Here is a 56724-nt window from a genome sequence, read left to right as displayed (position 1 = left end):
GGCGGCTTCGTCGCCGACGAGGCGACCCTGGACCGGCTCGAGGGGGAGGGCCGGGTCGTCGCCCGGTACCTCGGCGACAACCCCAACGGCAGCTACCGCTCCATCGCGGGCGTCAGCAACGAGACCGGCACCGTCGTCGGGCTGATGCCCCACCCGGAGCACGCCACCGAGCCCGGCTTCGGCCCCGACCCTCGCAGCGGCACCGACGGCACCGACGGCCTGCGCTTCTTCACCTCCGTGCTGGCGGGGGTGCTGTCCGCGTGAGCCCGCAGCCCGCCTCCACCCAGCCCTCCACCGCCGAGCCGACCGGCGTCGAGCCGGCCGGTGCCCGCGCCACCACCTCCGGCGCGGCCGCCCACCTCGACACGGTCGCGCACGCGTCGTCCACACCCGACGTCGAGCAGCCCTGGACCGAGCTCGGCCTCAAGGCCGACGAGTACCAGCGGATCCGCGACATCCTCGGCCGCCGCCCCACCTCCGCCGAGCTCGCCATGTACTCGGTGATGTGGAGCGAGCACTGCTCCTACAAGTCCTCCAAGGTGCACCTGCGGCGCTTCGCCGACGTCCCCGCCGAGACCGGCGTCGGCAAGCTCCTCGCCGGCATCGGCGAGAACGCCGGCGTCGTCGACATCGGCCAGGGCTGGGCGGTGACCTTCAAGGTCGAGTCCCACAACCACCCCAGCTACATCGAGCCGTACCAGGGGGCCGCGACCGGCGTCGGCGGCATCGTCCGCGACATCCTCGCCATGGGCGCCCGCCCCGTCGCCGTGATGGACCAGCTCCGGTTCGGCGCGATCGACCACCCCGACACCGCCCGCGTCGTCCACGGCGTCGTCGCCGGCGTCGGCGGGTACGGCAACTGCCTGGGTCTGCCGAACATCGGCGGCGAGCTCGTGTTCGACCCCGTGTACCAGGGGAACCCGCTCGTCAACGCCCTGTGCGTCGGCGCGCTGCGGCACGAGGACCTCCACCTGGCCAACGCCCGCGGCGAGGGCAACCTCGTCGTGCTGTTCGGCGCCCGCACCGGCGGCGACGGCATCGGCGGTGTGTCCGTGCTCGCCTCGGAGACCTTCGAGGACTCCGGCCCCAGCCGCCGTCCCGCGGTGCAGGTCGGGGACCCGTTCGCCGAGAAGGTCCTCATCGAGTGCTGCCTTGAGCTCTTCGGCGCCGGCGTGGTCGAGGGCATCCAGGACCTCGGCGGCGCCGGCCTGTCCTGCGCGACCTCCGAGCTCGCCTCCGCCGGCGACGGCGGGATGCGCGTGCGCCTGGACGAGGTGCCGCTGCGGGACGCGACGCTGCGCCCCGAGGAGATCCTCATGTCGGAGTCCCAGGAGCGGATGATGGCCGTCGTCCGCCCCGACCGGATCGAGGAGTTCCTCGCGATCACCGGCAGGTGGGACGTCGAGGCCGCCGTCATCGGCGAGGTCACCGGCACCGGCCGCTTGGAGGTCACCTGGCACGGCGAGGTCGTCGTCGACGTCCCGCCGCGCACCGTCGCCCACGAGGGCCCGGTGTACGAGCGGCCGTACGCCCGGCCCGCCGACCAGGACGCGCTGCAGGCCGACACCGCCGAGCAGCTGCCCCGGCCGACGACCGGCGAGGAGATCAGCGCCACCCTGCTGCGGCTCGTCGGCTCGCCGAACCTCGCCAGCAAGCAGTGGGTCACCGACCAGTACGACCGGTACGTCCTCGGCAACACCGCCCTGGCGATGCCGGACGACGCGGGGGTCGTCCGCGTCGACGAGGAGACCGGGCTCGGCGTCGCCGTCGCCACCGACTGCAACGGCCGGTTCGCGCGCCTCGACCCGTACGCCGGGGCCCAGCTCGCGCTGTCCGAGGCGTACCGCAACGTCGCCACCGCCGGCGCCGTCCCGCTCGCGGTCACCGACTGCCTGAACTTCGGCTCGCCCGAGGACCCCGCCGTCATGTGGCAGTTCGCCGAGGCCGTCCGGGGCCTCGCCGACGGCTGCCGCGACCTCGGCACGCCCGTCACCGGCGGCAACGTGTCGCTGTACAACCAGACGGGTGACACGGCGATCCACCCCACCCCCGTCGTCGGGGTCCTCGGGGTCCTGGACGACGTCATGCGCCGCACCCCGTCCGGCTGGCGGGAGCCCGGGCAGGCGATCTACCTGCTCGGCACCACCCGCGAGGAGCTGTCCGGCTCGGAGTGGGCCTGGGTCGAGCACGGCCACCTCGGTGGGCTGCCGCCCCGCGTCGACCTCGACGCCGAGCGCCAGCTCGGCCAGATCCTCGTCAACGCCTCCCGCGACGGTCTCGTCGACGCCGCGCACGACCTGTCGGACGGCGGGCTCGCGCAGGCGCTCGTCGAGTCCTGCCTGCGCTACGGCGTGGGTGCGCGGATCTGGCTCGACGAGGTCTGCGAGCGGGACGGGCTGGACCCGTTCACGCTGCTGTTCTCCGAGTCCGTGGCGCGGGCCGTCGTCGCCGTCCCCCGCAGCGAGGAGGTCCGCTTCACCGACATGTGCACCGCCCGCGGGTACCCGCACGCCCGGATCGGCGTGGTCGACCCGGCGGGGACCGGCGGCGACCCGGAGACGCCCGTGCTCGACGTCCAGGGCCTGTTCAGCCTGACCCTGGACGCCCTGCGCGAGGCCTGGGAGCCTCTGCTGGCACGCACCTTCGCCGACTGACCGCTACCGTCCCACCACGGACGGCGCGCGTGCGGCCCCGCCGCACCCGCCAGGCCGACGCCGACCGGCCCACCGGATGCGCCGCCCGTGTGACGAGGAGCCCCCGGGGCTCCGGCCCGAGCCCGTCGGCGCCGATGAGACACCGATGAGGTCGCAGCCGCAGTGAACCCGTGAGGAGGGGGTCGTGCCCACGTCGATCGCCCTCCTGCTCGACGAGCTGGAGGACATGGTCCGCCGGGACCCGGACCGTGCCCTGGCCCAGGCGCAGCGCCAGCAGACGGCGGCCGAGGAGGCCGGCGACCTGGTGCTCGTGCGGCGCGCCGTGCTCGTGCAGGCCGACGTGCTCGCCCGGCGCGGTCGCACCGCCGAGTGCGTCCGGGTCTTCCGCGACGTCAACGAGTGGGCGACCAAGCACGACCACGCCTACCTGAGGGCCCGCAGCCACCGGCTGCTGTCGGCGCTGTTCCGCCGGATCGGTGACTCGGTGCTCGCGCTGGAGCACGCCGTCCCCGCCCTCGAGCTGCTCGAGCCCGACGTGCGCCCCGCGCTGCGCGCCGACCACCTGCTCGGCCTGGCCGACGCCCTGGGGTCCTGCCAGTCCTACGACGACGCCCGCGCCAGGTACCAGGAGGCCAGCCGGCTCGCCGAGGTGGCCGGTGACCTGCACCTGCGGGTCATCGCCCTCAACAACATGACGTACACCGAGGTCCTCGCCGGTCGCGCCGACCACGCGGTGGCGTCCGCGGAGCGGGTCCTCGCCGCGTCGGAGACCCACGGGGTGGAGCTGCTGCCCGCGATAAGGGACACCGTGGCCCGGGCGCTGATGATGGTGGGCCGGTACGAGGCCGCGGAGCGCACCCTCATCCCCGGGCTGGCCGAGGAGGACGGCGAGCCGCTCGGCGACTTCGACCAGGTCGCCAACGCGCTGCTGACGATGGCGGAGATCTACCGGCACCAGGACCGGCCCGTGCTGGCCCAGCTCACCCTCGACCGGTGCCTGGACCTGTGCGACCGGCACCAGCTCAACGGCGTCGGCGTCCGCGCCCAGCGCGAGCAGGCCGAGCTCCTCGCCCACCAGGGCAGCTGGCAGGAGGCGTACGAGGTCTTCAAGGGGTACCACGAGGCGAACAGCCAGCTGAACTCCTCCGAGCGGGAGGCCCGCGCCCGCACCCGGCAGGCGATCTACGAGGTGACCGAGGCCCGCCGCGACAGCGCCCGGTTCCGCGAGCTCGCCGTGCGCGACCCCCTGACCGGCCTGCACAACCGCCGGTTCATCGACGAGAAGCTGCCCGCGCTGCTGCTCAACTGCGTGGACGTCGGCATGCGGCTGACCGTCGCGCTGCTCGACATCGACCACTTCAAGTCCGTCAACGACACGTACTCGCACGACAACGGCGACGAGGTGCTGCGCCGGGTCGCCCGGATCCTGCAGGACGGGTGCGCCGACGTCCGCGCCTCGGTCGTCGCGCGGATGGGCGGCGAGGAGTTCCTGCTCGTGCTGCCGGGCCTGCCCGAGGTCGACGCCGTGCTGCGCCTGGACAGGTTGCGCGCCGCCGTCGCCCACCACGACTGGTCCGACGTCACGCCGGGCTTCCGGATCACCCTGAGCGTCGGTGCCGTCACCGCCCCGGACGACGGCGTCGACATGAGCACCCTGCTCCGCCGCGCCGACGCGAACCTCTACGAGGCGAAGGACGCCGGCCGCAACGCCGTCCGCCACGGCTGGCGGCAGGCCGACCGCGTCTGACCCACCTCCCCTTTGCTCCTTCAAGCGGGCTTTGCTCGCCAGAACGGGCCGGAAGCCGCCGATTCGCCCCGCTGCAGCGAGCAAAGGCCGCTCAGGTGAGCACGGGGTCAGCGGGGGAGGAGCAGGCCGGCGAGCTGGTGACCGGTGGCGACGAGGCGTCCGGCGGCGTCCCACACGTCGCACGTCTCGTCGACGGTCGCGCTGCGCCCGGCGGACGCCGACCCGTCGTCGACCACCCGGGCCGTCTGCCGCACCCGCAGCGCCCCGGGCGCAGGGTGGGCCCGCAGCCACACGGAAAGGTGCATCGTCGGCACCCAGCCCGCCGACCCCAGGTCGAACGTGGCCGGTGGCAGGCAGTCGGCGGCGAGCACCAGGGCCAGGGCGTCCACCGGCCGGTCGTCGTCGAACGCCACCCACCCCCGCAGCTCGCCCTGGCCAGACGGAGCCCCCCGCACCCAGCCCAGGCACGCCGGGTCCAGCCACTCGGCCAGCTCACCCATCAGCGGCACCTCGAAACCGGGCCCGCGGGTCGGCAGGCGCACGCAGTCGGCCGGGTCCGGCAGCAGCACCGGGGGGACGGCGTCGTGCACGTGCCCGGACTCCGGGCCGGGCAGCGCCCCGCAGGTGACGACCCCGTCCAGGTACGTCGCGACCGGCCCCGCGCCGTCGCCGCCCGCCGACCGCACGGACACCCGCACCACGCTCGTGCCCCGGCCGGCGCGCAGCACCTCGGTCACGACGTCCACCGGTCCGGGCGGCGCGACCGCCACGAACGCCCCGGACACCGCCACGGGGTCCAGGTGCGGGCCGCCGGCACGCTCGACCTGGGCGAGGGCCGCCCGGGTGGCGGTCGCCAGCAGGTACCCGCCGTTCGTGCGCCCGGCGATCGAGAACGTCGGCGCCACGTCCGCCCGCCACACGCCGTCCGCCACCGGCTCGACGGCGGTCGCCGCGTCGAACCGGTACGCCGCGGTCGCCGTCACGTCGGCGCTCACGGCTCGAGCAGCACCTTGATCGCGCGGCGCTCGTGCATCGCCGCGTACCCCTCCGCCACGTCGGCCAGGGGCAGCGTCAGGTCGAACACCCGGCCCGGGTCGATCTCGCCGGCGAGGACGTCGCGCATCAGGTCCGGCAGGTACGCCCGCACGGGCGCGACGCCGCCGCGCACACCGACGTTGGTCCGGAACATCTGCCGGACCGGCAGCTCGACGCCGTGCGGCACCCCGACGTAGCCGACGGTCCCGCCCGGCCGGGCCGAGCCGAGGGCCTGCAGCATCGCCGGGCCGGTGCCCACGCACTCCAGGACGGCGTCCGCGCCCGTCCCGCCGGTCAGCTCCAGCACCGCCTCCACCCCCTCGTCCCCGCGGGCCTCGACCACATCCGTCGCGCCGAACGCCCGGGCGACCTCCTGCCGCGGCGCGTGCCGGCTCATCGCCACCACCCGCTCGGCGCCCATCCGCGACGCGGCCAGCACCCCGCACAGTCCGACGGCGCCGTCCCCGACGACCACGACCGTCGACCCCTCGGTGACCCCGGCGGCGACGGCCGCGTGCCACCCGGTGCCCATGACGTCGGACAACGCCAGCAGCGAGGGCACCATCGCCTCGTCCGGCGGGCCGGGGGTCGCCACGAGCGTGCCGTCGGCGAACGGCACCCGCACCGCCTCCGCCTGGCAGGCGGCCTCGTCCGTGCCGAACCCGCCGCCGTGGCGGCAGGACGTGTGCACCCCGTTCGCGCAGTGGTCGCACGTGCCGTCGCTGTACAGGAACGGCGCCACCACGAAGTCCCCGGGCTGCACGGTGATGACCTCGGAGCCGACCTCCTCGACCACGCCGACCATCTCGTGCCCGATCCCGGACGGCCGCTCCACCGGGTTCTCGCCGCGGTACGGCCACAGGTCCGAGCCGCAGATGCACGAGGCGGTCACCCGGACGACGGCGTCGGTGGGGTCCTCGACCCGCGGGTCCGGCGCGTCGTGCAGCCTGACGTCGAACGGTGCGTGGATGACGGTGGCGCGCACGGGGCTCCTCCAGGTCGGTCGACGTGCGGGACGGCGGCCCGGCGCCCGGTGCGGAGCGGCCGGGGGCCGTCGCGGCCGGGGTGCCGACGGGCACGGCCTGGTGACAGCATGCCGGTGTGCCTCCCCGCCGTCGCACCGAACCCGCCGAGGGCGCCGCCGCGCTCGCCGCCTGGGCCCACGACCCGGACGCCGTGACGCGGTCCCAGCTGGCCACCGCCGTCCGGCACACCCTCGAGACGCTCGCCGAGAACGCACCCGGCCGGTCCGTCGAGGTGCGGGTGCCGCCGTTCGCCGCGGTGCAGTGCGTGCAGGGGCCCCGGCACACCCGCGGGACGCCGCCGAACGTCGTCGAGACCGACGCGACGACGTGGCTGGAGCTCGCCACCGGCCGGCTGGCGTGGCGGACGGCGGTCGCCGACGGACGGGTGTCGGCCAGCGGCGAGCGGGCCGACCTGACCGAGCACCTCCCGCTGCCGGACGCCGCCTCCCCGCGGGCTACCGTCGGGCCGTGAGCGAGCAGCCCCGACCGAGCGACCCGCCGTCCGCCGCCGAGGCCGGTCCCACCGCGGCCGAGCGCGCCGCCGCCCGGCCGGCCCGCGTCCGCCGCGCCCCCCGGTTCGGTCGGTTCATCGGCACGGCCGTGGTCGTGGGCCTGCTGCTCGGCGTCCTGCTGCCCGGTGCGGACGCCACCGGCTGGGTGCGGCTCTTCACCGCGGGTGGCCTCGCCCTCCTCCTGGGGCTCGTCGCCGCCGTCCTGGCCGTCGTCGCCGACAAGCGGTCCCGGCGCTGACGGTCGGCTCCACACGCAGCGCCGCAGGCGCGTTAACCCGTTGCCCGTCCGGGTCCGCCCCTGGGACGGTCCGCGGGTGCAGGGATTCGACCCCAGGACGGCCTTCGGCCCCCACGTCGCCGCGAGGTACGACGACGTCGCCCGAGGCGACGAGGAGGCCGCTGCGGACTTCCTCGCCAGCCGGTCTGCGGGCAGCGCCCTGGAGCTGGCCATCGGCACGGGACGGATCGCGCTGCCCCTGGCGCGACGCGGTGTGCGGGTCGACGGGATCGAGCTGTCCCCGCACATGGTGGAGCGCCTGCGTGGCAAGCCGGGCGGCGACCGCCTCGACGTCCGCCTCGGCGACATGGCCCGGGAGACGACCGGACGCCGCTACCCGCTCGTGTACCTCGTCTACAACACGATCTTCAACCTGCTGACCCAGGACGACCAGGTCGAGTGCTTTCGCAACGCGGCGCGGCACCTGGACGACGGCGGGGTGTTCGTCGTGGAGGCCGCCCCGCCGTGGGCGTGGGTGCGGGGCACGCGGTACGTCGACGTCGAGCAGGTGTCCGCCGGGTCGGTCGTGCTCGACGTCAACACGTACGACCCGGTCACCCAGGTCCTCGACGAGAACCACGTGCGGATCGGCGTCGACGGCATCTTGATGGGACCGGTCTCCTGCCGGCTCGCCGCGCCGTCCGAGCTGGACCTGATGGCGCGGCTCGCGGGGCTGCGGCTGGTCGAGCGGTGGGGCGGCTGGTGCTGCGAGCCCTTCACGGCCAGCAGCGCGCTCCACGTGAGCGTGTACGCAGTCGGTGACGCGGCGGGTGCGTCACCGGCGTGAACCACCGGCGTAGGCGCCCGGCGGCATCAGAACCGGGCGAGCGCCTCGGTGAGCATCCGGTGCCCCTGCGCCTCGAACGCCCCGTCCCCGACGCCGTACGCCCACACGGCCGTTCCGACGGCCTCGCGCAGCAGCTCCACCGGCCATGTCGCGGCGTCCCGCGGGTCGTCGCCGTAGCCCCGCAGGAAGGCGCGCTCGAGACGGGGGTCGTCACGCCACTGCTGCGCGGCGAGCCGGCACAGGTCCGTCGCGGCCGGGCGCAGGTCGAACCGCCCGAAGTCGATCAGCCTGATGGTGCCGTCGTGGACGAGCCAGTTCCTAGGGTGCAGGTCGCCGTGCGTGGGGACGACGACGACCGGGCGCGGGCGGTACGACGCGAGCACCGCGCGGGTCTCGCGCTCGACGTCGGCGTCGATGCGGTGGTCCCGGTCCAGCCAGGCCAGCGCCTTCGCGTTCGCCGTCGATTCGTAGGCGTGGTCCACCACGCGCTCCTGCGCGTGCAGCGACCGCAGGACGGCTCCCGCCTGCTCGTGAACGTCCGCGACCATCGCGAGCGGCGTGCCGTCGGCGAGCGAACCCTCCAGGAAGTCGAGCACCAGCACCCCCTGCTCCGTGCTCGCGTACCGCAGAGCAGCGACGTGCCCGGTGCGCACCAGCGGTGCGGTGCAACCCTCGTGCGCGCGCAGCTCCCGCCGGATGTGGTGGTTGGCCTGGCCACCGGCCTTGACCACGAGGTCGCGGCCGCCCGCGCGGACCCGCAGCACGCGCGTGGGGGCGTCCGGCCACGACATGTCGGCGACCAGCACCGGGTCACCCAGCCACCGCGTGAGCAGCGCCGACTGGTCCGGGGCGAGCACGCCGTGGTCCCAGCCGGTCACGGACGCTGAGGGCCGGCGGTGCTCACCGGACGGCGGGCTGGGCGAGGTCGCGCACGAGCCGCTGGGGGTCGTGCGGGTCGGGGGAGAAGCCGACCCGCGGGAAGTAGTCCCAGGCGTCGACCATCCGGTCGGTCGGGGCGACGAGGCGGCGCAGGCCGTCGCGGGCCAGCAGCCCGTCCTTGCGGTAGACGAACTTGCCGACGGTGAAGTCCCGGAACCGCGGCAGCACGTAGTCGAGCTCGACCCTCGCCGCCCCGGGTTCACCGTCGGGCGGCGCGCACAGCAGCACCACCCCGACGGTCTCGGTGTCACGCAGCACCAGGTACGACACCGCTCCGGCGGCGTGGCCGTCCCAGACGAAGCCGGGGTTGTGCGCCTCGATGTCCGCAGCGTGCTTGCGCAGCACGTGCCGCAGGTAGTCCTCCGTCGGGCCGACCTCGACGACCTCGAACACCCGGTCGTCGTCGCGGGTGCGCAGCAGCCGGGTCAGGTGGACGACGTTGATCAGGGCGATGACGGCGTTCATCGCGACCATCGGCCAGACCTCGATCGCCGCGTTGTAGAAGACGAGGACGGCGGATGCGGCGAGGTTCAGCGCCCGCAGCCGCAGCACCCGGGTCTGGAGCAGGGACACCACGAGGACGGCGGAGCCCGCCCACCCGATGACCTCCAACCACGGCACCCGACCAGGGTAGGTGGGCGCCCACGGCGGCGTGCCGGGGCCCGCCGCTGTGGGACCATGACGTCGTGGCGCGCGGCGACGGACGACTGACCCACGACCTGCTCCCCGGCGAGAAGGGCCCGCAGGACGCCTGCGGCGTCTTCGGCGCCTGGGCTCCCGGCGAGGAGGTCGCCAAGCTGGCGTACTTCGGGTTGTACGCCCTGCAGCACCGCGGGCAGGAGTCCGCGGGCATCGCCGCGAGCAACGGCCGGCAGATCCTCGTCTACAAGGACATGGGCCTGGTCTCGCAGGTCTTCGACGAGACCGCCCTCGGCTCGCTGAACGGCCACCTGGCGATCGGCCACACCCGGTACTCCACGACCGGCGCGAGCGTGTGGGAGAACGCCCAGCCGACCCTCGGTGCGACCGCGTCGGGCACCGTCGCGCTGGCCCACAACGGCAACCTCACCAACTCGGCGGAGCTGCGGGACCTGGTCGAGGAGCGCGCCGGCCGCGCGGCCCGCGGTCGCCTGCCCCGCGGGGAGCTCGCCCGCGGCAACACCACGGACACGGCGCTGGTCACCGCCCTGCTGGCGGGTGACCCGGACCGCACCCTCGAGGCCACGGCGCTGGAGGTGCTGCCGCTGCTGCGGGGCGCGTTCAGCCTGGTGTTCATGGACGAGCACACCCTGTACGCGGCCCGCGACCCGCACGGCGTCCGCCCGCTCGTCCTCGGCCGGCTGGAGCGCGGCTGGGTCGTCGCGAGCGAGACCGCCGCCCTCGACATCGTCGGCGCCAGCCTGGTCCGCGAGATCGAGCCCGGCGAGATGGTCGCCGTCGACGAGGAGGGCCTGCGCTCGCACCGCTTCGCCGAGCCGACCCCGAAGGGGTGCGTGTTCGAGTACGTGTACCTGGCCCGGCCGGACACCACGATCAGCGGCCGCAACGTGCACGAGGCGCGGGTCGAGATGGGTCGGCGCCTGGCCGCCGAGCACCCGGTCGACGCCGACCTGGTCATCCCGACGCCGGAGTCGGGGACGCCGGCCGCGATCGGCTACGCGGAGGCGTCCGGGATCCCCTACGGCCAGGGCCTGGTGAAGAACTCCTACGTCGGGCGCACGTTCATCCAGCCGAGCCAGACGATCCGCCAGCTCGGCATCCGGCTCAAGCTCAACCCGTTGCGCGAGGTGATCCGCGGCAAGCGCCTCGTGGTCATCGACGACACGATCGTGCGCGGCAACACCCAGCGCGCCCTGGTGCGGATGCTGCGGGAGGCCGGGGCCGCGGAGGTGCACGTTCGGATCACCGCCCCGCCGGTGACGTGGCCGTGCTTCTACGGCATCGACTTCGCCAGCCGCGCCGAGCTGATCGCCACCGGGCTGGGGGTGGACGAGGTCCGGGCCGCGATCGGCGCCGACTCCCTCGGGTACATCTCGCACGACGCGATGGTCGAGTCGACCCGGCAGCCCGCGGACCGGCTCTGCACCGCGTGCTTCACCGGGCGCTACCCGATCGAGCTGCCCGAGCCGGACCTGGTGGGGACCCTGCTGGAGCAGGAGGAGCTCGACCTGGACGCCTCGCAGGCCGGCGCGACACCGCAGCGGACGGACGTCGACGGCGTCAGCACCGGGGTCGCCGGGGGAGCCGCCGACTCCCTGGCCCGGCCCTGAGGGCTTTCCGCCGAACGGGCGGCGCGTGCTGCGCCGAACGGGTCGCAGTATCACTCTGCGTGGGTGAACAACGATCCGAGAGTGACCGCGCATGAGGGCTGCCGCGTGACCCTGGGCGGGTGCCCACACCACCGCGCTCCCGTCCGCGCCCGTCAGCCGCAGCCCGTGCCGGCGTCCTGCCCGCCCCGGCGAGCAGGAGGCGGCTGGCCGTGCCGTCCCTCCTCGCGCTGCTCCTGGCGCTCGTGGCGTCGACGGTCGGCGCTACCGCCGCCGTCGCTGCGCCCAAGGGCCGGACGACGACGCCGAGCCCGGTGGTCGCCGTGAGCCCGACGGACGGCCAGGCCGGCTCGGGTACCGCACCCGGCCGGGCCACGTGGGTGTGGGACCGGCCCGACCCCGCCGCGCTCAGCGCCTTCACCGCGGACCGGGGCGTCACCCACCTCTACGTGCACACCGCGCCGGTGGTCGACGCCGCCGACCTGGCGTGGCTGACCTCCCTCGCCGGCCACGCCGCCGCCGCCGGGCAGGAGCTGTGGGCCCTCGGTGGCGACCCCGCGTGGGTCACCCGGCCGGCGGACGCCGTCGCGTGGCAGCGCGCGGCGCTCGCCACCGGTCTGTTCGCCGGTTCCCACGTCGACGTCGAGCCGTACGCACTGCCCGGGTGGTCCGTGCCCAGGCAGCGCACCTCGCTCGTCGAGGGGCACCTGACCCTGATGGCGACGCTCCAGGCGGACAGCCCGCTGCCGCTGCACGCCGACCTGCCGTTCTGGGCGCACGAGGTCTCCGCGAAGAAGGGCACCTGGGCCGACGGCGTCCTGACCCGGGTGGACGGCGTGACCGCGATGTCCTACCGCGACTCGCCAGCGGGGATCCTCGACGTCGGGGCGCCGCTGCTGGAGCGGGGTGCCGCGCTCGGCGTCCCCGTGCAGCTCGCCGCCGAGACGATCCCGCTGGCGGACTGCCCGTACTGCACCTTCGCCGAGGAGGGCGCAGCGGCCCTGGCCGCCGCCGTCGCGGACGTCGACGCGGCGCTGGTGGGCCACCCGTCCTACGCGGGGCTCGCCGTCCACCACGCCAGCGCCTGGATGGCCCTGCACCCCTGAGCCGCGCGTCGGGCGTGGGGCACGATGCCCACGTGACGGACCCCGACGCGTTCACCAAGTCCGACCCCGGCGCGCCGGACGGCTTCTTCGAGGTCGAGGCGGCGGGGCTGCGCTGGCTCGCGCAGGCCGCGGACGGCGTCCCCGTCGTGGGCGTGCGGGACGTCGGTCCCGGCCGCATCGTCCTGGACCGTCTGACGACCACCGCCCCCGCCCCCGCAGCGGCGGACGACCTCGGCCGCGGCCTGGCCGCGACCCACGCGGCGGGTGCCCGCCACCACGGGTGCCCGCCCGACGGCTGGGACGGCGACGGGTTCATCGGGACCGCACCGCTGCCGCACGACGTCACCGGGCGCTGCGGCTCGTTCGGCGAGTTCTACGCGACGTCGCGCGTCGAGCCGTACCTGCGCGCGGCCGTCGACCGAGGGCTCCTGCCCCCGACGCTGCGGGCGCGGCTCGACGAGGTGCTGGGCGCGCTGCGCGCCGGCGCGTTCGACACCGGCGAGCCGCCGTCCCGCCTGCACGGCGACCTGTGGTCCGGCAACGTCGTGTGGACGCCGCGCGGGGCGGTCCTGGTGGACCCGGCCGCCCACGGTGGGCACCGCGAGACGGACCTGGCGATGCTCGCCCTCTTCGGTCTGCCGCACCTGGACCGGGTGCTGGCGGCGTACGACGCGTGCGCCCCGCTGGCCGACGGGTGGCGTGAGCGCGTGCCGGTGCACCAGCTGCACCCGCTGTTGGTGCACGTGGTGCTCTTCGGCGGCGGGTACGTCGACCGGCTCGCGGCCGTCGCGGCCGCCTGCCCGTGCTGAGCGCCACCGGCGGATCGCTAGGCTTCGGGCGTGCCGAGCGACGAGCGTCCAGCGGTCCCCGGTCAGGGGCCGGCCGACACGACCTCCTCCGCCGCGGCGGGCGCCGCCTCCGGGACGACGTACGCGCGCGCCGGGGTGGACGTCGAGGCGGGTGACCGGGCCGTCGAGCTGATGAGGGCGGCGGTGACCGCCACGCACGGGTCCGAGGTCCTCGGGGGGTTCGGCGGCTTCGCGGGGCTCTTCGACGCGTCGGCCCTCACCGGGTACCGGCGTCCGCTGCTGGCGACGAGCACCGACGGCGTGGGGACGAAGGTGGCGGTCGCCCAGGCGATGGACCGGCACGACACGATCGGGATCGACCTCGTCGCGATGGTCGTCGACGACATCGTGGTCAGCGGCGCGAGGCCCCTGTTCATGACGGACTACATCGCGTGCGGCAAGGTCGTGCCCGAGCGGGTCGCGGACGTCGTGCGGGGGATCGCGGAAGGGTGCGCCGCCACGGGGACGGCGCTCATCGGTGGGGAGACCGCCGAGCACCCGGGCCTGCTCGGCCCGGACGAGTACGACGTCGCCGGTGCCGCGACGGGCGTGGTCGAGGCGGACGACGTCCTGGGCCCGCACCGGGTGCGCGCCGGTGACGTCGTGGTGGCGATGCCGTCGTCCGGTCTGCACTCGAACGGGTTCTCCCTGGTCCGCCGCGTCCTCGCCGACGCCGGCTGGGCCCTGGACCGGGACGTCCCCGAGCTGGGCCGCACGGTGGGCGAGGAGCTGCTGGAGCCCACCCGCCTGTACACCCGGACGTGCCTGGACCTGGCCGGGGACCCGGCGTGCGGGGTGCACGCGTTCACCCACGTCACCGGCGGTGGTCTGGCGGCGAACCTCGCGCGGGTGCTCCCGGCGGGTCTGCTCGCCACCGTCGACCGCTCGTCGTGGACGCCGCAGCCCGTCTTCGGTCTCGTGGCCGGCCTGGGTCGGGTACCCCGCGAGGACCTGGAGCGGACCCTGAACCTCGGGGTGGGGATGGTGGCCGTCGTCGCCGCGGAGGGCGTGGACGCGACCCTGTCGCGCCTCGCTGCGGCGGGCACGCCGGGCTGGGTGCTCGGGGACGTCGCTGAGCTCGCCGGCCAGGACGCGACGGACCTGGTCAGCGGGACCAAGGGCGTCGCCGGGGGCGCCGTCCGGATGACCGGCAGCCAGGCACTCGTCTGATCACCTGCGCCCTCGCCCGGTCACCCAGCGACGGACCGTCGCCGAGCGTGACCATGCCGCGCACGCGCGACCGCCGCGGCCACACGGGGTGGCCGCGGCGGTGCGGGGACGTCAGTGGGAGCCGGAGGCCCAGTTCCCGTACTCGTCCACCTCGTCGTCGCGGTCGAGGTCCTCGTCGAGGGCAGGACGGCTCCGTGCACCCGAGCCGGCAAGCTCCTGCTCGAGCGAGCGGTAGTCGGTCTGGGGGCTCCAGTACTTCAGCTCCCGAGCGACCTTCGTCTGCTTTGCCTTCTGACGGCCGCGCCCCATGGCGTCGACCCCCTCACGCTCGTGCCGGGGCAGGCCCGTGGGCGGCCCCGGAGGCTGTCATCTCCGTATGGGTGCAACGGTACAGCGTCAGGCGGTGTTCCGGCACACCGGTGCGAGGACCCACCCCCGGTTGCCGCACGGCGGGCGGGGGCCGGACGTCTCACTCCGTGGACGCCGCGACCCCCGCCGGTACCGGGGGCGTGCGTCAGCGACGGGTCCAGATGCGCTGCAGCGCCCCGACCTCCCGCATCCGGCGCTCGGCCAGCCGGTCGGCGGCCTCGGCCGGCGGGACGCCGTCCTCGTCGGCCGCGCGCAGCACGGACAGGGTGGTCCCGAAGATGCCGCGGGCGCGGTCCCGGGCCCGCTCGAAGGAGAAGCCGCGCAGCTCGTCGGCGACCTGGATGACGCCGCCGGCGTTGACCAGGTAGTCGGGGCAGTAGGTCACGCCCCGGTCCACGAGGAGCTTGGCGACGCCGTCGTCCGCCAGCTGGTTGTTCGCGGCGCCGCACACGACGCGGGCGCGCAGGACCTGGCTGACCTGGTCGGTCAGCGCGCCGCCGAGCGCGCACGGCGCGTACACGTCGAGGTCCTCGCGGACCAGCGCGTCGGCGTCCTCCACGACGTCCACCTCGGGGTGGCGGGCCCGGACGGCGTCCAGGGCGGCCTCCGAGACGTCGGTGACGACCACCTCGGCGCCCTCCTCGACGAGGTGCTCGACGAGGTGCCGCCCGACCTTGCCGACCCCCGCGACGCCGACCCGGCGGCCCTTGAGGCCCGGGGTGCCCCACACGTGCTGGGACGCGGCGCGCATCCCCTGGTGCACCCCGAAGGCGGTCAGCACGCTGGAGTCGCCGGCGCCTCCCGCGGACTCGCTGCGGCCGGTGACGTAGTCGCACTCGCGGGCCACGACGTCCATGTCGTGCACGTAGGTGCCGACGTCGCACGCGGTGTAGTAGCGGCCGCTGAGGGTCTGCACGAACCGGCCGTACGCCCGCAGCAGCGGCTCGGACTTGTCCGTGGTCGGGTCGCCGATGATGACGGCCTTGCCGCCGCCGAGGTCGAGCCCGGCGAGCGCGTTCTTGTAGGCCATGCCCTTGGACAGGGCCAGGACGTCGGCGAGGGCGTCGGCCTCCGAGGCGTAGGGGTGGAACCGGGTGCCGCCGAGGGCGGGCCCGAGCGCGGTGGAGTGGATGCCGATGATGGCGCGCAGGCCGGTGGCGGGGTCGTGGCAGAAGACGACCTGCTCGTGGCCGGTGCCGCGCTCGAAGACGAGCTGGGCGTGGTCGGTGGGTCCGGCGACGGTGGCGGACGGTGCGGTCACGGTGGTGACTCCTCGGTGGACGGCCCCGGGGTCGGGGCGCGGGTTGGCGCGGCGCCGTTGTGAGGCGCACCACTCCAGCGTAGTGGCCGGGCGTGCGCGCCGGGCCGGCTCGCTACCACCGACACCACCAATGAGTGAGCAAGGCGTGACGCACTGTGATCGGTGGCCGTCTCGGAGTAGTCCGAAGGGACTATGGCGGTCGATGTGGCGCGCAAGGGACAATTCGGCCAGTCACGATTGAGTCCGTCAGCACCCCGAGAGCTCCTTCTGGCCGCGGTCCGCACCCCGCCGCGAGAGGGACCGCGACCCCTTGCCCCGAGGAGGCCTGGATGAGCACCCGACAGCCGGAGACCCGAACCGCGAGCGAGACGCTCCTGACCCCGTCCGAGGTGGCGGCCCTGTTCAGGGTCGACCCGAAGACCGTGACCCGCTGGGCGAAGGCGGGCAAGCTCTCCTCCATCCGCACGCTCGGCGGTCACCGCCGGTACCGCGAGGCCGAGGTCCGTGCCCTCCTCGCCGGGCTGCCCCAGCAGCGCAGCGAGGACGACTGACCTCGGGCGACCGACCGGCACGACCGGTCCCGCGTCGACGGGCCGCCCCCTGCGCCGGGGGCGGCCCGTCGACGTCCAGCAGGGATCGCGCCTCGTCGGCCCGCGCGCAGCCGGTCAGCCCACGCCGAGCTGCGACCCGGCGTCCGCGACCTCGACCCGGTTGCGCCCCGCGGCCTTCGCCGCGTACAGCGCCTCGTCCGCACGCGTCAGCAGGGCGGACCAGTCCTCGCCGTGGTGCGGGTACGTCGCCACGCCCGCGCTCAGCGTCACCTGGAAGCAGTGCTCGTCGGTGCGCACGGCCGTCGTCTCGCACAGCCGGCGCAGCTGCTGCGCCCGGTTCCAGGTCTGGTCCGGGTCGGCGCCCGGGAGCACCGCCACGAACTCCTCGCCCCCCAGGCGCGCCAGGGTGTCACCTGCGCGCAGGCCGGCGCCCAGGGCGCGCGCCACCGTCTGCAGGGCGACGTCGCCCACGGGGTGGCCGTAGGTGTCGTTGACGGCCTTGAAGTGGTCGACGTCCATGAGGACGACACCGACGGCCCCGCGCGCCTCCCGGGCGTCGTCGACCGTGGCCCGCAGGACCCGCTCGAGGTGACGGCGGTTGTGCAGTCCGGTCAGGGCGTCGCGGACCGACTCCTCCGCGAGCTCGGCGCGCAGCCGGTCGATCGTCTCGACCTGCTCGCGGAGGCGGTCGTTGACCGCGACGAGCTCGCGCCGCCGGCACTCGGCCTCGGAGACGTCCCGCCCCACGACGACCGTGCCGAGGGCGCTGCCGTCCCGGCCGCGCAGCGTCGTCACGCGCAGGTCCAGGTGCAGGCCCGGTAGGACCTCCACGACGCGGCCCGTACCCCGGCCCGCGCGCGCGGCGCCGTCGGGGACCTCCGCGCCCAGCTCCAGCAGGGCGGGGTCGGCGACCGCCGCCACCGGCAGCCCGACGAGCTCGCCGGGTAGCCCGGGACGCAACCGCCGCAGCACGGCCTCCCCGGCCGGGTTGACGTCGACGACCCGGTCCTCCGGGTCCACCACGAGCACCGCGTCCGCGATGGTGTCGACGACCTGCGTCCGCGCCACCGGGACCAGCTGCATCAGCCCCAGCCGCAGCAGCGCCCACGCGTCGATGACCCCGGTGAGGGTGAAGAACAGCGGGGTGTAGTCCTTGCCGGCGAGCGGGTGGTCGGCGCTCAGCCCGATGAGCACCGAGAACACGTTGCCGACCATCGGGATCGCACCGGCCAGCAGCAGCGCCGTCAGCTGCCGCCGGAAGACCGGCGCCGCGCCGCGCCGGGCGCGCAGCAGGATCGCGACCGTCCAGCCGAAGAGGACGTAGCAGTAGGCGAGGTGCGCGAGAAACAGCGGGCCGAACTGCAGCCGCAGCGTCCGGTAGGGGTCGGTGAGCTCGGCGGTGTTGACGAAGAGCCCGTGCCAGGGGTCGGTCAGCATCGCCACGACCGTCAGCGCGGGCGCCACGGCCAGCAGCGCGGTGCGCGCCGTCGGCCGCCAGGTCCGGTCCGCGACGACCCGCGCCAGGGCGTAGAACCCGATGGACGTCAGGTGGACGAAGAGGAGGGCCGCGTTGGCGGCCAGCACGAGGACGTCGAGGGGCAGCGCCACGTGCGTCAGGGCGACGAACGCACTCCACCCGGCGACCGCGTACAGGGTCCCGGCCAGGGCCGTCGCGGCAGGCGTGACGTGGCTGCGGCGGTGAGCCACCCGCCCGGTCACCAGCGCCGCGACGACGGCGACCGCGAAGAGCGGAAACGTCGGCGCGACGCCCATCGGCTCCTCCTCGACGCGTCCGGACGGCACGTGGACGCGCCGTCACAGGATCCCATCGGCACCGGCGCAGCCGACCTGAGCAGGGGAGCGGGCCGTACGCTCGGCGGGTGCTCGACGAGTCCCCGGTCGCCGCAGGGGGCGGGGCCGGACGCGACGCCGAGGCCTTCCTCCGCCACGGGGAGGTGCAGCGGCGCCGTGGGTTCCTGCTGGACGCCGCCGTCGCCACGGCGCTCGGCGAGTCCGGCGCTGCGCAGGAGGTGCTCGCCTCGGCGCCCGGCCTCCTCCGCCGCCCGGCGGCGGTGCTCGCCGCCCTGCACGACCTGACGCTCGGCGGCCGTGCACCTGCGCTCGCCCGTGCCGTCGCCGCCGGGGACGCCGACGCGGCCGCGGACTGCGCGGCTGACACCCTGAGGCGGCTGACGGCCGAGGTGGTCGACGTCGCGACGCGGCGGCCGGTCGCCACCGACGAGGCCACCTCCCGGGCCGTGCTGCACCCCGCGCTCGCCGTGGCGGCGGGCCGGTCCGGTGCCGGCGCGGTCGGCCTGGTGCACCTGGGGTGCGTCGCCGGCTTCACGCTGGGCGTGGACGGCGTGCGGGTCACCTACGACAACGGGCAGGTGCGCGGCCACGTGACCTCGCCCGTGCGGCTGGCCGCCCGCGTCGTCGGTGCACGGGCCGTTCCGCAGCACCCGTTGCCGGAGGTGGCCGCGCGGGTCGGTGTGGACCGGCACCCGTTCGACGTGACCGACCCGGACGACGCCCGGTGGCTGCGGGCGTGCCTCCCCCTCGGCCGGTCGGAGCACGTCACCCGCCTGGAGGCGGAGGTGGCTCTGTTGCGAGCCCGCCCGCCCACCCTCCTGCGCGGGGACCTCCTGGACCGGCTCGCGGAGGCCGTCGCCCTCGTCCCATCCCGTGCGCTGCCCGTCGTGGTGACCACGTGGGCGGTCTCGCGCCTGCCGGTGCGACGCCGAGCGCGCCTGCCGGAGCGGCTGCTCGAGGCGTCAGACGGGCGTGCGCTGGCGTGGGTGTCCGTCGAGGGAGTCGGGGTGGCGCCCGGCGTGCCCACCCTGGGCGACCGCCCGGCGTCGGGGCACAGCACGGTCGGCCTGACCACCGTCGCGAACGGCGCCCTGCGGTCGGAGGTGCTCGGCCGGTGCTGGTCCCGCGGCCGGGTGCTGTCGTGGTCGGCCCCGTAGCGCGTCCGGGACCTCCGGGCCAGAGACGACGAAACCGCAGGTCAGTTGCTGCTGACCTGCGGTTCGGGTGGTTCGGGTGGTTCGGGTGGTTCGGTGGTGGCCAGGGGCGGGGTCGAACCGCCGACCTTCCGATTTTCAGTCGGACGCTCGTACCAACTGAGCTACCTGGCCCGGACGGCCAGGCGTGCTGACCGTTGAGCGACCCCGACGGGACTTGAACCCGCGACCTCCGCCGTGACAGGGCGGCGCGCTAACCAACTGCGCTACGGGGCCTCGATGGTGCTGAGACCGATGGTGCTGGACCTACCGTACCCCCAACGGGATTCGAACCCGCGCTGCCGCCTTGAAAGGGCGGTGTCCTAGGCCGCTAGACGATGGGGGCCTCCTGGACGCCCTTCGCTCGCGGACCGAGGAGCTCGAACCGTCGAGGACGCGGCAAGCATAGGGGCACACCTCGCCCATCACCAAAACGCCCCCGCGGACGCCGTCCCGTCCCTCCACCCGGGTGACGGGTCGGGGACACTGGGCCCGTGGTCGAGATGTCGCGCGAGGAGTTCGAGGAGGCCGTCTCCGACGGGCTCGACCTCATCCCGGAGGAGCTCGCCCGCGCCATGCGCAACGTCGTGGTGCTCGTCGAGGACGACCCGCCGGCCGACGACCCCGAGCTGCTCGGCCTGTACGAGGGCACGCCGCTGACCGAGCGCGGCGAGTGGTGGGCCGCCGGCTCGCTGCCGGACCGCATCACCATCTTCCGCAACCCCACTCTGGCCGTCTGCGACACGGTGGAGGACGTCGTCGAGGAGGTGGCCGTGACCGTCGTCCACGAGGTCGCCCACCACTTCGGCATCGACGACGCGAGGCTGCACGAGCTCGGCTGGGCCTGACCCCCCGCCCCCACTGATCGTCAGACCGGAACGGTGGCTATCACCACCAGTCCGGTCTGACGATCAGTGCGGTCGCCGGGGGCGGAGAGGACGTAGGCTCCCCGGTTCGTGGGACGACTCGGGGGGCGGCTGGTCGAGACCGTCCTGCCCGCGCGGATGGGCCCGTCGTTCCGGTGGCTGGCCGCGGGCACCTGGACGGCGAACCTCGCCGACGGCATCGCCCTGGCCGCCGGCCCGCTCCTCATCGCCTCCCAGACCAGCGACCCGTTCCTCGTCGCCCTCGCCGGCCTGCTGCAGCGGCTCCCCTGGCTGGTGCTCGGCCTGTGGGCGGGCGTGGTCGCCGACCGGGTCGACCGGCGGCTGCTCGTCGTCGCCGTCAACACCGTGCGCGCCGCCGTCGTCGGGCTGCTGGCGCTCGCCGTGGCGACCGGCTGGGTCGACGTGACCGTCGTCCTCGTCGCGATGCTGCTGCTCGGTGTCGCGGAGGTCTTCGCCGACGTCCCCACCGGGACGCTGCTGCCGATGGTCGTCGACAAGCGCGACCTCGGCGTCGGCAACGCCCGGCTGATGGCCGGCTTCCTCACGATGAACCAGCTCGTCGGTCCGGCGCTCGGCGCGTTCCTGTTCGCCGTCGGTGCTGCCGTCCCGTTCGGCACCCAGGCGGTCTGCGTCGCCCTCGGGGCGGTGCTGGTGTCGCGGATCCGGCTGCCCGCCGTCGACCCGCCGCAGCGGCCCCCGCACGTCTGGCGGGACGTCGTCGAGGGCCTGCGCTGGACGTGGGGCAACGCCCCGGTGCGCACCCTGACGCTGACGATCGTCACCTTCAACGTCACGTTCGGCGCGTCCTGGTCGGTGCTCGTCCTCTACGCCACCGACACCCTCGGGATGGGTGCCGTCGGGTTCGGCCTGCTCACCACCGCAAGCGCCGTCGGCGGCGTGGTCGGGACGCTGTCGTACGACTGGCTCGAGCGGCGCGTCAGCCTCGGCACGATCATGCGCAGCGTCCTGGTCGTCGAGACCCTCGTGCACCTCGCGCTCGCCCTCAACCGCGTCCCGTGGGTGGCGCTGCTCGTGATGGGCGTCTTCGGCGTCGAGGCGTTCCTGTGGGGGACGACGTCGCGCACGGTCCGGATGCGGGCGGTGCCGATGGCCCTGCAGGGTCGCGTCGGCAGCCTGTACATGGTCGGGGTCTTCGGCGGCATCGTCGTCGGGCAGCTCGTCGGCGGCCTCGTCGCCCGCCAGTGGGGCGTCGTCGCCGCGTTCTGGTTCGGCTTCGTCGGCTCCGCGGTCTTCCTCGCGCTCATCTGGCGCCAGCTCGCGCACGTCGCGCACGCCGACGAGCAGGCCCTCGCCGCGGAGTGACCCCGTGGCACCGCCGACGAGGGTCGAGGTCCTCCGACGTCAGCCGCGGTCGTCGAGCAGGCCCGCGTCGTGCGCCAGGATCGCGACCTGCACCCGGTTCGACAGCCCCAGCTTGGTCAGCAGCTTGGACACGTGCGCCTTCACGGTGGCCTCGCTCATGAACAGCGTGCGGCCGATCTCGGCGTTCGAGCGGCCCTCGCCGACCGAGACGAGCACCTCGCGCTCGCGGTCGGTGAGCACGTCGAGCCGGGCGCGGGCCTGCTCCTTCTGGGAGTGCGCGCCGCCGGCCGCGAAGTGGCCGATCAACCGCCGGGTCACCGCCGGGGAGAGCATCGCGTCACCGGCGGCGACGACCTGGACGGCGTGCACGAGCTCGCGCGGCGGGGTGTCCTTGAGCAGGAAGCCGCTGGCACCGCACCGCAGCGCCCGGAAGACGTAGTCGTCGAGGTCGAAGGTCGTCAGCACGACCACCTTCGGGGCCGGGTTGAGGGCGGTGACCGCCTCGGTGGCGGCCAGGCCGTCCAGCCGCGGCATCCGGATGTCCATCAGCACGACGTCCGGGCGGTGCGCCCGGACCGCGTCCACCGCGTCGGCCCCGTCCCCCGCCTCGCCGACCACCTCGAGGTCGGCCGCGCTGGACAGGATCATCGCCAGCCCGGCCCGCACCAGCGGGTCGTCGTCCACCAGCAGCACCCGCGTCATCGCCGTCCTCGTCCCTCGGGGTAGCCCGTCACCGGTCCCCGCTGGGCACCGAGGTCGGGCGTCACCCGCGGCCAGGCAGGTGGCGGGGCGGCCGCAGACGGGACCGGCGGGGCAGCCGGTGCTCCCGGCTCGAGCGGCCACGGTAGCGAGGCGGAGACGGTGAACCCGTCACCGTCCGGTCCCGCGGTGAAGCGCCCACCGGCCAGCCGGACCCGCTCGCCGAGCCCGAGCAGGCCCATCCCGGAGCCCGGCAGCAGCGGCTCGAGCTCTCCGCCGACGGGCCGCAGGTTGCGCACCACCACCTCGAGCCAGCCCCCCGGCCGACCGCCCAGCCGCACCGTCGTCGCGGTCCCCGGGGCGTGCTTGTGGACGTTCGTGAGGGCCTCCTGGACCACCCGGTGCGCCGTGCGCCCCGTCACCGCGGGCACCTGCGCGCCGTCGGGCAGGTCGCTGGCCAGCGTGACCGGGACGCCGGCCCGCGCCGAGGCCTCGACGAGCGCCGGGACGTCCTGCATCCGCGGCTGCGGGGCCAGCGGCTGACCTCCCGTCGACACGTCGTCCCGCAGCACGCCCAGCACGTCGCGCAGGTCCTCCAGGGCCTCGCGGGCGGTCAGGCGGATCAGGCCCGCGGCGCGCTCCACCTGCTCCGGCCCGGCGTCCGGACGGACCTCCAGGCCCCCGGCGTGCAGCGCCACCAGCGAGATCTTGTGCGCCAGGACGTCGTGCATCTCCTGGGCGATCCGGGCCCGCTCGGCCAGCCGCGCCTGGTCGGCGCGCAGGTGCTGCTCCGCCTCCGCGCGCTCGGCCCGCTCCCGCAGCGTGCCGACGAGGTCGCGGCGGGCACCGACGAAGGCGCCCAGGCCCACGGCGGCTCCGGTCATGAAGACCGACGTGATCGTCGCGGCCCCGGCGTTGATGCCCGCGACGGCGGCACCGAGCACCATCGCCGCCAGCGCGAACGCCGCCACGACGACGAGCACCCGGTCACGACGCCGGACCGCGAGCGCGAACAGGGCCAGCGCGAGCAGCCCCTCGGACCCGGCGACGACGGTCCCGACGACCCCGAGCCCGACCGGCAGCAGCGGGTAGCGGCGGCGGGCGAGCAGGCTCAGCCCGACGAGGGCGTTGACGGTGACGTGCCACGCGGCCTGGACGCCGCCGCCGTCCAGCAGCTGGGCCAGCCCGACGGCGGTCGTGTACAGGCCCGCGAGGGTCAGGTACGACAGGTCGCTGAGCAGCCCCCCGCGCTGCTCCCAGTGCCACCGCAGGGTCTGCGCCCCGGTGGCGTCGCGGGGTGGGGTGGTGCGCACCGCAGCAGCGTAGGCGGGGCTGCTCGGACGCCGCGTCCGACGAGCGACCCGTCCCGGTGGCCGCGACCCGCGACGTTGGTAGGGGGCGCACGAGACGTGCAGCCGATCCCGGCGAACGGTCGCGACCGCCAGGCTCCTCGCCATGATCACGGTCTCGAACCTCACCCGGCGCTACGGCGGCTCCCTCGCCGTCGACGACGTCTCCTTCAGCTGCGAACCCGGCACCGTCACCGGCTTCCTCGGCCCGAACGGCGCCGGCAAGTCCACGACGCTGCGGATGCTCACCGGTCTCACCCCGCCGACGTCGGGCTCGTCGACGGTGCACGGCGTCGCCTACCGGGACCTGCCCAACCCGGGCCGGGTGGTGGGGGTGATGCTCGACGCCGCGGCCATGCACCCCGGGCGGACCGGGACCGAGACGCTGGCGCTGGCCGCCGCCACGATGGGGGTCCCGCGGCGACGTGTCGGCGACATGCTGGAGCGGGTCGGCCTGGCCGGGGCCGGACGCCGGCGGGTCGCGCAGTACTCGCTGGGGATGCGTCAGCGGCTCGGGATCGCCCAGGCCCTGATGGGCGACCCGGCGGTCCTGGTCCTCGACGAACCCGCGAACGGGCTGGACCCGGAGGGCATCCGCTGGATGCGCGGCCTGCTGCGCGACTTCGCTGCCCGCGGCGGGACGGTGCTGCTGTCCAGCCACCTGCTCACCGAGGTGCAGGCCACGGTCGACCGGCTCGTCGTGATCGGCGGCGGGCGGGTGGTCGCCCAGGGTGCGCTCGTCGACCTGCTGGCCGGGTCCGGGGTCCTGGTGCGGGGGCTGGACCACGCGGGACTGACCGACGCCCTGCACCTCGCCGGCCTGGAGTTCGAGGCGACCGGGGACGGCGCCTACCGCGTCGACTCCGACGCCAGGACGGTCGGTGAGGTGGCGTTCCGCGCCGGGCAGGTGCTGACCCAGCTCAAGGACGTCGACTCGGCCGGGCTCGAGGACCTCTTCTTCCGGCTCACCGGGCCGACGGACGAGCCCGCCGACCGGGCGACGGGCCGGAGGGCCGCGTGACCGCCGCCGTCAGCCCGTCCCCCGACCACCCCGCCCCGCACCCAGGAGGACCCGTGTCCAGCGCCTCGACCACCACCCTCGCGCCACCCGCACCGGCCGTCATCGCCCCCCGGCGTCCCGACGGCCTGGACGCCCGTCCGGCAGGCCTGCTGCGCCTCGTGCGCATCGAGCTGCGCAAGTCCCTCGACACCCGGTCCGGCAAGGCGCTGCTCACCGTCGTGGTCCTCATCGGCCTGGCCGGGTTGGCGTGGCGGCTCTACCACGCCGACAGCTCACCGGTCTCGTTCTCGCACTTCTACGGCACCGCGATGCTGGGGACGCAGGTCGTGCTCCCGATCATCGGGGTGATGGCGATGACGTCGGAGTGGACGCAGCGGACGGCGCTGACGACGTTCACCGCGACGCCGCGTCGCGGTCGGGTGCTGACCGCCAAGGTGGTGTCCGCGGTCCTGCTCGGCCTCCTCGCGACCGTCCTGGTGACGGCCGCGACGGCGCTGGCGGTGCTGCTCGCGGGCGCGACGACCGGGACGGAGCCGTCCTGGGCGGACGGGTGGGAGCTGGCCGCGGGGGTCGCGCTGGTGAACTCCCTCAACCTGCTGATGGCGGCCGCCTTCGGCGCCGTGCTGCCGCTCACCGCGGCGGCCGTGACCGCCTTCCTGGTGGCCCCGACGCTCTGGGCCGCCGCCGCGCCTGCGCTGCTCGGCGAGTCGGCCCGGTGGCTGGACGTGTTCGACGCCTACAGCCGGCTGATGTACCTGAACTGGTCGGACGCGGCGGCGACGGCCACGTCCCTGACCGCGTGGATCGTCGTCCCGCTCGTCGTGGGCGTGGTCGCCAGCCTGCGTCGCGAGGTGAAGTAGGTCGGTTCCCGAGGCCGTCAGCCGCCGCCGCGGCTGACGGCCTCGATGCACCCGCGGAGGATGAAGAAGCCGAGGACCGCCAGCCCGATCCACGGTCCCGGACGGCGTCGCCGCGGCGGCGCCGCCCCCTTCGGGGGGCGGTAGGGGCGGGGAGGTGGCGCCTCGCGCGGTGGGGCCGGCAGCGGGGTCCACGTGGAGGACGGTGGCAGACCGCCGGGCAGCACGGTCGTGGGGGAGGGGGCCGGCGGCGGCGCCGGGTGCTGCTGAGGGGGAGGGCCGGGGTGCTGCTGAGGGGGAGGCGCCGGGTGCTGCTGAGGGTCCCGCGGCGGGGAGGGGACAGGCGCCGGGGAGCCCGCCACCGGGGGGTCCGCCACCGGGGGGCCCGCCACCGGTCGCCCACCGCGGGCCGGGTCGAGCAGGTGGGCGGCGGCCCGCACCCGGTCGCCGTCCGCGGCGGGGAGCGCGTCGGCCAGCCGGACGAGCTGGCGGGCCACGTCGGCGGGCTCGGCCGCGGCCGGCTCCTCCACCTGGGGGCCGATGGAGCGGACGACGGTCGTCATCTCGAACGGGGAGCGGCCGGTGGTGGCCGCGAGCAGGTCACCCCACTCCCACGTGGCTGACCCGCCGAGGGGCCCGCGGAGGGTGCGCAGCAGCCGGTCGGCCGCGGTCAGCACGGCACCGACGTCGAGGTCCTGGTCGGTCACGGGTCGATCCTGCCGCACCGCCACCGGGTCGTGCCGCGCGCTCGGCCGGTCCCGACCCGTCCGGCGTCAGCGCCGGGTGCGCCGGTCGTCGCGGGGTGCCTTGCGCAGCAGGTTCAGCACCGACTTCTCGATCGCGCCGTGGGTGGCGGGGTGGCCGGTGTCGACGCCCTCGCCGAGGCGGCGCAGCGAGCGCTCGATGGTGACGCCGTCCTCGAAGAGGTCGACGACGCGCGGGTCGACGTACGAGGCGCGGGCCACCGTCGGGGTGTTGCCGAGGTAGTGCGCGACCTCCTGCATCGCCCGGGCCACGGCGCGCTTGCGGGCGGTCGGGCTGGACGCCGCCGGCGCCGAGACGGCCAGCGCGACCGCGGCGAGGACGGTCGCGTGCCAGGTGCGGAAGTCCTTCGCGGAGACCTCGCCGCCGACGACGTCCTTGACGTACTCGTTGACGTCCGCGCTGGTGACGTCGTGCCACTGCCGGCCGAGCTTGTACGCGAGCAGCTCCTCACCGCCGCCGCGGCGACGCAGCAGGGTCCGGACGGCGGCCAGCACGTCCTCGTCGGCGATGGCGACGTACCGCTCCTTGCCGGACTTCGCGACGTACTCGAACACGACGCTGTCGCCCTCGACGCGGACGTGCTCGCGCCGGATCGTCGCCAGCCCGAAGCTGCCGTTGGCCTCGGCGTAGGACTCCCCGCCGATCCGGAAGAACCCCAGGTCCAGGAGACGGAACGCGGTGGCGAGGGCCTTCTCCCGCGGCATCCCGTCCAGGGCGAGGTGCTCGGCGACCCGCTGCCGGGCGCGCGGGAGGCGGGCGGCGATCGTCAGCACCCGCTCGTGCTTGTCGGCGTCCCGCTGGCGTCGCCACTCGGGGTGGTACAGGTACTGGCGCCGCCCCGCGTCGTCGGTGCCGACCGCCTGGATGTGCCCGTTCGGGTGGGGGCAGATCCACACGTCCTTCCACGCCGGGGGGATGACGAGCTCCTTGCACCGGAGCAGGTCGTCGGGGCACAGCGGGCTGCCCTGCGCGTCGAGGTAGCGGAACCCCCGGCCGTTGCGCCGGCGCGTCCACCCCCGGCCCGAGGGGGAGACGGTGCGGAGTCTGACCACCGCCTGATCGTGCGTGACGGCGGTCGACGGCGCACCTCGGCGGGTATCAGCGGGCCCGGGCGGCCCTCCTGAGCCCCAGCCGGTCGACGACACCGGCGGCCACCAGGGCGCCGGGGGGCCGGCACCACGAAGGAGCACCACACCATGACCACGGAGACCACCCGCGACGACGCGGCCCGCGACGACGCCGACCGGCTGTACCCGCCGCTGCCCCTGCAGCGGGACGCCACGGCCGAGGCGGGGATCAGCGTGTCCTACGCCTCGATGATCGAGAGCCAGTGCGGGACGACGGACGACTCCCAGCCGGTCGAGTCCTACGACGGCACGCTGGGGGTGACCCGGGCGTTCGTCGACGCGCGGCAGGGCACGGTCGGCCAGCTGCAGTGGGACGACGACCTCGCCGACCACTTCGACAACCCTGGCAACGTCAGCGGCGTCCGCTGGTGCACCGGGACCCTGGTCAGCCACGACCTGTTCCTGACCGCCGGGCACTGCTTCGACTCCAACCCCGGCGGCTGGGTCGTGCCCCGGCGCAACGGCACGAACACGCCCATCTCGCCTGCGGAGATCGCGCAGCACATGCACGTGAACTTCGACTTCCAGGACGACCCGAGCGGCAACCCGCGCCCGGAGGTGGAGTTCCGGATCGCCGAGCTCGTGGAGGACGACCCCGGTGGTCTGGACACGGCCGTCGTGCGGCTGGCCGGCGTCCCCGGCGCGCGGTTCGGCCACGGGCGCCTCGCGGCGTCCGACCCGCCGGTCGGGGACATGCTGGCGATCATCGGGCACCCGGCGGGGGTGCCCAAGCGGGTCGAGGCCGGCCCGCTCACCTCCTACGACGGCCACCGCATCCGCTACGACGACATCGACACCCTGGGCGGCAACTCCGGGTCGGCGATCTGGCACTCGCCGTCCGGTCGGGTCGTCGGGGTGCACACCAACGGCGGCTGCACGACCAACGGCGGGTCGAACTTCGGGATGCGGATCGAGAAGGTCCGCGAGGTGTCGGCGACGGCCCGGCGGCTCGACCACCTGCCGCTCCCGCTGGCCGAGGGTGTGTACACCGTCCGCCAGCAGAGCAACGGGAGGTTCGTCGACGCCCACGAGCACGCCGGCGAGGACTTCCGGCTCGTGACCCGGCCGGCGCAGGGGAACGACACCCAGCGGTGGCGGTTCACGCCGGTCGGGGTGGTCGTGACGATGACCCAGGAGAGCTCCGGCCGGTTCGTCGACGCCCACGAGCACGCCGGCGAGGACTTCGGGCTCGTGACGCGCACGGACCAGGGCAACGACACCCAGCGATGGGTCCTGATGGCCGTGCCCGGGGAGGTGTCCACCTACACGATCCAGCAGCTGAGCAACGGGCGGTTCGTCGACGCCCACGTCACCTCGGCCGCCGACTTCGAGGTGGTGACCCGCACGGCGCAGGGCAACGACACGCAGCGGTGGCTGCTCAGCCCCCAGCCGGGCGGCACGTTCCGGATCGCCCAGCGCAGCACCGGGCGCTTCCTGGACGCGCACGAGGTCGCCGGGAAGGACTTCGCGGTCGTCACCCGGCCGCTGCAGCAGAACAGCACCCAGCTGTGGCGCCTGACCGAGGTCGCCGCCGTCTACACCGTCCAGCAGGTGAGCTCGGGCCGGTTCGTCGACGCGCACGAGATCGCCGGCCAGGACTTCCGGCTCGTCACGCGACCGGCGCAGGGCAACGACACCCAGCGGTGGGTGCTGTCGTACCTGGGCGGCAGCGCGTACACGATCCAGCAGCTCAGCAACGCGCGGTTCGTCGACGCGCACGAGCACGCCGGTGAGGACTTCCGGCTCGTGACCCGTGAGGCGCAGGGCAACGCGACCCAGCGGTGGCTGATCGACTGACGACCGCCGCCACGGCCCCTTGCTGCGGCTGTGGTCCTCCCCGCCGTCGAGGGGCGACCACAGCGGCAGCAAGGGGTGCGCCTGCGTGGCGGCGGCCGCCCAGGCAGCCTCAGGTACCGTCTGACGGACGCCTCGGGACCGCTCTGCGAGCGAGATCACGTCCACCATCCGGACTCAACGTCCCCGTTATGGGATCCATAACGTACGGTCGTCCTCGTGATCCGGACCCGCAGCGTGCTCCTCGTGGCCAGGCGCCACGTCGACCTGCTCCGCGTCCGCAGCGACCTCATGTGCTGTCCCCGCACGCGCCGCGCCTGACCGCCCGACGACGACGTCCGCGCTCACGCGCCCGCGCAGCAGCCGCCCACCCCGACCCGGGGCCGCCGGGGCCGAGCCGTGACGCGCTCCGCCGTCCGGCCGGCCCACTGACGAGGACGACGATGACCGCGACCACGCAGATCACCCGCGACGGCGCCGAGCCCGACCGCCCCGCGCGTCCGCCGCGCCCCACCCGGTCCAGGAGCAACGGCCAGTGGGCGGTGGACGGCCGCGAGCCGCTCAACCACAACGAGGAGTTCAAGGCCGCCGACAACGGCCTGAACGTCCGGCAGCGCGTCGAGGAGGTCTACGCCCACCAGGGCTTCGACTCCATCGACCCCGACGACCTGCACGGCCGGCTGCGCTGGTGGGGCCTGTACACCCAGCGCAAGCCCGGCATCGACGGCGGCCGCACCGCCCAGCTCGAGCCGCACGAGCTCGAGGACCGGTACTTCATGATGCGGGTGCGCATCGACGGCGGCGCCCTCACCACGGAGCAGCTGCGCGTCGTCGCCGGCATCTCCTCCGAGCACGCCCGCGACACCGCCGACATCACCGACCGGCAGAACGTCCAGTACCACTGGGTGCGGATCGAGGACGTCCCGGAGATCTGGCGCCGGCTCGAGTCCGCCGGCCTGTCGACGACCACCGCCTGCGGTGACACCCCGCGCGTCATCCTCGGCAGCCCCGTCGCCGGGGTCGCCGCGGACGAGATCCTCGACTGCACCCCGCAGATCCAGGAGATCAACCGTCGCTTCATCGGCGACCCCGAGCTGGCGAACCTGCCGCGCAAGTTCAAGACCGCGCTGACCGGGCACCCCAGCCAGGACGTCGTCCACGAGATCAACGACGTCTCGTTCGTCGGCGTGGTCCACCCCGAGCACGGGCCCGGGTACGACCTGTGGGTCGGCGGCGGCCTGTCGACGAGCGCCAAGCTCGCGGTCCGGCTCGGCGCGTTCGTGCGTCCCGACGAGACCGCCGAGGTGTGGGCCGGCGTCGTCAAGGTGTTCCGCGACTACGGCTACCGGCGGCTGCGGAACAAGGCGCGGCTGAAGTACCTCGTCAGCGACTGGGGTCCGGAGCGCTTCCGCCAGGTGCTGCAGGACGAGTACCTCGGGTACGCGCTGCCCGACGGTCCGGCACCCGCCGCGCCCACGACGCCCGGTGACCACGTCGGCGTCCACGAGCAGAAGGACGGCCGGTTCTACGTCGGCGCCGCGCCCTTCGTCGGCCGCGTCTCCGGCACGGTTCTCGCCGGGGTCGCCGACCTGGCCGAGCGCGTCGGGTCCGACCGGGTGCGGCTGACCCCGCACCAGAAGCTGCTGGTCCTCGACGTCCCCGCCGACCGGGTCGACGAGGTCGTCGACGGGCTCGAGGCGCTCGGCCTCACCGCGCGGCCCAGCCCGTTCCGACGGGCCACGATGGCCTGCACGGGGATCGAGTACTGCAAGCTCGCCATCGTCGAGACGAAGGCGACGGCCACGGAGGCGGTCCGCGAGCTCGAGCGCCGCCTGGCCGGGGTCGAGCTCGACCGGCCGATCGCCCTGAACGTCAACGGCTGCCCGAACTCCTGCGCCCGAATCCAGACCGCGGACATCGGGCTCAAGGGCCAGCTCGTCCCCGGTCCGGACGGCGAGCAGGTGCCCGGGTTCCAGGTGCACCTCGGCGGCGGGCTGGCCTCGTCCGACCGCGAGGAGCCGGGCCTCGGCCGGACCGTGCGCGGCCTGAAGGTCACGGCCGGCGAGCTGCCCGACTACGTCGAGCGCGTCGTCCGCCGGTTCGTTGCCGACCGCGAGGACGGCGAGACGTTCGCCCGCTGGGCCCACCGCGCCGAGGAAGGAGCGCTGCAGTGACCCTCACCGAGAACCTCGCCGACGACGACCGCGCCCCCGCCAGACCGCGCCGGGAGCTGCGCAGCCGCGAGGAGCTGAAGGCGGTCGCCGAGCGGGCGGCCGTCGAGCTCGCCGACGCCTCCGCGGACGACGTCGCGGCGTGGGCGGCCCGGGAGTTCCCCGGCACGCTCGCCGTCGCGTGCAGCATGGCGGACGCCGTCCTGCCGCACCTGGTCTCCCAGCACGCCCCAGGCGTCGACGTCCTGTTCCTCGAGACCGGGTACCACTTCGCCGAGACCCTCGGGACGCGGGACGCCGTCGAGCACGCCCTCGACGTCACCGTCGTCGACGTGCGGCCCCGGCGTACGGTCGCCGAGCAGGACGCCGAGCACGGTCCCCGCCTGTTCGAGCGCGACCCCGCGCTGTGCTGCCAGCTGCGCAAGATGGACCCGCTGGCAGGTGCCCTCGACGGGTACGAGGCCTGGGTGACCGGCGTCCGCCGCGACGAGGCGCCGACCCGCGCGAACACGCCCCTCGTCGGATGGGACGAGCGGCACGGCCTGGTGAAGCTCAACCCGCTGGCGGCGTGGTCGTTCGACGAGCTGCTCGCGTACGCCCAGGAGCACCAGGTCGTCCTCAACCCGCTGCTGCAGGAGGGCTACCTGTCGATCGGCTGCAAGCCCTGCACGCGCCCGGTCGCCCCGGGCGAGGACCCCCGAGCCGGCCGGTGGGCCGGTCTGGCCAAGACGGAGTGCGGAATCCACCTATGACCACGACCCAGACCCACCCTGAGGCCGAGACCCACCCCGAGGCGCCGGAGACCTCGCTGGACCCCGCCGCGGGAGAGCGGCGGCTGAGCCAGCTGCGCGCCCTGGAGAGCGAGTCGATCCACATCATCCGCGAGGTGGTCGCCGAGTTCGAGCGGCCCGTGCTGCTGTTCAGCGGCGGCAAGGACTCCGTGGTGATGCTGCACCTGGCCGCGAAGGCGTTCTGGCCGGCGCCCGTGCCCTTCCCGGTCATGCACGTCGACACCGGGCACAACTTCCCCGAGGTGCTGGCGTTCCGCGACGCCACGGTGGAGCGGCTCGGGCTGCGCCTCGAGGTCGCCTCCGTGCAGGACTACCTGGACGACGGCCGCCTGCGTGAGCGCGCCGACGGCACCCGCAACCCGCTGCAGACCCAGCCGCTGCTCGACGCGATCGCCGAGCACCGCTTCGACGCCGTGTTCGGCGGCGGGCGCCGCGACGAGGAGAAGGCCCGCGCCAAGGAGCGGGTGCTGTCCCTGCGCGACGAGTTCGGCCAGTGGGACCCGCGCAACCAGCGGCCCGAGCTGTGGAACCTGTACAACGGCCGGCACCGCCCGGGCGAGCACGTGCGCGCCTTCCCGCTGAGCAACTGGACCGAGCTCGACGTGTGGCGGTACATCGCCTCCGAGGACATCGAGCTGCCCAGCCTGTACTACGCGCACGAGCGCGAGGTGTTCGAGCGCGACGGCATGCTGCTGGCCGTCGGCCCGTACTCCACGCCCCGGGACGGCGAGCAGGTCACCACCCGCACCGTGCGGTACCGCACCGTCGGCGACATGTCCTGCACCGGGGCGGTGGAGTCCGGCGCCGCGACCGTCGAGGACGTCGTCGTCGAGGTCGCCGCCAGCCGCCTCACCGAGCGCGGGGCCACCCGCGCCGACGACCGGATCTCCGAGGCCGCCATGGAGGACCGCAAGAAGGAGGGCTACTTCTGATGAGCACGCTCCTGCGCCTGGCGACCGCCGGCTCGGTGGACGACGGCAAGTCGACGCTCGTCGGCCGGCTGCTGCACGACTCCAAGTCGGTCCTCGCCGACCAGCTCGACGCCGTCGAGCGGGTCAGCCGCGACCGCGGCCTCGGCACCGCCGACCTCGCGCTGCTCACCGACGGCCTGCGGGCCGAGCGCGAGCAGGGCATCACCATCGACGTCGCGTACCGGTACTTCGCCACCGCGGCCCGTTCGTTCGTCCTCGCGGACTGCCCCGGGCACGTGCAGTACACCCGCAACACGGTGACCGGCGCGAGCACCGCGGACGCCGTCGTGCTGCTGACCGACGCCCGCAAGGGCCTGCTGGAGCAGACCCGCCGGCACCTTGCCGTGGCGGCGCTGTTGCGTGTGCCGCACGTGCTGCTCGCCGTCAACAAGATGGACCTCGTCGGCTTCGACGAGGCGGTGTTCCGCCGGATCGCCGACGAGGTGTCGACGGTCGCCCGCGAGCTCGGGCTGCCCGACGTCCGGTCCCTTCCCGTGTCGGCGCTGGACGGCGACAACGTCGTCGACCGCTCCGAGCGCACCCCCTGGTACGACGGGCCGAGCCTGCTGGAGCTGCTGGAGCAGCTGCCCACCGCGGACGAGCCGTCCGTGGAGCGGTTCCGGCTCCCCGTGCAGGTCGTGATCCGCCCGCAGGGCGCAGCCCGCGACCCTCGGTACGTCGACTACCGCGGGTACGCCGGGCAGGTCGCCTCGGGCGTGGTGAAGGTCGGCGACCCGGTCGTCGTCCTGCCGTCGGGGCGCACCACGACGGTCGCGGGCATCGACACCGCCGACGGGCCGCTGGCGGAGGCGTTCGCGCCGCAGTCGGTGACCGTCCGGCTGGCCGACGACGTGGACGTCGCCCGCGGTGACCTCATCGCCGCGGCCGCCGACGCGCCGGAGGTGACGCAGGACGTCGAGGGCACCGTCTGCTGGCTGTCCGACCGCGACCTGGTACCCGGGCAGCGGGTGCTGCTCAAGCACACGACCCGGGTCGTGCAAGCGGTCGTGAAGGACGTCGTCGGGCGGCTCGACCTCGACGAGGTGGAGCTCGAGCCCGCGGACCGGCTGTCCCTCAACGACATCGGCCGGGTCCGGCTGCGGCTCGCGGCTCCCGTGGCCGCCGAGCCGTACGTGGAGTCGCGGCGCACCGGGGCGTTCCTGCTCGTCGACGGCCAGGACGGCGGGACGCTCGCCGCGGGGATGGTCGGGGACCCGCTGGCCGCCGTCCGCCACCCCGACCAGCTCGCCGGCGCCTACGCCATCTGACCGCACCGCCCGCGACCGCCCAGCCCCTTCTCGACCCAGGAGACGCGATGACGTACCCCATGACGCTGCGGGTCGCCGGCCGTCGCGTGCTCGTCGTCGGCGGGGGACCGGTCGCGGCCCGGCGCGCCCGTTCGCTCGTGGACGCGGGGGCCGACGTCCACCTGGTCGCGCCGTGGGCGTGCGAGGACGTCGCCGACCTCGCCGCGGCGGGCGCGTTGGTCTGGCACCGGCGGGACTACGCCGTCGGTGACCTCGACGGCGCCTGGTTCGTCCACACCGCGACGGGGGACGCGGACGTCGACGCGCGGGTCGCCGCCGACGCGGAGGCCACCCGGGTGTGGTGCGTCAACGCGGGGGACGCCGAGGCGTCGTCTGCGTGGACGCCCGCGGTCGCACGGGTCGACGACGTCACCGTCGCGGTCTCCGCCGGCGGGGACCCGCGACGGGCGGCCCGGCTGCGGGACGGCGTCGCGGCGGCGCTGGAGACCGGCGACCTCCCGCTGCGCCGGCACCGCCGCCGCGCGCCGGGCTCCGTCAGCTCCGTCGGTTCCGTGGCGCTCGTCGGCGGCGGACCGGGGGACGACGCGCTGCTCACCACCCGCGGGCGGCGCCTGCTGGCCGAGGCGGACGTCGTCGTCGTCGACCGGCTCGCACCCCGGTCGGTCGTGGACCGGCTGGACGACGACGTGCTCGTCGTCGACGTCGGCAAGACCCCGGGGAACCACCCCGTGCCGCAGCACGAGATCAACGCGCTGCTCGTCGAGCACGCCCTGCTCGGGCGGCGGGTCGTCCGGCTCAAGGGCGGCGACCCGTACGTCCTCGGCCGCGGTGGGGAGGAGCTCGCCGCCTGCCGGGAGGCCGGCGTCCCGGTCGAGGTCGTCCCCGGCGTGACCAGCGCCGTCGCGGTGCCGGCCGCCGCCGGCATCCCGGTCACCCATCGCGGCGTGGCGAGGTCGTTCAGCGTGCTCACCGGGCACGACGAGCTGGCCGCCGTCCCGGGCGGTGGTGAGCACACCGTCGTCCTGCTCATGGGCGTGACCCGGCTCGCGGACAGCTGCCGCACGCTCGTCGAGGGTGGCCGGTCGCCGTCCACCCCGGTCGCGGTCGTGGAGAAGGGGTACGGCCCCGACCAGCGCGTCACCGTCGGCACGCTCGGCACGATCGCCGCCCGCGCCGCCGAGGTCGGCGTCCAGGCGCCGGCTGTCGTGGTCGTCGGGGACGTCGTCCGCCTCGGCCCCGCCTGGACCTGACCGACCGCGCACCCCCCTCCCGGGTCCGCACTCAGCGGGCTGAGTGCCCCAAACGGCGCCCGGGGTGCGCACTCAGCGGGCTGAGTGCGCCATCGGGGGGACGGTCGGTCCGAGGGGCGAGACGTTCTGGCCCGCCCCTTGGACGGCGTCCGTCTCGTCTCCTACTCTCGTCACAGGTCATGAGCGCCAGCGCCAAGCCCCGGCTCGCTGGCCGGCAACCCTCCTCCGCGGTGGGGTGCCCCGGGTGAGGACCTGGCCGTACCGAGGTGGTGCGGCAAGTGCGGACCCGTGCGGGTCCCCGGCCCGACGAGGTAGTGATGACTTTCGTGTCCGAACGGCGCACCCCCACCTGCTCGACCGGCTCGACGACCGGCGCCCCCACGCCGAGCGCCGCCAGCGAGCCCCTGCTGCCCGTCGTCGGCGGTGACCTGCAGGTCCCGCTGGCCACCGGCGGCACCACCCGCTACGCCAACCTCGACTACGCGGCGAGCGCCCCCGCGCTCGAGGTCGTCGTCGAGCACGTCGAGAAGGTGCTGCCGTACTACGCGTCCGTGCACCGCGGCGCGGGGTTCGCCTCCCAGGTCAGCACCGCGCTGTACGAGGCGTCCCGGCAGGCGGTCGCGGACTTCCTCGACACCCGCGCGGACGACGTCGTGGTCTTCACCCGGCACACCACCGACAGCCTCAACCTGCTCGCCGGGTGCGTCCCCGAGGGCGGGCGCGTGGTCGTCCTGGACCTGGAGCACCACGCGAACCTGCTGCCGTGGCAGCGGATCGCGCACGAGGTCCTGCCCGTCGCCGACACCCTCGAGGACACGCTCACGGCTGTCAGCCGGGCGCTGGCGACCGCCCCGACCGCGCTGCTCGCGATCACCGGAGCCAGCAATGTCACCGGTGAGGAGCTGCCCGTCGACGTCCTCGTGGCCCTGGCTCACGCGCACGGCACCCGGGTCGTGGTGGACGCCGCCCAGCTGGCCCCGCACCGTCGGATCTCGCTGCGCCGCAGCGGGGTCGACTACGTGGCGTTCTCCGGGCACAAGATCTACGCGCCGTACGGCGCGGGTGTCCTCGCCGGCCGGCGGGACTGGCTCGACGCCGGCCGCCCGCACCTCGCAGGGGGAGGTGCGGTGCGGTCCGTGGCGGTCGAGGAGACCACGTGGGCGCCGGCGCCGCAGCGGCACGAGGCCGGGTCGCCGAACGTGGTGGGCGCGGCTGGGCTGGCCGCCGCCTGCCGCGCGGTGGCCTCCCTGCCGGACGGTGCGCTGGAGGTCCACGAGAGCGCGCTGCGGGAGCGCCTCGTCCGTGGTCTCGCCGCGCTGGACGGCGTCACGGTCCACCGGGTCTGGGACGACAGCCCGTCGACCATCGGCGTCGTGACGTTCACGGTGGACGGGTTCGACCCGGGCCTGGTGGCCGCGGTCCTGTCCGCCGAGCACGGCGTCGGCGTGCGTGACGGGAAGTTCTGCGCGCACCCGCTGCTGGCGCGGATGGGGCTGGACGACGGCGCGGTGCGCGCCAGCGTCGGGGTCGGGTCCCGGCTGGACGACGTCGACCGGCTCGTCGCCGGGGTGCGCGCCCTCGTGACCGACGGTCCCCAGGTCGAGTACGTGCTCGCGGACGGCCGCTGGGCACCGGCGGCCGACCCTCGGGGTGTCGCCGACGTGCTGGAGTCCCTGACGGGGACGCGGCCGGCCGAGGTGCTGGCGCCCGCGTCGCCCTGTCAGGACGACTGAGCCGACGGGCCCGTCGTGGTCAGCGTCCGCGCTGCCCGGGGCCGAGCGAGCGCAGCAGGCTGCGGCCGATGACGAGACGCTGGATCTGGTTGGTGCCCTCGAAGATCTGCGTCACCTTCGCCTCGCGCATGTACCGCTCGGCCGGGAAGTCGCGCGTGTAGCCGGCGCCGCCGAGCACCTGGACGGCGTCCGTCGTCACGCGCATCGCCGCGTCCGTCGCGACGAGCTTGGCCACGGCCGCGGCGCGCGAGAAGTCGCGGCCGGCGTCCTTGAGGCGCGCGGCGTGCAGGTACGTGGCGCGAGCCGACGCGGTCGCGGCCTCCATGTCGGCGAGCAGGAACTGCAGGCCCTGGAAGTCCGCGATCCGCTGGCCGAACTGCTCACGCTCCGCGGCGTACCCGACGGCGAGGTCGAGCGCTGCCTGGGCGAGCCCGGTCGCGCAGGCGGCGATCCCGAGCCGGCCGGAGTCGAGGGCGGACAGCGCGATCCGCATCCCGAGGCCCTCACCGCCGACGAGCCGGTCCTCGCCGACCTCGACCCCGTCGAGCAGCACCTGCGTCGTGGAGGAACCCGTCAGGCCCATCTTGCGCTCGGGGGTGCCGAAGGACAGGCCGGGCGTACCGGCGTCCACGAGGAACGCCGAGACGCCACCGGAGCGGTCGTCGCTCGTGCGGGCGAACACGGTGTAGAAGTCGGCCTGCCCGCCGTGGGTGATCCACGCCTTCGCGCCGTCGATCCGGTAGCCGGAGCCGGTGCGGCGGGCCCGGGTCGTCATCGACGCGACGTCCGACCCGGCCTGGGTCTCGGACAGGCAGTAGGCCCCGAGGGTCGTCCCGTCGAGCAGGCGGGGCAGGAACGCGGCGCGCTGCTCGTCCGTGCCGAAGGTGGCGACGGGGTAGCAGGACAGTCCGTGCACGGACACGCCGACGCCCACCGACATCCAGGCGGCCGCGACCTCCTCCAGCACCTGCAGGTAGGTCTCGTACGGCTGGCCGCCGCCACCCAGCTCCTCCGGGTACGGCAGGGACATCACCCCCGCCTCGCCGAGGAGCGTGAACACGTCCCGGGGGAAGGTCTCGGTCGCCTCGTCCTGCGCGGCGCGCGGGGCGAGCTTCTCGGCGGCGATGGTGCGGACGAGCTGGATCAGCTCGCCGCCCTCCTCGGAGGGCAGCAGGCGGTCGACGGGCATGGCGTCCTCGTGGGTCGCGGGGCGGGGGCCGGTGGGTCGACTCTACGGCCGGGACGGGTTGCGGTCGCACGTGCCCGGAATGTGGTGGATCGTCGGTTTCGTCAGCACGCCGGCGACCAGGGAGGCCTCCATGTCCACCCGCACCACGAGCGTCTCGACCCCCACCCGGACCCGCGCGCCGCGGGTCACCCGGACCGTCGCCGCTGCCGCCGGCGCCCTGTGCCTGGCCGCCGTCCCGGCCGTCGCGCAGGCGCATCCGGGCGGCGACGGCACGAGCGCCGATCGGGGCCGCGGCCACGTGTCCACGGTGGTCGAGCGAGGGGCGCTGACCGACCTGCGCCCCGGGACGGACGACCCGACCGACGGCGCCCGGGCGGGCTTCGTCGCCGTGGGGGTGGGCGACCGCACCACCGCGGTGCTGACCCTGCGCGGCGTCCGGGCCGAGCCGGGGCGGACCCTCGGCGTTCACGTCCACGTCGGTCCGTGCGTCGAGGGTGACGGCGCCGCCGCCGGCCCCCACTACAACGTCGACGCGCAGACGGGTCGCGAGCCCGTGCGCGTCAGCCCGCGCACCGAGGTCTGGCTCGACTCCACGATCCGGCGCGGCGGCTCGTCCGTCGCCGTGGCGCGGGTGCCGTTCACCGTCGAGCCGGGCACCCGGTCCGTCGTCGTGCACGAGCGGCCGACCGCCGAGGACGGGTCCGCCGGAGAGCGGCTGGCCTGCCTGCCGGTGGAGTTCTGAGGCGAACCTGACGGAGCGGGGAGCCGGCGGTCGCGCGGCGGTGGCATCCTGCTCGCCGTGGGTACCTACCTGATCGGCGGTGGCTGGACGCCGTCCGCGCGTGACACCGTGTACGGCGCGTTCCTCGACGAGGCGGGCCGGGGCGCGCGGGTCGCGTGCGTGGTCGTCGACGAGGGGGACGGCGCGGCGCAGGCCGAGCGCTGGACGACGGCACTGCGGGCGACCAGGCCGTGCGAGCCCGTCCCGGTGCTGGTCCGGCTCGGTGACGTCCTGGACCCTGGCGACCTGGACGGCGCGGACGCGCTGCTGGTCTGCGGCGGGCTGACCCCGGCGTACGCCGACGCCCTCGCGCCCGTCGCCGGCGCGGTGCGCGACTGGCTGGGGGCCGGCCGCCCCTACGCGGGGTTCTCCGCCGGGGCGGCGGTGGCGGCCGGGTCGGCGCTGGTCGGCGGCTGGCGCGCCGACGGCGTCGTGGTCTGCTCCGAGGACGCCGGCGAGGACCTCGACGAGGTCACCGTCGCCCCCGGTCTCGGCCTGGTGCCGTTCGCCGTCGACGTCCACGCAGCCCAGTGGGGCACGCTGTCGCGCCTCGTCGCGGCGGTGTCCGCCGGGGCGGTGGCCGACGGTGTCGCGGTCGACGAGGACACGGTGCTCGTCGCGGACGGCGACGGGTTCGTCGTCCGGGGCCTGGGGCGGGCCCACCGGGTCCGCGGGACGGCGGAGGGCGTGCTGGTCCGCTCGTCCGGCGCGGGTGAGCGCCTCGGCTGACCCGGCGGCCTGGGCCGTCACGCCCAGGGCGTACCCGCGCCCTCGATCTCCTCGAACACCAGCCACGTCCTGGTCGACAGCACCCCCGGTACGCCCTGGATCCGGTTGAGGACGACGTCACGCAGGGTCGAGTTGTCCGGTGCCCGGACGAGGGCGAGGACGTCGTGGTCGGCGCCGAGCAGGGTCAGGTGCGCGACGTACGGGATCCGGCGCAGCTGCTCGGAGACCTCGCGCCATGAGTTCTGCTGCACCCGCATCGAGACGTACGCGGACGTCCCGAGACCGGCGCGCTCGGCGTCCACCTGCGCCCGGAAGCCGGTGACCACGCCGTCGGCGACGAGGCGCTCGAGCCGGGCGTAGGCGTTGGAGCGGGAGACGTGCACCCGCTCGGCGAGCGCGCGGACGCTGATCCGGGCGTCCTGCGTGACCGCGGCCAGGATGCGCCGGTCCACCGCGTCGAGGGGGCGGGCCGTTCGTCCAGACGCACCTGCCGACGCGAGTGTGTCGGCGGTCACCTGGTCGCTGCGACCGGGATTCGAGAGCCGTTCGTCCTGCATCAGCGCGACTCCTTGAACCGGATGTCCTGTCGACCCGAGCATAGGCGCTCACACCGTCTGGAGGTCGCCCCGTGGACACCGCCACGTCACCCGCGCACACCCCCGCGGACCTGCTCCCGCGCGACGAGCCCGTCCAGCTGCTGCGACCCAGCGGCGAGACGGTCGCCGACGACGCGTACGCGATGCCTCCCGTCGACGACCTGCTGGAGCTGCACCGGCGCATGGTCGTCGGGCGCCGGTTCGACGCCCAGGCCACCGCCCTGACCAAGCAGGGCCGGCTCGCGGTCTACCCGTCCTCACGCGGTCAGGAGGCCTGCCAGGTCGGCGCCGTCATGGCCGTCGCCGACACCGACTGGGTGTTCCCCACCTACCGGGAGTCCGTCGCGCTGGTCGCCCGCGGCATCGACCCGGTCGAGGTCCTCACCCTGCTGCGCGGCGACTGGCACTGCGGGTACGACCCCACCGCCGTGCGCACCGCGCCCCAGTGCACCCCGCTGGCCACCCAGACCGTGCACGCCGCCGGCCTCGCCCACGGCGAGCGCCGACAGGGCCGCGACACGGTCGCGCTCGCGTTCATCGGCGACGGCGCCACGAGCGAGGGGGACTTCCACGAGGCGGTGAACTTCGCCGCGGTGTTCAAGGCGCCCGTCGTGTTCCTCGTGCAGAACAACAGGTTCGCGATCAGCGTCCCGATCGCCAAGCAGAGCGCCGCGCCGTCCCTCGCGTACAAGGGCGTGGGGTACGGCGTGCCGAGCGAGCAGGTCGACGGCAACGACCCGGCCGCCGTCCTCGCCGTGCTGCGGCGCGCCGTCGAGCACGCCCGGACCGGCAGCGGACCGTTCCTCGTCGAGGCCCACACGTACCGCCTCGAGGCGCACACCAACGCCGACGACGCGACCCGCTACCGCGAGCAGTCCGAGGTCGCCGAGTGGCTGGAGCGCGACCCGCTGACCCGGCTGGAGGCGCACCTGCGCTCCGTCGGCGCGCTGGACGACGAGCGGCTGGACGCCGTCCGCGCCGAGGCCGAGCGGTTCGCCGCCGACCTGCGCAGCCGCATGAACGAGGACCCCCAGGTCGACCCGCTCGAGCTGTTCGACCACGTGTACGCCGAGCCGACGCCGCAGCTGCGCGAGCAGCGCGAGCTCGTGCTCGCCGAGCTGGCCGCCGACCAGGCGGACGCGACCGACGAGGAGACCCGCTGATGGCCGGGACGTCGATGGCCGCGGCGCTGACCGCCGCCATGCGCGACGCGATGACGCAGGACGAGCGGGTCGTCGTCTTCGGTGAGGACGTCGGCCGGCTCGGCGGCGTCTTCCGCGTCACCGACGGGCTCACCGCCCGGTTCGGTGAGGACCGCTGCTTCGACACCCCCCTCGCCGAGGCCGGCATCGTCGGCTTCGCCGTGGGGATGGCCATGTCCGGCATGCGGCCCGTCGTGGAGATGCAGTTCGACGCGTTCGCCTACCCCGCGTTCGAGCAGATCGCCTCGCACGTCGCGAAGACGCGCAACCGCACCCGCGGCGCCGTCAACCTGCCGATGGTCATCCGGGTCCCGTTCGCCGGCGGCATCGGCGGCGTCGAGCACCACTGCGACTCCAGCGAGGCGTACTACGCCCACACCCCGGGGCTGAAGGTCGTCACCCCCGCGACCGCCGCCGACGCGTACTCCCTGCTGCGCGAGGCGATCGACGACCCCGACCCGGTCGTCTTCATGGAGCCGAAGAAGCTCTACTGGTCCACCGACGACCTCGAGCTGCCGGTGCGCACGGAGCCGTTCGGGCAGGCCGTCGTCCGCCGTCCCGGGCGCGACGCCACCCTCGTCGCGTACGGGCCCTCCGTGCCGGTGGCGATGGAGGCGGCCGAGGTCGCCGCGCGCGAGGGCGTCGACCTGGAGGTCGTCGACCTGCGCACGATCGTGCCGTTCGACGACGCCACGGTCGCCGCGAGCGTGCGGCGCACCGGCCGCTGCGTCGTCGTCCAGGAGGCCCAGGGGTTCGCCGGGGTCGGCGCGGAGATCGCCTCACGGGTGCAGGAGCGCTGCTTCCACTCGCTGCACGCACCCGTGCTGCGCGTCAGCGGGCTCGACATCCCGTACCCGCCGCCGAAGCTCGAGCACACGCACCTGCCCGGGGTGGACCGCGTCCTGGACGCCGTCGCCCGGCTGCAGTGGGACGACGTCCCCGACGACCGGCACCTCGGCGCCGCGGCGTCGGTGGCGGGCCGCGAGTCCGTGCGCGGGGCGACGGCGTGAGCGCCCGCACGTTCCGTCTCCCCGACCTGGGGGAGGGCCTGACCGAGGCCGAGGTCGTCTCCTGGCTCGTCGAGGTCGGTGACGAGCTGCGCGTCGACCAGGTGGTCGCCGAGGTCGAGACCGCCAAGGCCGTCGTCGAGGTGCCCTGCCCGTTCGAGGGGCGGGTGGCCGTGCTGCACGCCGAGCCGGGGCAGACGCTGCCGGTCGGCGAGCCGCTGATCACCGTCGAACCCGTGCCGGGGGAGGGGCAGGAGCCCGCGTCCCACACCGCGTACCGCGAGGAGGAGCGGGCCGGGTCCGGCAACGTCCTCATCGGGTACGGCACCGGCCACGGCGGGGGCTCCCGGCGACGGCGGCGCGCGCTGCGCCCGGCGGGCGCCGGTCCTGACGGTGCCGCTGCGAACGGTGCCGCTGCGAACGGTGCCGCTGCGGACGGCGGCGGGGTGGCCCTGGCCGCAGCGCAGGTGACGGCGTCCTCCGCCGAGCGCGCCGCGACGGCGCCGCTGGTGATCTCGCCGATCGTGCGACGCATCGCCCGCGAGCGCGGTGTCGACGTCACGACCCTGACCGGGACCGGCCCGGGTGGCGTCGTCCGCCGCGCCGACGTCGAGGCCGCCGCCGGGGCGAGCGCCGTCCCCGCCGCGCGCCCGGCCGCGACCGGGGCCGCGGGCGCCACCGGGGACGCCCCCGTCCCCAGCGTGCCCGCCGACGGCGTGGAGCGGATCCCGCTGCGCGGCGTCCGCAAGGCCGTCGCGGACAAGCTGAGCCACTCCCGGCGGGAGATCCCGGACGTCACCATCTGGGTCGACGTCGACGCGACGGGCCTGCTGGAGGCCCGCGAGCAGATCAACGCCGCCCACCCGGCCCGCCCGGTCAGCGTCCTGGCGCTGCTGGCCCGGTTCACCCTGCACGCCCTCGAGCGGTTCCCCGAGCTCAACTCGCGCGTCGACACCGAGGCCGGGGAGATCGTCCGGTCCCGGGCGGTGCACCTCGGCATCGCCGCGCAGACCGACCGGGGACTCGTCGTCCCCGTGCTGCGCGACGCCCACCGGATGTCCGCGCTGCAGCTGGCCGACGCCCTGCGCGACACCACGTCGCTCGCCCGGGCCGGCGAGCTGCCCCCGTCCCGGCTGACCGGGGGGACGTTCACCCTCAACAACTACGGGGTGTTCGGCGTCGACGGCTCGACCCCGATCATCAACCACCCCGAGGTCGCCATCCTCGGCATCGGCCGGATCGTCGACAAGCCGTGGGCCGTCGACGGGCAGCTCGCCGTCCGCAAGGTCGCCCAGCTGAGCCTGGCGTTCGACCACCGCGTGTGCGACGGCGGCGTCGCCGGTGGGTTCCTGCGGTTCGTCGCCGACTGCGTGGAGAACCCCGTCCGGGCCCTGGCGACCCTCTGAGCACCGGCGGCCCGGCCACCGCCGGGCCGCCGGCCCCCAACCCCACCCCCCTTTGCTCACCAGGGCGGCCTTTGCTCACCGAGACGGTGCTTTCCGGCCTCGACACGCCGCGCCCAGTGAGCAAAGGCGGCGTGTCGTGAGCAAAGGGAGGGGCGATCGGGTGAGCCGTCGAGGGGCGGGACCTTCGGCCCTCTGCCGCGCCGCGGTGACCGGCGAGAGTCGGGGTCCGGGGCGGGAGGTCCCGGAGAGGAGACGAGGAGGTCGCCGAGATGTCGGTCCGCACCTACCACCAGCTGGCCCCCGAGCAGGTCGAGGTCGTCGTCCGCGGTGAGATGCCGCTGGGTGTCGACGAGTACGCCTCGGAGAAGGTCGCCGCCGCGACGCGCACGGTCTCCCGCCGGGTGACCCGGGCCGTCGTCCTGGTCCGACCCCGCGCGGACGCCGCCCGGCCCGTGAAGGTCGAGGTGACCGTCGACGTCGACGGGCGGATGGTCCGGGCCGAGGCGAGCGGCGCGCGGCCGAGGGAGGCCGTCGACGAGCTGGTGGACCGGCTGGCCCGCCGGCTGGACCGGCTGTCGGACCGCTGGGACCGCGGGCACGTCGTCCGCGACCGCCGGCGGCCGCGCCCCACGGTCTCCGAGGGTGCGCTGGACGCGGACGTGGTGCGGCGCAAGGAGCACGCGGTCGGCGCCGCGGACGCCGTCGAGGCGGCGCTCGACATGGAGGGCCTCGGGCACGACTTCCACCTGTTCGTGGACGCGGCGACCGGTGCGGACGCCGTCCTGCACGTCCGGGACGACGGCGCGCTCGGCCTGCTGCGCACGGCCCCGCCGGCCGCCGGGGTGCGTGCCGTTCTGCCCGCGGACGTCGTCGACGAGGGCCTGGCGCCGACCCTCACCGAGCTCGCCGCCCGGGAGCGGCTCGAGGCCGGGGGCGAGCCGTTCGTCGCCTACCGGGACGCCGCGTCGGGACGCGGTGCCGTCGTGTACCGGCGCCACGACGGGCGGCACGGGATGGTCACCACGGCCTGACCCACCGACCCGACCGGGCGGCACGTCCCGCCCCGGGCACCACGACCGACGGCGCCACCCGCGTTCCCCCCTGGGCGGGTGGCGCCGTCCTGTGCGGAGGCGGGGGTGGGGCGGGTGCAGTCGCCGGTCAGAAGACCGGCTTGCCCCCGGTGACGCCGAGGACGGTGCCCGACACGTAGCTCGCGTCGGCCGGGGACGCGAGGAAGACGAACGCGGGGGCCACCTCGGCGGGCTGGCCGGCGCGCCCGAGCGGGGTGTCCCCACCGAACGACTCGAGCTTCTCCCCGGGCTGGGTGGCCGGCTGCAGCGGCGTCCAGATCGGGCCCGGGGCGACGGCGTTGACGCGGATGCCCTTCGGGCCGAGCTCCGCGGCGAGGTTGACGGTGAAGTTGGTGATGGCGGCCTTCGTGGCGGCGTAGTCGAGCAGCGACGTCGACGGCTGGTAGGCCTGGATGGACGCGCAGTTGATGACGGTGTCGCCCCGCTCCAGGTGAGGCAGGGCGGCCTGCGTCAGCCAGAACATCGCGTAGATGTTCGTCCGGAAGACCCGGTCCAGCTGCTCGGCCTCGAGGTCCTCCAGGCCGCCGCCGCGGGCCATCTGGTAGCCGGCGTTGTTGACCAGGACGTCGAGGCCGCCGAGCTCGGTGGCGGCCTTGGCGACGACGTCCCTGCAGGTCTGCTGGTCGCGGATGTCACCGGGCAGCAGCACGCACCGGTGGTCGGCGTCCTTGACCCAGCGCGCGGTCTCCTGCGCGTCGTCCTCCTCCTCCGGCAGGTAGGAGATCGCGACGTCCGCGCCCTCGCGCGCGTAGGCGATCGCGACGGCGCGGCCGATCCCGGAGTCCCCACCGGTGATGAGGGCGCGCATGCCGTGCAACCTGCCCGAGCCCCGGTAACTCCTCTCCCCGTGGTCGGGGCGGGGGGTCATCTCCTCGGTCGACCCGGGAGGCTCCTGCTGCTGCTCGGGGAACCCGCCCTGGTCGTTGGTCAGGCTGGCGGCGTGGCGGCTGACGTCTGCCTCGGGCACGGTCGCTCCTCGGGACGGTTGGCGGGTGTCCCCTCCACGATCGGCGCGGTCGAGGACGTCCGCAATCGGGCGGGTTGACCCTGACGCAGGGTCAACCCCTCACGCTCCTGCCAGGTGCTCCCGCGACGGACGGGACCCCGGTCGGAGGGAGACGGAGATGGAGACGGAGCTGGAGAGGGAGACGGACGGACGGGACGCCGGTCCGGCGATCCGCGTGCGCGGGCTGACGAAGTCCTACGGCAAGGACGCGGTGCTGCGCGGCGTGGACCTCGAGGTCCGCCGGGGCAGCGTGCTGGCCCTGCTCGGCTCGAACGGGGCCGGGAAGACGACGACCGTGCGGATCCTGGCGACGCTGCTCAAGCCGGACGCCGGGTCGGCGGAGGTCGACGGCTACGACGTCACCACCCAGCCGAGCAGGGTGCGCGGGTCGTTCAGCCTCACCGGGCAGTTCGCCGCGGTCGACGAGGTCCTCACCGGCAGGGAGAACCTCGTGCTCGTCGCGAGGCTCCGGCACCTCGACGACCCCGGCGGCGTCGCGGACGCGCTGCTGGCGCGGTTCTCCCTGACGGACGCCGGTGGACGCCGCGTCGCGACGTACTCCGGTGGCATGCGCCGCCGGCTGGACATCGCGATGAGCCTCATCGGCGACCCGCCCGTCGTCCTCCTCGACGAGCCGACGACGGGCCTGGACCCCGGGGCGCGCCTCGAGGTGTGGCAGGCGGTCCGGGACCTGGCGAGCCGGGGGACGACGGTGCTGCTCACCACCCAGTACCTGGAGGAGGCGGAGCAGCTGGCCGACCGGGTCGCGATCCTGCACGAGGGGCGGATCATCGCCGACGGCACCGTCGACGACCTGAAGCGGCTGCTGCCGCCCGCCGAGGTCGAGTACGTCGAGAAGCAGCCGACGCTCGAGCAGGTCTTCCTCGCGGTGACCGGCGCCCGGGGGCACGGCGCGGCCCGCGCCGACGTCCGGCAGGAGGTCGCGCGATGACCACGACCTTCGTCACCGACACGGCCGCGCTGACCGGGCGCACCCTGCGCCACGTCACGCGCAGCGTCGACACCATCATCACCACGGCGGTGATGCCGATCGCGATCATGCTGCTGTTCGTCTACGTGCTCGGTGGGGCCATCGAGGCCGGGGACGAGCCGTACGTGACCTACCTGCTGCCGGGCATCCTGCTGATCACGATCGCCTCGGGCGTCTCCTACACCGGCTTCCGGCTGTTCGGCGACCTCGACAGCGGGATCTTCGAACGGTTCCAGTCCATGCCGATCGCCCGGTCCGGCGCGCTGTGGGCGCACGTGCTGACGTCGCTCGTCGCGAACCTGGTCTCGCTCGCGATCGTCGTGGCGGTCGCGCTGCTGATGGGCTTCCGGTCGGGAGCGGGCGTGACGGCGTGGCTGGCCGTCGTCGGGATCCTGGTGCTGTTCACGCTCGCGCTCACCTGGGTCGCCGTCCTCGCCGGGCTGTCCGCGTCGTCGGTCGAGGGGGCCAGCGCGTTCTCCTACCCGTTGATCCTGCTGCCCTTCGTCAGCTCGGCGTTCGTCCCGACGGAGAGCATGCCGGAGCCGGTGCGGTGGTTCGCGGAGAACCAGCCGGTGACGGCGATCGTCGACGCGGTCCGCGCGCTGCTCGCCGACCGGCCGGTGGGGGACGACCTCTGGGTCGCCCTGGCGTGGTGCGCGGGTCTGCTGGTGCTGGCGTACGGCGTCGCCCTGGCCGCCTACCGCAGGAAGATCGCGTGAGGGAGGCTGGGGCGTGCTCACGATCAGCCAGCTCGCCGCGTACGCGGGCGTCACCGTGCGAGCGGTGCGGCACTACCACCGGGTCGGGCTGCTGCCGGAGCCCGAGCGCGACCGGTCGGGCTACCGGGTCTACGACGCCGCCGCGGTGGTGCGGCTGATCCGGATCCGCACCCTCGCCGAGGCCGGGGTGCCCCTCGCCCGGGTCGAGCAGCTCCTCGACGCGCCGGCCGAGGAGTTCGCCGCCGGGGTCCAGCAGGTCGACGCCGAGCTGCGCGCGGCGATCCGGCGGCTGCAGGGCACCCGCAGGCGGCTGGCCACGCTCACCTCCGGCGAGCGCCTGGCGCTGCCGCGCAGCGTGGTGGACTACCTCGACCGGCTGCGGGGGATGGGCGTCGACGAGCGCTACCTCGCCCTGGAGCGGGACAGCTGGATCATGATCGCCGCCAAGGTGCCCGACGAGGTCGACGCCATGATCGCGACGAAGCACGCCGAGCTCGACGACCCCGAGATGGTGCGGCTGTACCACCTGCTCAGCGGCGCGCTCGACTGGTCGGTCGACGACCCGCGGGTGGTCGAGGTCGCCGACATCCTGGAGAGGCTCATGGTCCGCGCCGTCGAGTCCGGCCGGACCGGTCAGGACGGGGAGCTCGGACCGGACGGCGTGGACGACGCGTTCGTGGAGCTGCTGGACGCGGCGATGGTGGAGTCGGCCCCGGTGGCCCAGCGGCTGCTCGACATCCTGGCCGCTCGGGGGTGGAAGGGGTGGACGCGCATCGAGCGGGCGCCCGAGGGCGTCGAGTGCCGTGTCGAGTCCCGTGTCGGGGCCCGTGTCGAGGAGGACGCCTGGCACGGCGTCGGCACCGGGTGGGCCCCCAGGGGCTCGAACCCTGAACCCGCGACTTAAAAGGACGCTGCTCTGCCAGTTGAGCTAGAGGCCCGGTCCGCGGCGCGCGGCACGGCGGGGCGACCCGCCGTGCTGCCCGTCGCGCGTCCCGAGCCTAGTGCTGGACGGCGGCGACCGCGGACGCGTGCGGCCCGGCGGCCCCGTGACGCGAGGGCGCGAGCGGCCGGTTAGGTTCGTCGGGTGAGCGAGGAGACGACGGCGACGGGTCCGCGGTGGCGCCGGTGCGAGGGCAAGTGCCGGCGGGTGCTGTCGGCCGAGGCGTTCGACGGCGACTCGAACGTGTGCCGTGACTGCGGGGCCGTGGCCGAGCGGGCGGCGTCCGCGCCGACCGCCGCGCCGCGCACCCGTACGGCCACCCGGCGCGTGGCGCCCACCGGGGTGACCGGTCGCGGGGACCGGGAGGTGCGTGCCCGCCGTGCGCGGCTGCGGGCCCTGGAGCAGCTCGCGACCGAGCACCCCGAGGAGTTCGAGCGCTACCTCGCAGCCACCCGGGAGGCCGAGGGCCTCTGAGCCCGGCGCGTCGTGGGCGGCGTCACGGACGCGGCGGTCCGTCCGTGCGTCCCGGCCCAGGACCGTACGGGGAACCGAACGGGGTCGCTGCCGCGTCCTCGTGCGCGGGCGGTGCCGGGGGACGGCCGCCGGCGCTCCTGCGCCCGGTGAAGACCGCTGCCACGAGCAGCCCCGTCCCGACCACGACCAGGACGGTCCCCGCGACACCCCAGAGCTGGAAGAGCGCCGGCCCGCCGTACGGGCCGCGTCCGAGCGCGTAGGTGGCGGAGACGGCCAGCCACACCACGTCGTTGACGAGCAGGACCGCGAGTCCGGCCGCGGCCAGCCGGGCCCACGCCCCGGCGCCCAGTCGGGTCAGGGCGAGCACGAGCCCGACCACGAGCACCGCCATCGTCGGGAGCTCCGTCGTCACCACGCTCGCCAGGTAGCCGTTGGCCACGGTCCCTCCTCGTGCTCGACGCAGACGGTCCGCCGCCGTCGCCCGCGATCCTGCCAGGCGGACCCGGCGCCCCGGCGCCCGTCCCCTGACGGACCGGGTGGGAGCGATCCCACATCGTCCATTGACTCTACGTATGACCACAGTCACACTCGGTGACTCCAGCGTCGAGCCGAGGAGGACTGACATGGGACGTCGAAGCAGGGGGACGCGCACGAGGAGGTGGACGGCGGCCGCGCTCGCCGCGGGGCTCGTGACCGCCGGCGCAGGGGTGGTCGCCGCCGGAGGCGTCGCGCTCGCCGACCCGCCGCACGTCGACAACCCCTACGCAGGGGCCACGCAGTACGTCAACGACAGGTGGTCCGACGCGGTGCTCGAGACCGCCGACCGGCAGGGCGACCCCGACCTCGCCGCGCAGATGCGCGCCGTCGCCGACGAGCCCACCGCCGTCTGGATGGACCGCATCGGGGCCGTCCACGGCAACGCGGACGGGCCCGGCCTGAGGTACCACCTCGACGCCGCCCTGGAGCAGCAGCGGGCCGACGGTCAGGTCGTCCTGACGGTCGTCGTCTACAACCTGCCCGGCCGGGACTGCTTCGCGCTCGCCTCGAACGGCGAGCTGCCCGCCACCGACGAGGGCATGCGGCGCTACCGCACCGAGTACGTCGACGTCATCACCGGCATGCTCGCGGAGCCGCGCTACCGCGACCTGCGCGTCGTCGCCGTCGTCGAGCCCGACTCGCTGCCGAACCTCGTCACGAACGCGTCGCACCCGGCGTGCCAGCAGGCCGCGCCGTACTACCGCGAGGGGGTCGCGTACGTGCTGGACGCTTTCCACGCTCTCCCGCACGTCTACAGCTACGTCGACGCCGCCCACGCCGGCTGGCTGGGCTGGGACGACAACGCCGGACCGGCGGCCCAGCTCCTCGCCGATGTCGCGCGCTCGACCCGCGCCGGTCTCGCGTCGGTCGACGGCTTCGTCACCAACACCGCCAACACCACGCCGCTGGTCGAGCCGCACCTGCCCGACCCGTGGGCGCAGCGCGGCGGCCAACCGGTCCGCTCGGCGCAGTGGTTCGAGTGGAACACTGCCTTCGACGAGACCGACTGGACCTCCGACCTGCACCGCCGGCTCGTCGCCGCCGGCTTCCCGGCGAGCACCGGGATGCTGGTCGACACCAGCCGCAACGGCTGGGGCGGTCCGAACCGCCCGCAGGCCCCCTCCGGCAGCGGTGACGTCCACGCGTTCGTCGACGCCTCGAGGGTCGACCGGCGCAACCACCGCGGCGCCTGGTGCAACCCGAGCGGCGCAGGGCTGGGCGAACGCCCCCAGGCCTCCCCGGCGGGGTTCCCGCAGTCGCACCTGGACGCGTTCGTGTGGGTCAAGCCGCCGGGCGAGTCCGACGGGTCGTCGCAGGAGATCCCGAACGACGAGGGCAAGGGGTTCGACCGGATGTGCGACCCGACCTACGTCTCGCCGCGCCTGGGCAACCGCCCCACGGGTGCCCTCCCGGACGCGCCGCTGTCCGGCAAGTGGTTCGAGGCCCAGTTCGTCCAGCTGGTGACCAATGCCCACCCGCCGGTCCACCCGGACGGCGACCCGGGACCGTCCCCGACGTCCACGCCGACGTCCACGCCGACGTCCACGCCGACGTCCACGCCGACGTCCACGCCGACGTCCACGCCGACCGGCGTCCCCGGCGCGTGCACCGCGACGCTGCGGGTCGTGGGCTCCTGGCCGGGCGGCTTCCAGGCCGAGGTGGTCGTCGTCGCCGGCCCGGCCGGGACGACGACCTGGCGCACGTCCTTCACGCTGCCGGCCGGGACGTCGGTCCAGCACGCGTGGTCCGGGCAGGTGGTGTCGGACGGCTCCCGGACGACGGTGACGAACGCCGCCTGGAACGGCACCCTCGCCGCGGGGGCGAGCACGTCGTACGGCTTCATCGGGGCGGGTGACGCGCCGTCCGCGGTGCCCGTGGACTGCAGCGCCTGACGTCCCCCGGACGCCCGCCGCCGCCCGGTCCGCCACGTGCGGGCCGGGCGGCGCACGGCATCAGGGCGTCGGTGCGGGGGGCTACGGTGCGGCGCATGACCGACCCGTACCTGAGGTTCCCGTCGCTGCGCGGCGACGTCGTCGCGTTCGTCGCGGAGGACGACGTGTGGCTGGCCCGGCTCGACGGCGGACGCGCCTGGCGGCTGACCGCCGACGGTGCGCCCGCCGCCGACGTGCACCTCGGCCCGGACGGGCGGCACGTCGCCTACGTCAGCCGCAGGGACGGCGCCGGCGAGGTCCACGTGGTCGGCACCGAGGGCGACCGTCCGCGCCGGCTGACGTGGTGGGGGGACGACCGGGTCGCGGTCCTCGGTTGGGCGCCGGACGGGCGGGTCGTCGCGTCGTCCGCCGTCGGTGAGCCGTTCTCCAGCCGCGTCTGGGCCCGCGCGGTCCCGCTGGACGGCGGTCCCGCCGAGCGCCTGCCCCACGGCCCGGTGACGGGCCTCGCGCGCGGCCCGGGCGGCGCCGTCGTGCTGTCCACCGGGCACGGCGGCCGGCGGCGCGACTACGCGTGGTGGAAGCGCTACCGCGGCGGGACGGCGTCCCGGCTCTGGGTCGACCCGGACGGGAGCGGCTCCTTCGAGCGGCTGCGGCCCGACCTCGACGGTCAGCTCGTCCGGCCGATGTGGGTCGGCGACCGGGTGGCCTTCCTGTCCGACCACGAGGGGTCCGGCAACCTCTACTCCTGCCTGCCGGACGGCTCCGACCTGCGACGGCACACCGACCACGACGGGTTCTGGGCCCGCGACGCCGCCACCGACGGCACCCGCGTCGTGTACGTCAGCGGCGGTCACCTGCACGTCGTCGACGAGCTGACCGCGGACTCCGTCCCCCGCCGCGTCGACGTGCGCACCCACGGCCCGGCGACCGGCCGGGCGCCCCACCACCCGCCCGCGTCCCGGCACCTCGGCTCGCTGTCGGTGGACCGCACCGGGCGGGCCAGCGCCCTCGAGGTGCGGGGGACCGTCCACTGGCTGACCCACCGGGACGGCCCGGTCCCGGCGCTCGCCGACACCCCCGGTGTCCGGGCGCGGCTGCCCCGGGTCCTGGGCACCGCCGCAGCCCCCGCAGCGCCCCGGCCCGGAGGGCCCGCGCAGGAGCCGCCGGCCGTCGTGTGGGTCAGCGACGGCACCGGTGAGGACGGCCTGGAGGTCTCGACCGGCGAGGGCGAGCCGCGCCGCCTCGTCACCGGCGGCCTGGGCAGGGTGCTCGAGCTCGTCGCCGCCCCCGACGGCTCGCGGCTGGCCGTCGCGTCCCACGACGGGCGGGTGCTGGTCGTGGACGCCTCGTCCGGGGACGTGCGCGAGCTCGCGCGGTCGGAGCACGACGCCGTCACCGACCTCGCGTTCTCACCGGACGGCGCGTGGCTGGCGTGGTCCCACCCGGGGCCGTGGCCGCTGCGCCAGATCCGGCTCGCGCACGTGCCCGACGGTGCCGTGGTCGACGCGACACCGCTGCGGTTCACCGACACCGACGCCGCGTTCACCGCCGACGGCCGGTACCTGGCGTTCCTGTCCCGGCGCACCTTCGACCCGGTCTACGACGAGCACGTCTTCGACCTCTCCTTCCCCGCGGGCACCCGGCCGTACCTGCTGCCGCTGGCCGCCGACACGGCCTCGCCGTTCGACCCGCAGCGTCTGGGCCGACCGTTCGCCGGGCCGCCGGAGCACGGGCGGCAGGGCGGACCCGACGAGGACGCCGCGACGGACGGCACCGCGCCCGTGGCGCAGCTGTCCGTCCGGGTGGACCTCGACGGCCTCGTCGACCGGGTCGTCCCCGCGCCGGTCCCCGCGGCCCGCTACCGCGACCTGCGCGCGGTCGCCGACGGCCTGGTCTGGCTGCGCGAACCGCTGCACGGCGAGACCGGGGACGACCTGGCCCGCCCGGGTGGCGACGCCCCGCGCCCGGTGCTCGAGCGCATCGACCTGCGCCACGGCCGGTGCACCGTGCTGGCGGAGGGCGTCGATGCGGTCGAGGTGTCCGGTGACGGGTCGCGGCTCGTGCTGCGGGACGGCGAGGCGCTGCGCGTCGTCCCGGCCGACCGACCCGTCAAGGCCGACGAGCAGGACCCCGACGCGCGGGTCGAGGTCGACCTCGGGCGGGTGCGCCTGACGGTCGACCCCGCCGCCGAGTGGCGGCAGATGCTCGATGAGGCCGGCCGGCTGATGCGCGAGAACTTCTGGGTCGAGGACATGGCCGGAGTCGACTGGGACGCCGTCCTCGACCGGTACCGCCCGCTGCTCGACCGCGTCGCCACCCGCGACGACCTGTCCGACGTCATCTGGGAGACCATCGGCGAGCTCGGCACCTCGCACGCGTACGAGGTCCCGCCGGAGCGTCCCGTCGAGTCGTCGCACCGGCTCGGTCGGCTCGGGGCGGACCTCGAGCGCGGGGACGACGGCCGGTGGCGCGTCGTCCGGGTCCTGCCGGGGGAGAGCTCCGCGGGTCAGGCGCGCTCGCCGCTGCGCGCGCCCGGCGTGGGTGTCGTCGAGGGCGACGTGCTGGTCGCGGTCGACGGGCGCGAGGTCGACCCGGTCACCGGTCCGGGGCCGCTGCTCGTCGGTGCCGCCGGGGTCCCCGTCGAGCTGACCGTCGAACCCGCTGCCGGCGGTGGACGGCGTCGCGTGGTGGTCGTGCCGCTGGCCGATGAGACGGCGCTGCGTTACCAGGCGTGGGTCGCCGACCGTCGCGCCGTCGTCCACGCCGCGACGGGCGGTCGGGTCGGTTACCTGCACGTCCCGGACATGGTGGCCACGGGGTGGGCGCAGCTGCACCGCGACCTGCGGACGGAGGTCACCCGCGACGCCCTCGTGGTCGACGTGCGGGACAACCGCGGCGGCCACACCTCGCAGCTGGTGATCGAGAAGCTGTCGCGGGAGGTCCTGGGCTGGGAGGTCGCCCGCGGGCAGCGTCCGGACACCTACCCGATGCACGCCCGGCGCGGGCCGCTGGTGTGCCTGGCCGACGAGAACGCGGGCTCGGACGGCGACATCGTCACCGCGGCGATCAAGGCCCTGGGGCTGGGGCCGGTCGTCGGGATGCGCACGTGGGGCGGGGTCATCGGCATCGACATGCGGTACGCGCTGGTCGACGGCACGGCCGTCAGCCAGCCCAAGTACGCGTTCTGGTTCGACCACGCAGGCTGGGACGTCGAGAACCACGGCGTCGACCCGGACGTCGAGGTGCCGTTCCCTCCGCAGGCGTGGGCCACCGGTCAGGACCCGCAGCTCGACGAGGCGCTGCGGATCGTGCAGGAGGCACTGGCCGCAGCCGCACCGAGCACGCCGCCGGACCCGGCGACCCGCCCCTCACGGGTGCCGCCGCCGCTGCCGCTCCGTCCCTGAACCCCCCTCAGCCCGCGGCGGGCAGCAGCGGCGGGTCGGCCAGGCGCGCCAGCTCGACGGCCTGCTCGGGGAACCAGGCGCCTGCCGGCGGGTCGACCCGGCCCCACTCGGGGTCGACGACGGGCTCGCCCGGCAGCCCGCGGCCGCACTGGCCGTCCGACTCGCCGGGCACCTTGACCCACAGGTACGCGTCGAGCAGGGGGTTCGAGGTGTCCGTGGTGGGCCGTGGCCCGACGCCGCGACCGGGCGGGTTGCACCAGTCCTGCGGATCCGGGTAGGCGCCGGTCGGTGGCGTCCAGGGCCCCTGGCCGTTGCGGCTGGTGTCGATGACGAAGTGCGGCATGACCGCCGGGTCCCGGGTCAGGCCCGTCTGCGCGTACGCCTCGTCGTAGGCCGCGTCGGTCAGGTGCCAGGTCGAGAAGTCCGCCGGGTCCGCGGGGTGGTACTGGCTGGCGCACCAGGACCGGTCCCACCAGCTGGCCCGGTCCAGGTGGATGCACTGGGCGATCCACGTCCCGTACTTCTCCAGGTGCGCGGTCTCCCGGTAGTTGGACACGTTGACGAAGAACCCGTCGGCCCGATCGACGCCGGCCTTGATCAGCCGGTCCGCGGCGTCCCCGACGCCGAGCCAGGACGAGTGGGTCCCGTCCAGGTACACCCTCGTCCCGGGTCGCGCGGTGAGGGCGTCGACGGCGTAGGAGAGCATCGCGAACCGGTCCGCTGCGGCGGTCGCGGGGTCCGCCTCGGCCGGCTGGCACCACTCGAGCTCGCCGTTGATCGTCGTGTACCAGGGGATGATCCCCAGGCCGTCCGGTTCCAGCACCACGATCGCCTCACCGCCGCCGAGGCCGGCGGCGAAGCCGTCGACCCAGTCGCGGTACTCCTGCGGGGTCCTCGCCCCGCCGGCGGAGTACTGGGCGCAGTCGCGGAACGGCAGGTTGTACGCCACCAGCACCGGGACGGTGCCCCTGGTGCTGGCACGCTTCACGGTCGCCCGCACCTCGGCCTGCGTCCGCCGCGGGTCGGGGGACTCGATCCACACCGCGGTGGGCGTGCGCGTCATGGCCTCGACCCGGGCGGCGTCCTCGTGCCGGCCGGTGGCCCGCAGCCGCGCGAGGTGCTGGCGCGCGTCGGACGACGGTCCTGGCGCGTACAGCTCGACGTCATCGAGGCTGGCGGTGGCGGTGGCGTTACGCGGGGC

At 75.1% G+C, this 56724-nt stretch carries 51 protein-coding genes, 4 tRNA genes and 1 riboswitch (2 of these 56 cut by a window edge); of the genes, 35 read left to right on the top strand and 20 right to left on the bottom strand.

All coding sequences use genetic code 11. From position 1 onward, the window contains the following. The 3 genes from purQ to ACYVQV_RS08720 all read left to right on the top strand — a co-directional run. Positions 1-264: the final stretch of a phosphoribosylformylglycinamidine synthase subunit PurQ gene (gene purQ / locus ACYVQV_RS08730; protein WP_461022888.1), read on the top strand. Its footprint begins 429 nt before the window's first position; only the last 264 of its 693 coding nucleotides appear in the window; its start codon lies off the left edge, out of view; it ends in the stop codon at positions 262-264. After that, positions 261-2654: a phosphoribosylformylglycinamidine synthase subunit PurL gene (gene purL, locus ACYVQV_RS08725; RefSeq protein ID WP_461022887.1), complete on the top strand. Its 2394-nt coding sequence runs from the start codon at positions 261-263 to the stop codon at positions 2652-2654. Before purQ ends, purL begins: the two co-directional genes overlap by 4 nt. A gap of 184 nt (positions 2655-2838) precedes the next feature. Beyond that, entirely contained in the window at positions 2839-4401 is a 1563-nt protein-coding gene (locus ACYVQV_RS08720) for a GGDEF domain-containing protein (protein WP_461022886.1), read from the top strand. Positions 4402-4508: 107 nt separating this feature from the next. On the opposite strand, the gene ACYVQV_RS08715 is transcribed toward ACYVQV_RS08720, so the two are convergent. Together ACYVQV_RS08715 and ACYVQV_RS08710 are read right to left on the bottom strand one after the other, a co-directional pair. Further along, complete coding sequence (locus ACYVQV_RS08715) at positions 4509-5396, bottom strand: thioesterase family protein (RefSeq protein WP_461022885.1); 888 nt, start codon at positions 5394-5396, stop codon at positions 4509-4511. Further along, a complete protein-coding gene (locus ACYVQV_RS08710; protein ID WP_461022884.1) occupies positions 5393-6421 on the bottom strand; it encodes a zinc-dependent alcohol dehydrogenase family protein in 1029 nt (342 codons plus the stop codon). Before ACYVQV_RS08710 ends, ACYVQV_RS08715 begins: the two co-directional genes overlap by 4 nt. 116 nt (positions 6422-6537) lie before the next feature. Between ACYVQV_RS08710 and ACYVQV_RS08705 the strand changes: the two genes are divergently transcribed. From ACYVQV_RS08705 to ACYVQV_RS08695, 3 genes are all read left to right on the top strand, one after another. Continuing rightward, positions 6538-6933, top strand: coding sequence for a sterol carrier family protein (locus tag ACYVQV_RS08705; RefSeq protein ID WP_461022883.1), 396 nt, complete (start codon positions 6538-6540; stop codon positions 6931-6933). Beyond that, on the top strand, positions 6930-7211 hold the full coding sequence (locus tag ACYVQV_RS08700) for a histidine kinase (RefSeq protein ID WP_461022882.1): 282 nt from the start codon (positions 6930-6932) through the stop codon (positions 7209-7211). The genes ACYVQV_RS08705 and ACYVQV_RS08700 overlap by 4 nt, the downstream gene beginning before the upstream one ends. Positions 7212-7287: 76 nt before the next feature. After that, positions 7288-8037, top strand: coding sequence for a class I SAM-dependent DNA methyltransferase (locus tag ACYVQV_RS08695; RefSeq protein WP_461022881.1), 750 nt, complete (start codon positions 7288-7290; stop codon positions 8035-8037). A gap of 26 nt (positions 8038-8063) precedes the next feature. Here the strand turns inward: ACYVQV_RS08695 and ACYVQV_RS08690 are convergent, their stop codons facing one another. After that, positions 8064-8915: a phosphotransferase gene (locus ACYVQV_RS08690; RefSeq protein ID WP_461022880.1), complete on the bottom strand. Its 852-nt coding sequence runs from the start codon at positions 8913-8915 to the stop codon at positions 8064-8066. Between the two features lie 22 nt (positions 8916-8937). Next, positions 8938-9597: a hypothetical protein gene (locus tag ACYVQV_RS08685; RefSeq protein WP_461022879.1), complete on the bottom strand. Its 660-nt coding sequence runs from the start codon at positions 9595-9597 to the stop codon at positions 8938-8940. Between the two features lie 65 nt (positions 9598-9662). Here ACYVQV_RS08685 and purF point away from each other — a divergent pair, with 65 nt between their 5' ends. The 4 genes from purF (at position 9663) to purM (ending at position 14367) form a co-directional block, all read left to right on the top strand. Beyond that, positions 9663-11246, top strand: a complete 1584-nt coding sequence (gene purF, locus ACYVQV_RS08680) for an amidophosphoribosyltransferase (RefSeq protein ID WP_461022878.1) — start codon at positions 9663-9665, stop codon at positions 11244-11246. Between the two features lie 209 nt (positions 11247-11455). After that, positions 11456-12349, top strand: a complete 894-nt coding sequence (locus ACYVQV_RS08675; protein ID WP_461022877.1) for a hypothetical protein — start codon at positions 11456-11458, stop codon at positions 12347-12349. 32 nt (positions 12350-12381) lie between these two features. Further along, entirely contained in the window at positions 12382-13158 is a 777-nt protein-coding gene (locus ACYVQV_RS08670) for a fructosamine kinase family protein (protein WP_461022876.1), read from the top strand. 135 nt (positions 13159-13293) lie between these two features. Continuing rightward, positions 13294-14367 carry a phosphoribosylformylglycinamidine cyclo-ligase gene (gene purM, locus ACYVQV_RS08665; protein WP_461022916.1) on the top strand — a complete coding sequence of 358 codons (1074 nt, stop codon included), beginning with the start codon at positions 13294-13296 and terminating at the stop codon, positions 14365-14367. A gap of 111 nt (positions 14368-14478) precedes the next feature. Here the strand turns inward: purM and ACYVQV_RS08660 are convergent, their stop codons facing one another. Both ACYVQV_RS08660 and ACYVQV_RS08655 read right to left on the bottom strand, forming a co-directional pair. After that, a complete protein-coding gene (locus tag ACYVQV_RS08660; protein ID WP_461022875.1) occupies positions 14479-14676 on the bottom strand; it encodes a DUF3073 domain-containing protein in 198 nt (65 codons plus the stop codon). A 205-nt stretch (positions 14677-14881) separates the two neighbouring features. Further along, the gene (locus tag ACYVQV_RS08655) at positions 14882-15997 is read right to left on the bottom strand and encodes a Glu/Leu/Phe/Val dehydrogenase dimerization domain-containing protein (protein WP_461022874.1); all 1116 of its coding nucleotides are present in this window, start codon (positions 15995-15997) and stop codon (positions 14882-14884) included. Positions 15998-16326: 329 nt separating this feature from the next. On the opposite strand from ACYVQV_RS08655, the gene ACYVQV_RS08650 reads away from it, so the two are divergent. Next, positions 16327-16548, top strand: coding sequence for a BldC family transcriptional regulator (locus tag ACYVQV_RS08650; RefSeq protein ID WP_461022873.1), 222 nt, complete (start codon positions 16327-16329; stop codon positions 16546-16548). A gap of 114 nt (positions 16549-16662) precedes the next feature. Here the strand turns inward: ACYVQV_RS08650 and ACYVQV_RS08645 are convergent, their stop codons facing one another. Further along, on the bottom strand, positions 16663-18321 hold the full coding sequence (locus tag ACYVQV_RS08645) for a diguanylate cyclase (protein WP_461022872.1): 1659 nt from the start codon (positions 18319-18321) through the stop codon (positions 16663-16665). A gap of 107 nt (positions 18322-18428) precedes the next feature. On the opposite strand from ACYVQV_RS08645, the gene ACYVQV_RS08640 reads away from it, so the two are divergent. Then, the gene (locus ACYVQV_RS08640) at positions 18429-19517 is read left to right on the top strand and encodes a DUF2332 domain-containing protein (RefSeq protein ID WP_461022871.1); all 1089 of its coding nucleotides are present in this window, start codon (positions 18429-18431) and stop codon (positions 19515-19517) included. A 94-nt stretch (positions 19518-19611) separates the two neighbouring features. Here the strand turns inward: ACYVQV_RS08640 and ACYVQV_RS08635 are convergent. From ACYVQV_RS08635 to ACYVQV_RS08625, 3 genes are all read right to left on the bottom strand, one after another. After that, positions 19612-19688, bottom strand: a tRNA-Phe gene (locus tag ACYVQV_RS08635). Between the two features lie 28 nt (positions 19689-19716). Then, positions 19717-19790 (bottom strand) — tRNA-Asp (locus ACYVQV_RS08630). A gap of 36 nt (positions 19791-19826) precedes the next feature. After that, positions 19827-19899, bottom strand: a tRNA-Glu gene (locus ACYVQV_RS08625). A 157-nt stretch (positions 19900-20056) separates the two neighbouring features. Between ACYVQV_RS08625 and ACYVQV_RS08620 the strand changes: the two genes are divergently transcribed. Together ACYVQV_RS08620 and ACYVQV_RS08615 are read left to right on the top strand one after the other, a co-directional pair. Then, complete coding sequence (locus ACYVQV_RS08620) at positions 20057-20401, top strand: metallopeptidase family protein (protein WP_461022915.1); 345 nt, start codon at positions 20057-20059, stop codon at positions 20399-20401. Between the two features lie 156 nt (positions 20402-20557). Continuing rightward, positions 20558-21763 carry an MFS transporter gene (locus tag ACYVQV_RS08615; RefSeq protein ID WP_461022914.1) on the top strand — a complete coding sequence of 402 codons (1206 nt, stop codon included), beginning with the start codon at positions 20558-20560 and terminating at the stop codon, positions 21761-21763. A gap of 39 nt (positions 21764-21802) precedes the next feature. Here ACYVQV_RS08615 and ACYVQV_RS08610 read toward each other — a convergent pair whose 3' ends face one another. Together ACYVQV_RS08610 and ACYVQV_RS08605 are read right to left on the bottom strand one after the other, a co-directional pair. After that, positions 21803-22465, bottom strand: a complete 663-nt coding sequence (locus ACYVQV_RS08610) for a response regulator transcription factor (RefSeq protein ID WP_461022870.1) — start codon at positions 22463-22465, stop codon at positions 21803-21805. After that, entirely contained in the window at positions 22462-23775 is a 1314-nt protein-coding gene (locus ACYVQV_RS08605; RefSeq protein WP_461022869.1) for a sensor histidine kinase, read from the bottom strand. The genes ACYVQV_RS08610 and ACYVQV_RS08605 overlap by 4 nt, the downstream gene beginning before the upstream one ends. Before the next feature lie 142 nt (positions 23776-23917). Here ACYVQV_RS08605 and ACYVQV_RS08600 point away from each other — a divergent pair, with 142 nt between their 5' ends. Together ACYVQV_RS08600 and ACYVQV_RS08595 are read left to right on the top strand one after the other, a co-directional pair. Next, a complete protein-coding gene (locus ACYVQV_RS08600; RefSeq protein WP_461022868.1) occupies positions 23918-24832 on the top strand; it encodes an ABC transporter ATP-binding protein in 915 nt (304 codons plus the stop codon). A 53-nt stretch (positions 24833-24885) separates the two neighbouring features. Further along, positions 24886-25692 (top strand): ABC transporter permease, encoded by an 807-nt coding sequence (locus tag ACYVQV_RS08595; protein WP_461022867.1) that lies wholly within the window; start codon positions 24886-24888, stop codon positions 25690-25692. Between the two features lie 17 nt (positions 25693-25709). Here ACYVQV_RS08595 and ACYVQV_RS08590 read toward each other — a convergent pair whose 3' ends face one another. Together ACYVQV_RS08590 and ACYVQV_RS08585 are read right to left on the bottom strand one after the other, a co-directional pair. Further along, positions 25710-26396, bottom strand: a complete 687-nt coding sequence (locus ACYVQV_RS08590; protein ID WP_461022866.1) for a hypothetical protein — start codon at positions 26394-26396, stop codon at positions 25710-25712. 66 nt (positions 26397-26462) lie between these two features. Next, the gene (locus ACYVQV_RS08585) at positions 26463-27506 is read right to left on the bottom strand and encodes a DNA topoisomerase IB (protein ID WP_461022865.1); all 1044 of its coding nucleotides are present in this window, start codon (positions 27504-27506) and stop codon (positions 26463-26465) included. Positions 27507-27650: 144 nt separating this feature from the next. Here ACYVQV_RS08585 and ACYVQV_RS08580 point away from each other — a divergent pair, with 144 nt between their 5' ends. The 7 genes from ACYVQV_RS08580 to ACYVQV_RS08550 all read left to right on the top strand — a co-directional run bounded on the left by ACYVQV_RS08580 (position 27651) and on the right by ACYVQV_RS08550 (position 37559). Continuing rightward, positions 27651-29378, top strand: a complete 1728-nt coding sequence (locus ACYVQV_RS08580; protein WP_461022864.1) for an RICIN domain-containing protein — start codon at positions 27651-27653, stop codon at positions 29376-29378. A 440-nt stretch (positions 29379-29818) separates the two neighbouring features. Beyond that, entirely contained in the window at positions 29819-31549 is a 1731-nt protein-coding gene (locus ACYVQV_RS08575; protein WP_461022863.1) for a nitrite/sulfite reductase, read from the top strand. Continuing rightward, positions 31546-32298: a phosphoadenylyl-sulfate reductase gene (locus ACYVQV_RS08570; RefSeq protein ID WP_461022862.1), complete on the top strand. Its 753-nt coding sequence runs from the start codon at positions 31546-31548 to the stop codon at positions 32296-32298. The genes ACYVQV_RS08575 and ACYVQV_RS08570 overlap by 4 nt, the downstream gene beginning before the upstream one ends. After that, the gene (gene cysD, locus ACYVQV_RS08565) at positions 32295-33269 is read left to right on the top strand and encodes a sulfate adenylyltransferase subunit CysD (protein ID WP_461022861.1); all 975 of its coding nucleotides are present in this window, start codon (positions 32295-32297) and stop codon (positions 33267-33269) included. The genes ACYVQV_RS08570 and cysD overlap by 4 nt, the downstream gene beginning before the upstream one ends. After that, positions 33269-34576, top strand: a complete 1308-nt coding sequence (locus ACYVQV_RS08560) for a sulfate adenylyltransferase subunit 1 (RefSeq protein WP_461022860.1) — start codon at positions 33269-33271, stop codon at positions 34574-34576. Before cysD ends, ACYVQV_RS08560 begins: the two co-directional genes overlap by 1 nt. A gap of 47 nt (positions 34577-34623) precedes the next feature. Continuing rightward, on the top strand, positions 34624-35826 hold the full coding sequence (gene cobA / locus ACYVQV_RS08555) for a uroporphyrinogen-III C-methyltransferase (RefSeq protein ID WP_461022859.1): 1203 nt from the start codon (positions 34624-34626) through the stop codon (positions 35824-35826). A 175-nt stretch (positions 35827-36001) separates the two neighbouring features. Further along, positions 36002-36113, top strand: a riboswitch (SAM riboswitch). A gap of 30 nt (positions 36114-36143) precedes the next feature. After that, on the top strand, positions 36144-37559 hold the full coding sequence (locus ACYVQV_RS08550) for an aminotransferase class V-fold PLP-dependent enzyme (protein ID WP_461022858.1): 1416 nt from the start codon (positions 36144-36146) through the stop codon (positions 37557-37559). Between the two features lie 19 nt (positions 37560-37578). Here the strand turns inward: ACYVQV_RS08550 and ACYVQV_RS08545 are convergent, their stop codons facing one another. Beyond that, entirely contained in the window at positions 37579-38748 is a 1170-nt protein-coding gene (locus ACYVQV_RS08545; protein ID WP_461022857.1) for an acyl-CoA dehydrogenase family protein, read from the bottom strand. A 130-nt stretch (positions 38749-38878) separates the two neighbouring features. On the opposite strand from ACYVQV_RS08545, the gene ACYVQV_RS08540 reads away from it, so the two are divergent. Beyond that, complete coding sequence (locus tag ACYVQV_RS08540; protein WP_461022856.1) at positions 38879-39490, top strand: hypothetical protein; 612 nt, start codon at positions 38879-38881, stop codon at positions 39488-39490. Between the two features lie 57 nt (positions 39491-39547). Beyond that, on the top strand, positions 39548-40258 hold the full coding sequence (locus ACYVQV_RS08535; RefSeq protein WP_461022855.1) for a type 1 glutamine amidotransferase family protein: 711 nt from the start codon (positions 39548-39550) through the stop codon (positions 40256-40258). Positions 40259-40275: 17 nt separating this feature from the next. Here the strand turns inward: ACYVQV_RS08535 and ACYVQV_RS08530 are convergent, their stop codons facing one another. Further along, a complete protein-coding gene (locus ACYVQV_RS08530; protein WP_461022854.1) occupies positions 40276-40815 on the bottom strand; it encodes an Lrp/AsnC family transcriptional regulator in 540 nt (179 codons plus the stop codon). Positions 40816-40886: 71 nt separating this feature from the next. Here ACYVQV_RS08530 and pdhA point away from each other — a divergent pair, with 71 nt between their 5' ends. From pdhA to ACYVQV_RS08510, 4 genes are all read left to right on the top strand, one after another. Continuing rightward, positions 40887-42017, top strand: coding sequence for a pyruvate dehydrogenase (acetyl-transferring) E1 component subunit alpha (gene pdhA / locus ACYVQV_RS08525; protein WP_461022853.1), 1131 nt, complete (start codon positions 40887-40889; stop codon positions 42015-42017). Continuing rightward, positions 42017-43066, top strand: a complete 1050-nt coding sequence (locus tag ACYVQV_RS08520; RefSeq protein ID WP_461022852.1) for an alpha-ketoacid dehydrogenase subunit beta — start codon at positions 42017-42019, stop codon at positions 43064-43066. Before pdhA ends, ACYVQV_RS08520 begins: the two co-directional genes overlap by 1 nt. Beyond that, on the top strand, positions 43063-44469 hold the full coding sequence (locus tag ACYVQV_RS08515; RefSeq protein ID WP_461022851.1) for a dihydrolipoamide acetyltransferase family protein: 1407 nt from the start codon (positions 43063-43065) through the stop codon (positions 44467-44469). The genes ACYVQV_RS08520 and ACYVQV_RS08515 overlap by 4 nt, the downstream gene beginning before the upstream one ends. 269 nt (positions 44470-44738) lie before the next feature. Next, entirely contained in the window at positions 44739-45500 is a 762-nt protein-coding gene (locus ACYVQV_RS08510; RefSeq protein WP_461022850.1) for a sigma 54 modulation/S30EA ribosomal C-terminal domain-containing protein, read from the top strand. A gap of 127 nt (positions 45501-45627) precedes the next feature. Here the strand turns inward: ACYVQV_RS08510 and ACYVQV_RS08505 are convergent, their stop codons facing one another. Then, a complete protein-coding gene (locus ACYVQV_RS08505) occupies positions 45628-46428 on the bottom strand; it encodes an SDR family oxidoreductase (protein WP_461022913.1) in 801 nt (266 codons plus the stop codon). 256 nt (positions 46429-46684) lie between these two features. On the opposite strand from ACYVQV_RS08505, the gene ACYVQV_RS08500 reads away from it, so the two are divergent. Genes ACYVQV_RS08500 through ACYVQV_RS08490 form a run of 3 tightly spaced genes read left to right on the top strand, consistent with a single transcriptional unit; the run spans position 46685 to position 49180 of the window. Beyond that, positions 46685-47518, top strand: coding sequence for an ABC transporter ATP-binding protein (locus ACYVQV_RS08500; RefSeq protein ID WP_461022849.1), 834 nt, complete (start codon positions 46685-46687; stop codon positions 47516-47518). Continuing rightward, on the top strand, positions 47515-48276 hold the full coding sequence (locus ACYVQV_RS08495; RefSeq protein ID WP_461022848.1) for an ABC transporter permease: 762 nt from the start codon (positions 47515-47517) through the stop codon (positions 48274-48276). Before ACYVQV_RS08500 ends, ACYVQV_RS08495 begins: the two co-directional genes overlap by 4 nt. Positions 48277-48289: 13 nt before the next feature. Next, positions 48290-49180, top strand: a complete 891-nt coding sequence (locus ACYVQV_RS08490) for a MerR family transcriptional regulator (protein ID WP_461022912.1) — start codon at positions 48290-48292, stop codon at positions 49178-49180. Here ACYVQV_RS08490 and ACYVQV_RS08485 read toward each other — a convergent pair. Further along, positions 49142-49214, bottom strand: a tRNA-Lys gene (locus ACYVQV_RS08485). The two genes, ACYVQV_RS08490 and ACYVQV_RS08485, sit on opposite strands and share 39 nt — an antisense overlap. 146 nt (positions 49215-49360) lie before the next feature. Between ACYVQV_RS08485 and ACYVQV_RS08480 the strand changes: the two genes are divergently transcribed. Beyond that, positions 49361-49690 (top strand): hypothetical protein, encoded by a 330-nt coding sequence (locus ACYVQV_RS08480; protein WP_461022847.1) that lies wholly within the window; start codon positions 49361-49363, stop codon positions 49688-49690. 22 nt (positions 49691-49712) lie between these two features. Here the strand turns inward: ACYVQV_RS08480 and ACYVQV_RS08475 are convergent, their stop codons facing one another. Beyond that, positions 49713-50129, bottom strand: coding sequence for a hypothetical protein (locus ACYVQV_RS08475; RefSeq protein ID WP_461022846.1), 417 nt, complete (start codon positions 50127-50129; stop codon positions 49713-49715). Between the two features lie 184 nt (positions 50130-50313). On the opposite strand from ACYVQV_RS08475, the gene ACYVQV_RS08470 reads away from it, so the two are divergent. Then, the gene (locus tag ACYVQV_RS08470; RefSeq protein WP_461022845.1) at positions 50314-52119 is read left to right on the top strand and encodes a glycoside hydrolase family 6 protein; all 1806 of its coding nucleotides are present in this window, start codon (positions 50314-50316) and stop codon (positions 52117-52119) included. A 95-nt stretch (positions 52120-52214) separates the two neighbouring features. Next, on the top strand, positions 52215-55523 hold the full coding sequence (locus tag ACYVQV_RS08465; RefSeq protein ID WP_461022844.1) for a S41 family peptidase: 3309 nt from the start codon (positions 52215-52217) through the stop codon (positions 55521-55523). Between the two features lie 7 nt (positions 55524-55530). On the opposite strand, the gene ACYVQV_RS08460 is transcribed toward ACYVQV_RS08465, so the two are convergent. Continuing rightward, positions 55531-56724, bottom strand: partial view of a glycoside hydrolase family 6 protein gene (locus ACYVQV_RS08460; RefSeq protein ID WP_461022843.1) — the 3' portion only. Its footprint extends 132 nt past the window's final position; 1194 of the gene's 1326 nt are visible here — the last part of the coding sequence; its start codon lies beyond the right edge, outside the window — the gene reads right to left on this strand; it ends in the stop codon at positions 55531-55533.

The sequence above is a fragment of the Thalassiella azotivora genome (assembly GCF_054781695.1).
This window is presented reverse-complemented; position numbering and strand designations above follow the sequence as displayed.

Bases quoted from the DNA above. Each gene is read 5' to 3' on its own strand.
- ACYVQV_RS08505 (WP_461022913.1), bottom strand. From the start codon at position 46,428: ATGACCCCCCGCCCCGACCACGGGGAGAGGAGTTACCGGGGCTCGGGC.
- ACYVQV_RS08545 (WP_461022857.1), bottom strand. From the start codon at position 38,748: ATGCCCGTCGACCGCCTGCTGCCCTCCGAGGAGGGCGGCGAGCTGATC.
- ACYVQV_RS08600 (WP_461022868.1), top strand. From the start codon at position 23,918: ATGATCACGGTCTCGAACCTCACCCGGCGCTACGGCGGCTCCCTCGCC.
- ACYVQV_RS08615 (WP_461022914.1), top strand. From the start codon at position 20,558: ATGGGCCCGTCGTTCCGGTGGCTGGCCGCGGGCACCTGGACGGCGAAC.
- ACYVQV_RS08550 (WP_461022858.1), top strand. From the start codon at position 36,144: ATGACTTTCGTGTCCGAACGGCGCACCCCCACCTGCTCGACCGGCTCG.
- ACYVQV_RS08540 (WP_461022856.1), top strand. From the start codon at position 38,879: ATGTCCACCCGCACCACGAGCGTCTCGACCCCCACCCGGACCCGCGCG.
- ACYVQV_RS08470 (WP_461022845.1), top strand. From the start codon at position 50,314: ATGGGACGTCGAAGCAGGGGGACGCGCACGAGGAGGTGGACGGCGGCC.
- ACYVQV_RS08510 (WP_461022850.1), top strand. From the start codon at position 44,739: ATGTCGGTCCGCACCTACCACCAGCTGGCCCCCGAGCAGGTCGAGGTC.
- ACYVQV_RS08500 (WP_461022849.1), top strand. From the start codon at position 46,685: ATGGAGACGGAGCTGGAGAGGGAGACGGACGGACGGGACGCCGGTCCG.
- ACYVQV_RS08575 (WP_461022863.1), top strand. From the start codon at position 29,819: ATGACCGCGACCACGCAGATCACCCGCGACGGCGCCGAGCCCGACCGC.
- ACYVQV_RS08660 (WP_461022875.1), bottom strand. From the start codon at position 14,676: ATGGGGCGCGGCCGTCAGAAGGCAAAGCAGACGAAGGTCGCTCGGGAG.
- ACYVQV_RS08560 (WP_461022860.1), top strand. From the start codon at position 33,269: ATGAGCACGCTCCTGCGCCTGGCGACCGCCGGCTCGGTGGACGACGGC.
- ACYVQV_RS08645 (WP_461022872.1), bottom strand. From the start codon at position 18,321: ATGGGCGTCGCGCCGACGTTTCCGCTCTTCGCGGTCGCCGTCGTCGCG.
- ACYVQV_RS08620 (WP_461022915.1), top strand. From the start codon at position 20,057: ATGTCGCGCGAGGAGTTCGAGGAGGCCGTCTCCGACGGGCTCGACCTC.
- ACYVQV_RS08465 (WP_461022844.1), top strand. From the start codon at position 52,215: ATGACCGACCCGTACCTGAGGTTCCCGTCGCTGCGCGGCGACGTCGTC.
- ACYVQV_RS08530 (WP_461022854.1), bottom strand. From the start codon at position 40,815: ATGCAGGACGAACGGCTCTCGAATCCCGGTCGCAGCGACCAGGTGACC.
- ACYVQV_RS08650 (WP_461022873.1), top strand. From the start codon at position 16,327: ATGAGCACCCGACAGCCGGAGACCCGAACCGCGAGCGAGACGCTCCTG.
- ACYVQV_RS08580 (WP_461022864.1), top strand. From the start codon at position 27,651: ATGACCACGGAGACCACCCGCGACGACGCGGCCCGCGACGACGCCGAC.
- ACYVQV_RS08495 (WP_461022848.1), top strand. From the start codon at position 47,515: ATGACCACGACCTTCGTCACCGACACGGCCGCGCTGACCGGGCGCACC.
- cobA (WP_461022859.1), top strand. From the start codon at position 34,624: ATGACGTACCCCATGACGCTGCGGGTCGCCGGCCGTCGCGTGCTCGTC.
- ACYVQV_RS08520 (WP_461022852.1), top strand. From the start codon at position 42,017: ATGGCCGGGACGTCGATGGCCGCGGCGCTGACCGCCGCCATGCGCGAC.
- cysD (WP_461022861.1), top strand. From the start codon at position 32,295: ATGACCACGACCCAGACCCACCCTGAGGCCGAGACCCACCCCGAGGCG.
- ACYVQV_RS08610 (WP_461022870.1), bottom strand. From the start codon at position 22,465: ATGACGCGGGTGCTGCTGGTGGACGACGACCCGCTGGTGCGGGCCGGG.